Here is a 55651-nt window from a genome sequence, read left to right on the forward strand (position 1 = left end):
CCCCTTCCCATCCCGAACAGGACCGTGAAACAACTTTGCGCCGATGATAGTGCTGCAACCAGTGTGAAAGTAGGTTATCGTCAGGCTTGTTATTCGCAGTAAGAGAAAAACCCCGCCAGCAATGGTGGGGTTTTTTTTTCGTCTGGTGGTTTGTTTGCGTTATAGGCTGCGGGTGCTTGTCGGCTTACGCGCTGCGCGCCAAGCCGGCCTACGTTTATTGGATGGCGGGTAGGTCGGATTAGCGGAGCGTAATCCAACAACATTGTTGACATTCGTGCTAATGCCGGCTTACGCGCTTGTGCGTCAAGCTGACCTGGGGTATAATTCGCCTCCTCAGATCAGATGACTTGCTGCCCCGCTGGGAGCAGGTTGTTGAAAAAGTTATGCCTGATGACCATAGCAAGTTGGTACCACCCCTTCCCATCCCGAACAGGACCGTGAAACAACTTTGCGCCGATGATAGTGCTGCAACCAGTGTGAAAGTAGGTTATCGTCAGGCTTGTTATATAAAAAAACCCCGCTAGGTGCGGGGTTTTTTTCGTCTGCAGCATTCATCGGATCAGATGCCCCAGGTGATGCTTTCATTTTCCGCCTTGGCCGAGCGCAGCATTTCCATCAAAGGATAGGCGCGCTGCGAGAAATGCACTTTTTGCGCGCGCGCATGGGCACCCGTTTCGCCATCTTCCAGCGTTTCCGGCGTATGCGCATCGTGTTCGATGTCATTTTCCGGATGCAATTTGCTTTCCGCGACTTCTTTTTCCAGCAGGGCCAGGGCATCGCCCGCTTCGGCTGGCGTGATGACGCCGCGCGTGGGGTTCTTGTGCAGGATGTCGAGGATACGCTGGGCATGTTCCTGGTACATCAGCACTTCAGGGGAAGATTTGGATTTGAATGAGATCAACATAAGCGCTTTCTGAAACTTGTTGTTAGTGTCGAAACAATATCACGACTTGAAATGTCGCACAGGCCGTCCGTTTGTCCCGGATTGCATATTTGCAAGCCGGATAGGGCCATCTGTTGGACAACGCACGTATTTACAAGAGCTCGCTTACCGTGAAAATACCCGTTTAAGCGATCGTTAAGTCTTAATCCAGTTTCACCGAGTCCATGAAGGTGTCGATGGTGTCACGCGACAGCTTGCTTTCTTCACCGAGAATGATGATCTGGAAGATGCGTTTGTCCTGCGCCACAAAACGCCCGACCAGCAAGACAGGCTTGCCTTGTTGCGTGCCTTTGGCCTCGATGCTGAGCGAACTGCGCTGGTGCGTTCCCGCAGCCGTGCTGCTGGCCGCCGATGCCGATTTTTCGCTGCGCACGGTGCCGTTGATATTTTTCAACAGGGCAGTCTGCATGGCGGGCAGGGCCGCTTGCGCCTGTTCTGCGCTGTCGAGCACGGCGCTGCCGATGGCGAAGGTATTACCATCGACTTCGCTGGCCGTCATGGTCAGGCTGACTTTCTTGCCATCGAGATCGATCTCGCGTGTCAGCACGGCAGGCTTGCCTGGAAACAGGGCCGTGAACTGGGCGTCGGGGCTGCGATAGTCGCGCCAGTCGAACTTCGGACTGCAGGCGGACAGGACGCTGGCGGCCGCGAGCGTAGCCAGAAAGAGGGCAAGTGATGGTTTTTTCATCAGCAGATGGTAGCAGCGCCGCCGATCATGCGCAATCGCGCACGTGTGGGGCCAGCGGCCGGCTTATATTTCACGCAGCACGCGCCGGTACTGGATCGCTTCGGCGACATGTGCCTGCGTGATGCCGGGGCTGCCCGCCAGGTCCGCGATGCTGCGCGCCACGCGCAGTACCCGGTGATACGTGCGCGCCGACCAGTGCAATCGCGCCATGGCGCCATGCAGCAGCTGTTCGCCATGCGTTTCCAGACGACAATGCTGTTCGATTTCCGCGCTGCTCAGGCGCTGGTTCGCTTTGCCCTGGCGCGCCAGCTGCAGGGCAAAGGCCGCCGCTACCCGCGTGGCGATGGCTTGCGTGCTTTCGCCGGCGCCTGCGTGCCGGCCCAGCGCCGTGGGCGGCATGGCGGCCACTTCAATCTGCAAGTCGATACGGTCGAGTAGCGGGCCGGACAGGCGGCTGTGATAGCGCAGCACGGCGTCCGGCGTGCAGCGGCAACGGCCCGAAGCGTGCCCCAGATAGCCGCATGGGCAGGGATTCATGGCGGCGATCAGCTGAAAGCGGGCCGGAAACTCGGCCTGGCGGGCCGCGCGCGAAATGCTGATCACGCCCGATTCCATGGGCTGGCGCAAGACATCGAGTACCCGGCGCTGGAATTCGGCGATTTCGTCGAGAAACAGCACACCGCAGTGTGCCAGCGAGATTTCTCCCGGGCGTGGCACGTTGCCGCCGCCCACCAGGGCCACGCCGGACGCCGTCTGGTGCGGGGCGCGATAGGGACGCCGTTTCCAGTGTTCCACCTTGAAGTGCCCGCCCAGCGAATGCACGGCCGCCGATTCCAGCGCTTCTTCATCGCTCATGGGCGGCAGCACGCCGGGGAAGCGGCTGGCCAGCATGGTCTTGCCCGCACCCGGCGGCCCTACCATCAAGACGTTATGGCCGCCCGCGGCCGCCACTTCCAGTGCGCGTCGCGCCTGGTGCTGTCCTTGCACGTCGGCAAAGTCGGGATACGCAAAAGCGGAGACAGCCAACATGGGTTGATGGCGTTGCAGGGCCGTGTGGCTGGCATGCGCGGCAAAATGCGCGCAGACCTCGAGCAGGCTGTGGGCGGGGTAGATGCAGGCATCGCGGACGAGCGCCGCCTCGTCCGCGTTCGCCTGCGGCAAGATGAAGGCGCGTGGCGCGCCCGGCTGGCTGCGCTGCATGGCAAAGGTCATGGCCAGGGCGCCGCGGATGGGGCGCAACTGGCCCGACAGCGACAGTTCGCCAGCGAATTCGTAGTGGTGTAATTGGTCGCCCGGCAACTGGCCGGAGGCGGCCAGAATGCCCAGCGCGATGGGCAGGTCGAAGCGGCCCGATTCCTTGGGCAAATCCGCCGGCGCCAGGTTGGCCGTGATGCGCCGCGCCGGCATGTCAAAGCCGCAGTTTTGCAGCGCGGCACGGACGCGGTCGCGCGATTCCTTCACTTCCGTATCCGGCAGGCCGACAATCGTAAACGAAGGCAAACCATTGGCAAGGTGGACTTCGACACTTACCTCGGGCGCTTCCATGCCGGCCAAGGCGCGGCTTTTCAGGACGGCCAGACTCATCAGACTCCCTTGTGGCGCGGGCGCGGGCAGGATCAGTCTAGCGCGTGAAGCGCCGTCAGGCTTGAGCTATGCCAGCAAGGCCGTCAATAACGCGGCCTGGCTGGCATCACCTTACGCCTTGGATTCGTTCAGGCGCGTTTCCAGTTCGATCAGGCGCAATTCCAATGCGTCCAGTTTGGCGCGGGTCTTGGCCAGCACTTGCGCCTGGATATCGAATTCCTCGCGCGTGACGAGATCGAGGCGGGCGAAGCCCTGGGTCATCATCGACTTGACGTTTTTCTCGATATCCTTGGCAGGTGAGTTTTCGATGGCTTGATGGATCTTGCCTTGCAAGTCGTTAAAGAAGGTATTCATGTCCATGGTCAGTCCTTTTATGGTGCGGCCTGTGCATCGCACCATTGCGGTGCACAGCGGCGTTAATCTGGTGCGAAACTGGGCAAATTCACAATGCTTTAGCAGCCCGTACCCGCATTCCCACAGGCTTGCAGGGTATGTATGGCCGGAAACGCACCTGTCAAGGTGGCAATGGAGCTGGCACGTATTCTGCTAAAGAAGGTATGAACGCTTTGTGATCTCCAGCCAAGATTTTAAACCTCAACCGCTTTAAAAGTTCAATAAAAGGGAATCGCCATGAAGAATCTGTCCAAGAACATGACTTTAGCTGCAGCGTTGACGCTGGCCATGACCGCCTTGTGCGGTAGCGCCATGGCCCAGGATGCAGTGGCGGCGCCTGCTGCAGCCGAGGCCGTACCTGATAACGTGGTGAGCTATAACGTGGCGCTGACCAGCGACTACCGCTACCGTGGCATTTCGCAAAGCCGCTTGAAACCGGCCGTCAGCGGCGGCGCCGACTATACCCATAACCCGACGGGCCTGTACGTGGGAACTTGGTTGTCGAGCATCAAATGGATCAAGGACGGCGGCGGCGATACCAATCTGGAATGGGATGTGTACGGCGGCAAGCGTGGCGAGATCAGCAAGAATGTTACCTATGACGTGGGCGGCCTGTACTACTTCTATCCCTCGAATGGGCTGAGCACCAATGCCAACACCTTCGAACTGTACGGCCAGCTCGGTTATGGCCCGCTGTACATCAAGTACTCGCACTCGACGACCAACCTGTTTGGCGTCGCCGACAGCAAGAACAGCGGCTATCTTGACGTGGGCGGCAACTTCGACATGATCGACGGCTACATCATGAACGTGCATGTGGGCCGCCAGAAAGTCGAGCACAACGATTCCCTCAGCTATAACGATGTCAAGATCGGCGTGACCAAGGACTTCGGCATGGCGACCGTTTCTCTCGCCGCCGTGAAGGCCAACATTTCGTCGCTGGCACCAAATGGCAAGAATCTGGCGAAATCCGGTCTCGTGCTGACCGTATCCAAAACCTTTTAAGCGAGACTGCCATGAAAATGATTACTGCAATCATTAAGCCGTTCAAACTGGACGAAGTACGCGAAGCTTTGTCGGCTATCAATGTGCAAGGCATTACCGTCACGGAAGTCAAGGGTTTCGGCCGCCAGAAAGGTCACACGGAACTCTACCGTGGCGCCGAGTATGTCGTAGATTTCTTGCCAAAAACCAAGATCGAAGCGGCTGTCGATGACGCCATTGTCGACCAGGCCATCGAAGCGATCGAAGGCGCCGCGCGTACCGGTAAAATCGGCGATGGCAAGATTTTCGTCTATAACCTGGAACAAGTCATCCGCATCCGTACCGGCGAAACCGGCAACGAAGCGCTCTAAGGGGAATATTGATGCGTAAAAATATAACAAAATTGCTAGCTGGGTTTGCCTGTCTGTGTGCGTTCGGTGTCGCCGCGCCGAGCTTTGCCGATGCTCCCGCCAAGACGGAGACTGCCACGACGTCGGCCGTCGCCGCTCCTGCCGTCACCCCGGTGCCTGACGCAGCAGCTCCGGCTGCCGCCGCGCCGGCCCCGGCCGCTGCCGCGCCAGCCGCTGCGCCCGTCGCCAACAAGGGAGATACCAGCTTCATGATGATCAGCACCTTGCTGGTGATCTTGATGACCATCCCCGGCCTGGCCCTGTTCTACGGCGGCCTGGTGCGTTCGAAAAACATGCTGTCGGTGCTGATGCAAGTGTTCATGGTGTTCGCGCTGGTCATCGTGTTGTGGTGCATCTATGGCTACTCGATCGCTTTCACGGAAAAAACCGCCTTCTTCGGTGGCTTCGACCGCCTGTTCCTGAACGGTATCTGGGATCCGGCCAAGGGCACGTTTGCCGCCGCCGCGACCTTCAGCAAGGGCGTCGTCATTCCTGAGTTCGTCTTTGTCGCTTTCCAGGGCACGTTTGCCGCCATCACCTGCGCACTGATCGTCGGCGCCTTTGCCGAGCGCGCCAAGTTTTCCGCCGTGCTGGCCTTCGTCGTGCTGTGGTTCACGTTCGCCTACCTGCCAGCGGCCCACATGGTGTGGTTCTGGACCGGTCCTGACCTGATCACCAACGCCGCCACCTCGGCCAGCGAAGCCCTGAAGGCTGGCTGGATCTGGCAAAAAGGCGCGCTGGACTTCGCCGGCGGCACCGTGGTGCACATCAATGCCGCCGTCGCCGGCCTGGTGGGTGCGATCATGATCGGCAAGCGCGTCGGTTACGGCCGCGAATCGATGGCGCCGCACTCGCTGACGATGACCATGATCGGCGCGTCGTTGCTGTGGGTGGGCTGGTTCGGTTTCAATGCCGGTTCCTCGCTGGAAGCGGGCGACGTGGCTGCCCTGGCTTTCGTCAACACCTTGTTGGCCACTGCCGCCGCCACCCTGTCGTGGGTCTTTGGCGAGTGGATCAGCAAAGGCAAGCCATCGATGCTCGGTGGCGCGTCCGGCGCAGTGGCCGGCCTGGTGGCAATCACCCCGGCGGCCGGCTTTGTCGGCCCGATGGGCGGCCTGGTCATCGGCTTGCTGGCCGGTGTCGTCTGCCTGTGGGGCGTGAATGGCCTGAAACGCCTGATTGGCGCCGACGATTCGCTCGACGTGTTCGGCGTGCATGGCGTGGGCGGTATCCTGGGTGCCTTGCTGACGGGCGTGTTTGCCGCACCACAACTGGGCGGCCAAGGCATCTTCGACTATGTCACCAACAAGATGTCGGCGGATCCCTACTCGATCGGCCATCAGGTGTGGGTGCAGGCGCAAGCGGTCGGCACCACCATCCTCTGGTCGGCCATCGTTTCCGTCATCGCCTATAAGCTGGTCGACATCGTCATCGGCCTGCGCGTACCGGAAGAAGAAGAGCGCGAAGGCCTCGATATCACGAGCCATGGCGAGCAAGCGTATCATGGTTAAATAATCACTATCTGGCATGCCAGCGCCCCGGCGCGGCATGTCCGGTTGGAAAAGGCGCCTCATTGAGGTGCCTTTTTTTCGTTGTGGGAATGTAAAAGGTCTTTAAAACAAGGCTTTTGCCCCGATTTGGGGTACTTACACGGTAATATAGTCGGCAGTTCTGTGTGCTTTTTTGAATACTGCACATAATTTAAGGATGTAACTATGGTTCCCCATCTCGTCACGGCCCTGACCGGACCGCTGCTCGACCTCGAAAAAAAGATTCTGGCCGCGACGCCGGCCATTGAGCGCTGGTTTCGCATGGAGTGGCAAGAGCACACGCCGCCTTTCTATTGCTCGGTAGACTTGCGTAACGCCGGCTACAAGCTGGCGCCCGTCGATACCAATCTGTTCCCTGGCGGTTTCCATAACCTGGCCACGGAAATGCTGCCCCTGTCCGTGCAAGCGGCCATGGCCGCCATCGACAAGTATTGCCCGGACGCCCGTAACCTGCTGATCGTGCCGGAATTGCACAACACCACGCCGCAGTACTTGCAGAACGTGGCGCGCCTGATGCAAATCTTCCGCCAGACGGGCTTGCACGTGCGCTTCGGTTCCTGGTCGCCCGAGATTACCCAGCCGACACCGCTGGCCCTGCCGGACGGCAATATGCTCGTCATCGAGCCGCTCGTGCGCCTGAACAACGGCCGTCGCCTGGGTTTGAAGGATTTCGATCCGTGCACGATTCTGCTGAATAACGACTTGTCGGACGGCATCCCCGATATCTTGCAAAATATTCATGAGCAAAGCCTGTTGCCGCCCTTGCATGCGGGCTGGGCCTTGCGCCGCAAGAGCAACCACTATACGGCCTACGATGAAGTGGTGAAAAAATTCGGCAAGATGATCGATGTCGACCCGTGGATGCTCAACCCCTTCCACGCCAAGTGCAGCGACGTGAATTTCCAGGAAGGCGAGGGCGAGGATGCGCTGGCCGCCAGCGTCGACGTGCTGCTGGCCAAGATCCGCAAGAAATACAAGGAATACGGCATCAAGGAAAAGCCGTTTGTCATCGTCAAGCCCGATGCGGGCACGTATGGTACGGGCATCATGACGGTGCGCGACGCGAGCGAAGTGCGCGACCTGTCGCGCAAGCAGCGCGAAAAAATGTCGATCGTCAAGGATGGCCAGCTGGTGACCGACGTCATCATCCAGGAAGGCGTGCCGACCTTTGAAAGCATCAAAGATGCCGTGGCCGAGCCCGTTGTCTACATGATCGACCGCTACGTGGTGGGCGGCTTCTACCGCGTGCATGCTGAAAAAGGCGTGGACCAGAACCTGAACGCGCCCGGCTCGCAGTACGTGCCGCTGGCGTTTGCCCAGCAGCATGCCGTGCCGGACTTGAAGGCCAAGCCGGGCACGGCCGCGCCGAACCGCTTTTATGTGTACGGTGTGGTGGCGCGCCTGGCCTTGCTGGCCGCGTCGCTGGAAATGGAGCGCACGGACCCGAATCCCGAGGTGTATTGATCGATCCAGGAGACTCGCCAGGCGCGGCGACTACCGCGCCTGGCGATCTCGGCTAGAATCAAGCATTCCTTATCCAGGCTCCCCGATTGGACGCACCATGAAAATTGCATTCCTTGCCGACCCGCTGGCAGGCTTCAAGACTTACAAAGATTCCACCTTCGCCATGATGCGCGAGGCGGTCAAACGCGGCCATGCCGTCTACGCCTTCGAACAGAAGGACATGGCGCTGGAAGAAGGCATCGTTACGGCACGGATCAAACACATCGAGCTGACGGGCGACGAACACGACTGGTACAAGGTCGTCTCCACCGAAGAAGTGCGCCTGTCGGCCCTGGACGCCGTCGTCGAGCGCAAGGATCCGCCGTTCGACATGGAATACGTGTATGGCACGTATCTGCTGGAACTGGCGGAAAAGCAGGGCGCCTGCGTCTTCAACAAGCCGTCCGCCATCCGCGACAACAATGAAAAGCTGGCCATCGCGCAGTTTTCCGAATTCACGTCGCCGACCCTGGTGACGTCGGACGAAGCGCGCCTGCGCGCCTTCCACGCCAAGCACCAGGACGTCATCTTCAAGCCGCTCGACGGCATGGGCGGCGCGGGCATCTTCCGCGTCAAGGCCGACGGCCTGAACCTGGGTGCCATCATCGAGACGCTGACGGAGAACGGCGCGCAGACCATCATGGCGCAGCGTTTCATCGCCGACATCGTCAAGGGCGACAAGCGCATCCTCGTCATCGGCGGCAAACCGGTGCCGTTTTCGCTGGCGCGCATCCCGCAGGCGGGCGAAGTACGGGGCAATCTGGCCGCCGGCGGCACGGGCGTGGCGCAGCCATTGACGGCGCGCGACCTGGAAATCGCTGAAAAGCTGGGTCCTATTCTGGCCGCGCGCGGCCTGATGCTGGTAGGATTGGACGTGATCGGCGACTACCTGACGGAAGTCAATGTCACCAGCCCGACCTGCTTCCAGGAAATCATGCAGCAGACGGGTTTTGACGTGGCGGCCATGTTTGTCGACGCCGTCGAGCATGGCGTTGCGCAAGCGCAGCAGCGCTAGAAGGTGAGTGACTATGGTAGGGATTTTGCTCATGACACATGCACCGCTGGGACAGGCGTTCATCGCGGCCTGCGCGCATGTGTTCCGGGGGGCAACGGAACGGTTTGAAGCCATCGACGTCGTCGCCGACCAGGACCTGGCGGAAGTGCAGAAGCTGGCGTCGGACGCCATCTGCCGCCTCGACGACGGTTCCGGCGTACTGGTGATTACGGACGTGAAGGGCGGCACGCCGTCGAACTGCTGCAACAAGCTGGCCGACGCGGGCAGGGTGGAAGTCATCGCCGGCATCAGCCTGCCGATGCTGCTGCGCGCCATCACGTATCGCCGCGACACGCTCGACGTGGTGGTGGAGATGGCGCTGGCCGGTGCGCAAAGCGGCGCCGTGCGCGTCGATAACCGCATTCGCGTGGGCGAGTAAAGAGTGACATGGCCGCCGCCCTGAAGGCGGCGGGTTTTATAGCCAGGGCTGGCAACAATGCAGTGCATTCAGGGATAGAGACCATACAAAAATGATTCAAAGAGAACTCGAAATCATCAACAAGCTGGGACTGCACGCACGCGCCTCCGCCAAATTTACCCAGCTCGCCGCCAAGTTCAAGAGCGACGTCTGGCTGACCCGCAACGCGCGTCGCATCAACGCCAAGTCCATCATGGGCGTGATGATGCTGGCCGCCGGCAAGGGCGCGAAAGTGACCCTGGAAGCCGAGGGCGATGATGAGCAGGCATGTGTCGATGCGTTGACCGCCCTGATTAATGACAGGTTTGGCGAAGGCGAGTAATGCCCGCCGAACGCAGCCGCAGCCGCATTCCGACAGGTCAACCCATGGCATCTTTCACGCTCCACGGCATCCCGGTTTCCCGCGGCATCGCCATTGGCCGCGCGCATCTGCTGGCGCCGGCCGCCCTTGACGTCAAACATTACCTGGTCGCGCAGGAGCAGATCGAAGCCGAAGTGCAGCGCCTGCAAAGCGCCATCGCCACCGTCCACAAGGAACTGCAAACCTTGTGGAACGAGCTGCCCAAGGATGCGCCCACGGAACTGGGCGCCTTCATCGACGTGCATGCGCTGATCCTGTCCGACCCGATGATTTCCGAAGCGCCGCTCGACATCATCCGCAAGCGCCACTACAACGCCGAATGGGCGCTGCTGACGCAGATCGATGAACTGTCGGCGCAGTTCGACGAAATCGAAGACCCGTATCTGCGCGAGCGCAAGGCCGACATCCAGCAGGTGGCCGAACGCGTCTTGAAAGTCTTGCTGGGCACGGAGCAGCTGCTGCCCAAGGCGGCGGCCGAAGATGAATTGATGGCGCAGATGATCGTCGTCGCGCACGATATCTCGCCGGCCGACATGCTGCAGTTCCGCGACCGTTCCTTCATCGGCTTCATTACCGACGTGGGCGGGCAGAACTCGCACACGGCCATCGTCGCGCGCAGCCTCGACATTCCCGCCGCCGTCGGCATGTCGCAGGCATCGATGCTGATCGACCAGGATGACTGGCTGATCATCGACGGCGACGCCGGCGTCGTCATCGCCAACCCCAGCGCCCTGGTGCTGGAGCAGTACCGCGAGCGCCAGACGGCCATGCAGCGCGCCCGTAAAAAGCTGGGCAAGCTGAAAAAGACGCCGGCCGTCACCAAATGCGGCACCCCCATCACCCTGCTGGCGAATATCGAATTGCCCGAGGATTGTCCATTTGCGCTGGAGTCGGGCGCCAGCGGCGTGGGCCTGTTCCGCTCCGAATTCCTGTTCATGGGCCGCGCCCACAAGATTCCCACCGAGGACGAGCAGTTCGAGGCTTACCGCAACACGGTGCAGTCGATGAAGGGCCGCGTGGTAACCATCCGCACGCTCGACATCGGCGCCGACAAGCCGCTCGACCAGGCCGACCATACGGCCTTGAATCCCGCATTGGGCCTGCGCGCCATCCGTTACTGCCTGGCCGAGCCGCAATTGTTCCTGACGCAGCTGCGGGCCATTTTGCGCGCCTCCGCCTTTGGCAAGGTGCGCATCCTGATCCCGATGCTCGCGCATGCGTTCGAGATTGACCAGTCGCTGGCCATGATCGCGCAAGCGAAGGCCAGCCTGCGCGAGGAAGGCGTCAAGTTCGACGACGAGGTCGAAGTGGGCGCCATGATCGAGATTCCCGCCGCCGCGCTGGCCCTGCCCATGTTCGTCAAGCGCATGGACTTCCTGTCGATCGGCACGAATGATTTGATCCAGTACACCCTGGCCATCGACCGGGTCGACTACGAAGTGGCGCATTTGTACAATCCGCTGCACCCGGCCGTGCTGCAACTGATCTCCATGACGATCGCGGCCGGCCACAAGGCGGGCATCGACGTGGCCGTTTGTGGCGAGATGGCGGGCGATGTGAAGCTCACGCGCCTGTTGCTGGGCATGGGACTGCGCGAGTTTTCCATGCATCCGGCCCAGCTGTTGGCGGTCAAGCAAGAGATCCTCAACAGCGACCTGGGCCTGATTGCGCCACAAATGCGCAAAATTATGCGTTCCATGGAGCCAAATGTGATCGCGGAAGCCGTACAACAGTTGCAGCTCATGTAAACTGTCACCTATCAGCATCGGGACACGTCGCGCGCGGCAAGAGGTGTCCTGATGCTAAAGTTGCAGCACCTATCATCGCGGTGCTGCATCGACCATGGCCCGTGGGGCCGCCCCCCTTTTATAAACCGACACACATGTCATCCATTGGAATCGTTTCGCCGCAAACCATGTATTTTGCGCAACCCCTGCAGCTGCAAAGCGGAGCATCGCTGCGGGACTATATGTTGATGTATGAAACCTACGGCACCCTGAACGCCGACAAATCGAACGCGGTGCTGGTTTGCCACGCCCTGAACGCCTCGCACCACGTGGCCGGCGTCTACGCGGACCAGCCGAAGAGCACGGGCTGGTGGGACAATATGGTCGGTCCCGGCAAGCCGCTCGACACGGACAAATTCTTCGTCATCGGCGTCAACAACCTCGGCTCCTGCTTCGGCTCGACGGGCCCCATGCACACCAATCCCGCCACCGGCAAGCCGTATGGTGCCGCTTTCCCGGTCGTCACGGTGGAAGACTGGGTCAGCGCGCAGGCGCGCCTGGCCGATGAACTGGGTATCACCCAATTCGCCGCCGTGATGGGGGGATCCCTGGGCGGCATGCAGGCGCTGGCGTGGAGCATCATGTTCCCCGAGCGGCTGCGCCACTGCGTGGTGATCGCCTCGACGGCCAAGCTGTCGGCGCAAAACATCGCCTTCAACGACGTGGCGCGCCAGGCCATCCTGTCCGACCCTGAATACCATGGCGGCGACTTCTATGCGCACGGCGTGGTGCCGAAGAACGGCTTGCGCGTGGCGCGCATGGTGGGCCACATCACGTATCTGTCGAATGACGACATGGCGGAAAAATTCGGCCGCAAGCTGCGCGATGCGGCGCAGACGGGCGACTACAAATTCGGCTTCGGCATCGACTTCGAGATCGAATCGTATTTGCGCTACCAGGGCGACAAGTTCTCCGAATACTTCGACGCCAACACGTATTTACTGATCACCAAGGCGCTCGACTATTTCGACCCGGCGCGCGCGCATGGTGGCGACCTGGCCAAGGCCCTGTCGGGCACGAAGGCCAAGTTCTTCCTCGCCTCGTTTTCCACCGACTGGCGTTTTTCGCCCGAGCGCAGCCGCGAGATTGTCGAAGCGCTCGTCTGCAACCGCCGCCAGGTCACGTATGCGGAAATCGACGCGCCGCACGGCCACGACGCCTTTTTGCTGGAAGATGCGCGCTACATGAACATGGTGCGCGCCTATTATGGCCAGGTTTGGAACGACATCGGGGCGGGCTTGCCGGCTCCCGCACTGCATACCGCCGTCCGCCAGGGCGCCAAGGAGACAGCATGACTTTTGAAGAATTGAGCGCGCTGCGCCCCGACCTGGCCTTCATCGCCCACTGGGTGCCGAATAACGCGCACGTGCTGGACGTGGGCTGCGGCGAAGGCGTGATGCTGCAGTACCTGCAAAGCGACAAGGAGTGCAGTGGTTACGGCATCGAGATCGCCGACGACAAGGTGCTGGCCAGCACCCGCCGTGGCGTGAACGTGATCCAGCAAGACATGGAAAAGGGCTTGTCGATTTTTGGCGACAACAGCTTCGACACGGTGCTGTGCCTGTCCTCCCTGCAGATGATGAAGCAGGTCGAGCCGCTGCTGCGCGACATCGTGCGCGTGGGCGCCGAAGCCATCGTCTCGTTCCCCAACTTCGCCTACTGGCCGCACCGCGTGGCGTTGCTGAAAGGCCGCATGCCCGTGTCGAAATCGCTGCCTTACCAGTGGTACGACACGCCGAACGTGCGCTGCGCCACCATCCAGGACTTCCGCGAGCTGGCCGAGGAATGCGGCCTGGAAGTGATCGAATGCGTGGCCCTGGCCGAAGGCAAGATGGTCTCCGTGCTGCCGAATTTGCGTGGCGACCTGGCCGTCTTCCGCCTGCGTAAAAAAGCGGTGCATTGATGAGCAAAAGCCCGGCGCCTGGCTGGCGTTCCTATGCCAATGGCCGCATGCTGGCCGTGCTGGTGCTGGGCTTCAGTTCCGGCCTGCCCCTGTTCATCCTGCTGTACCTGCTGCAGGCGTGGCTGGCCAAGTCGGGCTTGAACGTCAAGGCGCTGGGGCTGTTCGCCCTGGTGCAGTTCCCGTACATCTGGAAATTCCTGTGGGCGCCCCTGATGGATCGCTACCGCATCCTGGGACTGGGACGCCGGCGCGGCTGGATGGCCCTGACGCAAGTGGCGCTGTTCTTTTCCATCGGCGCCATGGGCATGCTCGATCCGCTCACCCAGATTGGCCTGATCGCGGCCGCTGCCGGCGGCGTGGCCTTCCTGTCGGCCAGCCAGGACATCGTCATCGACGCCTACCGGCGTGAAATCCTCAGTGACAACGAGCAGGGCCTGGGCGCCGCCGTCATCGTCAACGCGTATAAAGTGGCGGGCATGGTGCCGGGCGCGCTGTCGCTGATCCTGGCCGACCGCATGCCGTGGCAGCCCGTGTTCTGGATCACGGCCGCCTTCATGCTGCCGGGTTTTGTCTGCACCCTGCTGATCAAGGAGCCGACCGTGTACGGCTCGCCGCCAAAGACCATGCGCGAAGCGATCATTCTGCCGTTCCAGGAATTCATCGCGCGCGATGGTTGGCGTAACGCAATGTGGATCCTTGCCTTCGTATTACTCTACAAAATCGGCGACAGCATGGCCACGGCGCTGGCGACGAAGTTTTATCTGGACCTGGGTTTTTCCATGACGCAGATCGGCCTGGCCGCCAACACCACGGGTTTCTGGGCCAGCCTGGCCGGTGGCGTGGTGGGCGGCGTGTGGATGCTCAAGCTGGGCATCAACCGGGGTCTGTGGGTGTTTGGCGCGCTGCAGGCGATCGCGATTCTCGGCTTCGCCTGGCTGGCGCAGGTGGGGCCGAATACCGTGCTGCTCAGCGCCGTGATCGGTTTTGAAGCGTTCGCCAGCCTGGGGCTGGGTGCGGCCGCCTTTGTCGCGTTCCTGTCGCGCAGCACGGACCCGCGCTACACTGCCACGCAATATGCCTTGTTTTCCAGCCTCAGCGCCGTGCCGCGCACCCTGATCAATGCCTCGGTGGGCTTCCTGGTCGCCGAGCTGGGCTGGTTCTCGTTTTTCATCGTGTGCTTCTTCCTGGCCTTCCCGGCCATGATGATGCTGCCTAAAATTGCTCCATGGAGGTCTGCCAATGGCACCAATATCCCTTAAACGTTACGCCATCCTGGCCAGCCTGTGCGCGGCCACCGCGCTGTCGTCCCTGTCCGCCCACGCCCAGCAGGCGACGGTCCAGGATGGCATCAAGGTACGTCCCTTGTCGACTTCGCGCATCTTTGCCGGCGGCGCCGATTTCAATGAACAATCGAAGCAGCAATATACGCAGCTGGTCAACGAGGCGAAGGAAAAAAATGCGCTGGTGCCCGACAGCGACCCGCAGGTAAAACGCCTGCGCGCCATCGCCCAGCGCATCATCCCGTTCGCCACGCGCTGGAACGAGGCGTCGGCCAACTGGAACTGGCAGGTCAACCTGCTCAATTCCGACCAGGTCAATGCCTTTTGCATGCCGGGCGGGCAGATCGCTTTTTACAGCGGCATCATCACCAAGCTGAATCTGACCGACGACGAAGTGGCCATCGTCATGGGCCATGAGATTTCGCACGCCTTGCGCGAACACTCGCAGGCGCAGGCCGGCAAGGGCAACCTGGCCGCCGTCGGCGCCAAGCTGGCCGGCGCCGGCCTGTCGGCCTGGCTCGGCGTCGATCCGAGCATCACCAGTACCGCCACGAATATGGCGGCGCAGGGCGTGATGCTGAAGTTTTCGCGCGACGACGAACGCGAAGCGGACCTGATCGGCATGGACCTGGCCGCGCGCGCCGGCTTCGACCCGCGCGCCGGCGTCATCCTGTGGCAGAAAATGGCGGCCGTAAGCAAGGGCGCGCCGCCGGAATTCCTCTCGACGCACCCGTCGGGCAAGGACCGCATCTCGCAGATGAACAGCCACATGACGCAAGTGCTGCCGCTGTACGCGCGCAGCAAGGGCGTCAGCGTCGACGCCTTGCCGCCGTACCGCAGCACCGCCATCGCGCAGCGCTAGAATGTCGAAGCGTCACGCCGCCGCTCCTTTGCCCATGCGCGACGGCGTGGCGCCCAGCTACCTGTGGCTGCCGGAAGGGCAGTGGCCGGACATGCTGTCCTTCCTGCTCGAGCGTTATCCGCAGATCAGCGCGGCGCAATGGCAGGACCGCATGGCGCGCGGAGAAGTGGTCGATGGCGACGGCGCCGTGCTGGCGCCCGACAGCGCATACCGGCGCGGCATGCGCATTTTTTACTACCGCGAGTTGGAGCGGGAAACGCCGATTCCCTTCCACGAAGAGATCCTGTTCCAGGACGAACACCTGGTGGTGGTCGACAAGCCGCACTTTCTGCCGATGACGCCGGCCGGGCGCTTCGTGCAGGAGACCTTGCTGACGCGCCTGAAGAAAAAGCTGGACTGTGCCGACCTCACGCCGATCCACCGCCTCGACCGCGAGACGGCCGGCGTAGTGATTTTTTCGCGCAAGATAGCCAGCCGTGGCGCCTATCAATCGCTGTTCCAGCGCCGCGAAGTGCGCAAGACGTACGAGGCGCTGGCGCCCGTGCTGGCGGAGCGCGATTTTCCATTCACCTACCGCAGCCGCATGGTCGAGGGCGCGCAGTTTTTTCTCATGCGCGAAGAGGCGGGCGAGCCGAATTCGGAAACCATCATCGAGATCATCGAAGAGCGCGGCGACGTGGCCCTGTACCGGCTGCAGCCGCACACGGGGCGCAAGCACCAGCTGCGCGTGCACCTGGCCGCGCTGGGCATCCCCATCGTCAACGATGCGTTTTACCCGGTGGCCCTGCCGTGCAAGGAAGACGATATGTCGCAGCCCTTGCGGCTGCTGGCGCGGGCCATCGATTTTACGGACCCTTTGAGCGGCGAGCCGCGCCACTTTGAAAGCCGGCGCGTGCTCGGGTAATCCGACACCACCAGGGACGTATCCGATCAGCCCTTGATCGTGTAATCGATGATCAACGGCGCATGGTCGGAAAAACGCTCATCCTTGTAGACGCTGACCGTATGCGCCTGGGCCGCGATGCCGGGGGTGGCGACGTGGTAGTCGATGCGCCAGCCCACGTTCTTCGCGTAGGCTTGTCCGCGGTTGCTCCACCACGTGTACTGGTCTTCGCGCTTGTCCAGGCCGCGGTGCACGTCGACAAAGCCCACTTCGTCGAAGACGCGCGTCAGCCATGCGCGTTCCTCGGGCAGGAAGCCGGAGTTCTTCTTGTTGCCCTTCCAGTTCTTCAGGTCGATTTCATGGTGGGCGATGTTCCAGTCGCCGCAGATGACCACTTCGCGGCCCAGCGCCTTCAATGCCAGCAGATGCGGCAGGAACAGTTCCATGAAGCGGAACTTGGCTTCCTGGCGCTCGGGGCCGGACGAGCCGGATGGGCAGTACACGGAAATGACGGACAGGTTGCCAAAATCACAGCGCACGTAGCGGCCTTCGGCGTCGAATTCAGGGCTGCCGAAACCGATATGCACGGCGTCCGGCTCGACCTTGCTGTACACGCCCGTGCCGGAATAGCCCTTTTTCTCGGCGTAGTGGAAATGGCCATGGTAGCCGTGCGGGTTGAGGAATTCCGGCGTCATGTCGGGCAGCTGCGCCTTCAATTCCTGCACGCAGATGAAATCGGCCGTCTGCGTGCCCATCCAGTTGAAAAAGCCTTTTTTGGCGGCGGAACGGATACCGTTCAGATTGGCGGAAATAATTTTTGGCATAGGTCGAGAGTGAAAAGGGCGTTGTACGGGGCCGGCGGGCGCGGCATGGCGATTGTCTCGCCGGTGCGCGCGGATTAAAATACAGGCACTTTTAAAAAATGAGGCTAATGTGAATAATTTACGCCAGCAGTTTATCGCGTTTTCAGTATCCAAGGGAGTCTTGCGGTTTGGCGAGTTCACCACCAAGGCCGGGCGATCATCGCCGTACTTCTTCAATGCGGGCCTGTTCCACGACGGCGCCACCCTGGCCGAGCTGGCGCAGTTCTACGCGCAGACCCTGCTCGACTCGGGCGTGGAATTCGACATGCTGTTCGGCCCCGCCTACAAGGGCATCACGCTGGCGTCGGCCACCGCCGTGGCACTGGCCGGCAAGGGCCGCAACACCTCGTTCGCCTTCAACCGCAAGGAAGCCAAGGACCACGGCGAAGGCGGCACCATCGTCGGCGCCAAGCTGCATGGCAAGGTTGTCATCATTGACGATGTGATCTCGGCCGGCACCTCGGTGCGCGAATCGGTGGACATGATACGCGCCGCCGGCGCCGAACCGTGCGCCGTGCTGATCGCCCTGGACCGCATGGAGCGTTCCGGCCCGGACGGCCAGCTGTCGCCAAGTTCTGCCGTGCAGGAAGTGTCGAAACAGTACGGCATCCCCGTCATCTCGATCGGCAACCTGGACGATTTGTTCGGCTACCTGAATGGCGCGGGCGCCGATCCGGAACTGCTGAAGCATAAAGAGGCTGTTTCCGCGTACCGCACGCGCTACGGCATCTAAGGTTCAGGCGCGCTTGAACGTCCTGTTCGTTTGCAGCCGCAACCAGTGGCGTAGTCCCACGGCGGAGCGAGTATGGCGCCGCCATCCCGACCTGTCCGTGCGTTCGGGCGGTACCAGCCCGAACGCGCGCCATCCCGTCAATGCGAATGACCTGGCCTGGTGCGAGGTTATTTTTGTGATGGAAGAGAAGCACAAGTCGCGCCTGCGCGCGCAGTTTGGCCGCCTGCTCGAGCACAAGATTATCCATGTGCTCGACATCCCCGACGAGTATCAATTCATGCAGCCGGAGCTGGTCGAACAGCTCGAACTGTCGGTCGCGTCCATTCTCGGCCTCGATTGACCCAGCGCACTTGCGCATAGCGCCGCAGGATTTCGCGCATCAATGCCCTGGCCACGCCGCGATGGCGAAACGGCGGTTTCACGAACAGCATATTGAGCGTGGCTTGCGCGCCGCAGGGACTGAAATCGAGCATGGCTACCTGCTGCCCATCGATGCAGGCCGACAGCGCATGCTCGCCCGCAGCCGTTACTTTGATCACGCCAGCCATGGTTTGACCGCCGCATGCAGGCCCAGGGCGAACAGCCCGACAAAAAAGCACCGCTTGAACACCTGTTGCGCAATGCGCCCGCGCAGCCATTGACCGGCCAGCATGCCGGCCAGCGCCGGCAGCAGCGCATACGCGGAGGTCCAGGCCGCACCGAGACTGAAGTCGCCGTGCAGGGCCAGGCTGGCCGCCAGCGCCACGGTCGAAGCCGTAAACGCCAGGCCGAGCGCCTGCACCAGCGCATCGCGCGCCAGCTCCAGTCCCTGCAGATACGGCACGGCGGGGATGACGAACACGCCCGTGGCGGCCGTCACCAGCCCCGTCGCGGCGCCCGCCATGGGCCCCAGCCAGGCTTCGTGGCGCGCCGGCACGCGCAGCTGCAGCGAGAATACTCCCGCCAGCGCATACAGCATCAGCGCCACGCCCAGCGCGACGACGGCCCAGGCGCCGCTGTCTTTCGGCAGCAGGGAGCCGCCCGCCACGGTACCGGCCATGACGGCGGCCAGCATGGGCCACAAACGGCGCAGCAGGACGCGCAGGCCGGGGCCGGCCGCCAGCTGCCACACGTTCGTCACCATCGATGGCACGATCAGCAGGGCGGCTGCCTGCACGGGCGGCATGACAAGGCTGAGCGTGCCCATGGCCACCGTCGGCAAGCCCAGTCCGACTACGCCCTTGACGAAGCCAGCGACGAGGAAGCTGGCGCCGACGGCCAGCAGGAATGAGGTCTCCATTTTTTCTATTCCACAGTGAGCTGCGTGGATTCTGCGCGCGCTTGCGGATTTCGCCAAGGCGGATTATTTTGAGTCAGCCTTAGTTAAATGCGAAGGCTGGTAAGATGGCGAAAAGGAGAGCTGGCATGCGCTTTGATCTGGTCGATTTGCAGCTGTTTGTCAACGTGGTGGAGGCGGGCAGCCTGACGGCGGGCGCCGCGCGCAGCCATCTCGCATTGGCGTCGAGCAGCGCGCGCGTGCGCGGCATGGAAGAGATGTTGGGCATGCCTTTGCTGCTGCGCGGGCGGCGCGGCGTGGAACCGACGCCAGTGGGGCAGACCTTGCTGCATCACGCGCGCCTGGTGCTGCTGCAAATGGAAAAAATGCGCGGCGAACTTGGCGAATTTGCGCGCGGCTTGAAAGGGCAGTTGCGCCTGCTGTGCAATACGGCCGCGCTCAGCGAATTTTTGCCCGAGGCGCTCGGGGCTTTTCTCGACCGCCATCCGAACCTGACCATCGACCTGGAAGAGCGTCTCAGTTACGATATCGTCAAGGCCGTTTCGGAGGGGCTGGCCGACATGGGCATCGTGTCCGACTCGGTCGACATGCGCGGCTTGCAGACGTTTCTGTTCCGCCCCGACCGGCTGGTGGTCATCGCCGCCGCCGACGGCGTGCACCACCGCGCGCTCGGCCAGGATGGCGTCGTCGATTTTGTCAGCGTGCTGGATCACGATTTCATCGGCCTGGCCGACGACAGCGCGATGCAGCAATACCTGGGCATGCATGCGGCGCGCCTGGGGCGTCCGCTGAAGGTACGCGTGCGCCTGCGCAGCTTCGATGCCGTCTGCCGTATGGTGGCCAGCGGCGTGGGCATCAGCGTGGTGCCGCTGGCGGCGGCCAGCCGCTGCCAGCAGACGATGGCGCTGCGTTGCCTGGAATTATCCGATCCCTGGTCGGTACGCAATCTCACGATCTGCGTACGCCAGTTCAGTGAATTACCCCTGTATGCGCGCCAGTTGATCGATCATCTGAAGGCGTGACAGGGCATGACAGGAGCAGCGATGCGTTTTTCAGAAGACAAGATGGCCAGCCTGCTGTGCAGCGACCGGGTCGAGCGGCCCATCCACATCTGGCAGCCCGAGCATCCTCGTGCAGTGATCCTCGCGATCCACGGCGGCATGGCGCACGCGGGCGACTACGTCACGCCGGCGCTCTACTTCCGCCAGCACGGCATCGCCACCGTCAGCTTTGACATGGTGGGCCATGATGGAAAGCGCAAGGTGGACATTCCCTCGTTCGACGCCTTCCTCGACGACGAGGAGCTGTTCCTCGCCTGGATCAAGAAAACGTATCCGGGCTTGCCCGTGTTCGTCATGGGCCATTCGATGGGCGGCCTGATCGCCACGCACCTGGGGCTGCGGCGCTTTGCGGGCGATCCAGCGATCAAAGGCTTCATCATTTCATCGCCGTATTACGTGAATGCGATTCCCGTGCCGAAGGTGCTGCAGATGCTGTCGGGCTGGCTGGCGCAGCGCTTCCCCACGATGAAGGTGCCGCTGGGGAACCTGACCATGCTGCTGACGCACGATCAAACCATCACCGCGCGCCATTTCCAGGACGAGCGCGACGGCATCCGCGCCAGTGCGGCGTCGGTGCGCTTCGCCCATGCCTTGACGCCGGCGCAAAAGGAACTGGCGGGCGGCTTGCCGGACTGGCGCTTCCCCCTGTTCGCCGTGGTGGCGGGCGACGACAAGCTGGCCGACAGCCGCGCCACGGAAAGCCTGCTGCGCAGCGTGCCCGATGGACTGCTCGACTATCACTACTATCCGGCCAATTATCACGAGAATTTCAATGAAGTGAACCGCGACGCCATCTTTGCCGCCATCCTGGCCTGGATGGAAAAACTGCTGGCACCCGTGCCGGCGTGAGGCGCCAGTATCGTTATAATCGGTTTGACTGAATTTACCGCCGGCGCATGCCGGCCCGGTCCCCGCGGCACAGGGGAATACTCAAGGAACGAACGATGCGCTTGCTGATTGCCCTGTTACTCCCGTGGCTGACCTTTTTCACGATCGGCCGTCCGATCGCCGGCATCATTTGCCTGATCCTGCAAATCACCCTGATCGGCTGGCTGCCAGCGACGATCTGGGCCGTGTACGCGCTGAGCCAGTACAAGACGGACCAGAAGATCGCCGAGGCCATGCGCCGGCGCTAAGCTAAGACTGGCCTAAGCTGCGCTTCCTATCTTGATTCAACCGACATGAGGAAAGTGAGATGGCACCAGACAGACGCGGTACCTTGACCCTGGCGGCGGCAATGCTGGCCGCCGGGCTATTGCTGGGAAGTGCGGCGCAGGCCCAAGCCGACAGCGCGCTGCCGCCCGTGCAGAAGAGCGGGGCGGTGGAATACCTGAGCGGCGGTATTGGCCTCGACGAGTCGACGGCCATCAAGAGCGCCAGCCGGCATTGGCCCTTGAGTCTCGTGTTTTCCGTGCAGGCGGCGGGCAAGGCGGAATTTGCCTCCGACGTGAAGCTGGAAATACGCGACGTCAAGGGCGCGCTGGCGCTGGAAACGACGGCCAGCGGACCGTTCCTGCTGGCGAAACTGGCACCGGGCAGCTACACCCTGCGCGCCACCCTGGCCGGCAAGACACTGGAACGCAAGGTGCAGGTCAAGGCGGGCAGTTCCGCGCGGGTGGAGTTGGTCTGGCCGGCGGGAACGAATCAAGGTAAATCCTGATGGCTGGCGACGGCAAGACGCCTGAACAGGGCTTGTCGGCGCGTGGCTTGTCGGCACATATCCTGCCCACGTCGGCGACGATGGTTGGCGTATGCATGACGGTGCTGTCGATCGGGCACCTGGCGCCGCGCGGCGAGGTGCGCGTGGCCATCGACAAGCTGCTCGCTGTCGACGCCATCGTTTTTCTCGTCAGCGCCGTGCTCTCGTTCATGTCGCTGCGCCCCGGCCAGTCGCGCTTGCGCTACGAATGGTGGGGCGAGCTGCTGTTCATCTGCGGCCTGGCCCTGCTGGCGCTGGGCGCCGTGGTACTGGCCTTCGTCATCAACTGAAGCCGATCAGCTGACCGCGAGCACGCGTCCTTCGACGGCGCTTTGCAGCGCCAGTTCGATCAGGCGTATCGTCGCCGCCGCATCTTCGGCCGCCACGGGCGCCGCTGCGCCGTGGCGGATGGCGTCGGCCATGCCCTGGTAAAAGTCCTGGTAGCGGCCCGCCTGCATCTCCAGGTGTTCACAATGCCCGTCCGGCTGCGTGCCCAGATGCAGCGCGCCGCGCACGGGGTCCATGCCCCAGCCTGGCTGGCCCGGCCTGCCGCCCGCCTTCAGGGCGTCTTCCTGCGGATCGAGGCCGAACTTCACGAAACTGCCTTTATCGCCATGCACGGCGAAGCGCGCCGTTGGCGCTTTCACCAGGCAGCCCGCTTGCAGCACCACGCGCAGCCGGTCGTAGTACAACACGATGTGCATGTAGTCGACGGCTTGCGCGCCATCGCGCTGCAGGACGATATCGGCGTACAGCTTTTCCGGCTGGCCGAACAGCTGCATGGCCTGGTCCAGCATGTGCGGACCCAGGTCGTACAGCAAGCCGCCACCGGGTGCGCCGGACTCGCGCCAGCGCTGGCGGATCTCGGGGCGGAAACGGTCGAAATGCGATTCGACGCTGGCGATGCGGCCCAAGGTGCCTTGCGCCAGCAGCGTTTTGAGGGTCAGGAAGTCGCCATCCCAACGGCGGTTGTGGTACACGCTGAGCACCAGCTTGCGTTCTTTCGCCAGCGCGATCAGGCTCTGCGCCTCGGCACTGGAAATGGTGAATGGCTTGTCGACCACCACGTGCTTGCCAGCCTGCAGGGCCGCTTGCGCCAGGCTGAAATGCGCTTCGTTGGGTGCGGCGATGACGACCAGTTCGATGGACGGATCGGCAAACAGCTGCGCGGATTCCGCATATACGGTCGCGTGTGGCCAATCCTTGTGCACAAGCTCCGGCTTGCTCGAGGCGACGGCCGTCAGTTCCAGGGCATCGATGGTGGACAGGACGGGAGCGTGGAAGGTGGAGCCGGCAAAGCCGTAGCCGACCAGGCCGGTTTTGATCTTGTTCATGGCGTGTTCACAGGTGCGTGGAAGAATCCATGATCATACCCGCAAGCGGGCGGCGGCAGCGCTGCTGCGATGCCGCCGCCCAGACATTACTTCAGACTCCAGACGTATTGCGCCTTGACGCTGGCGCTGACAGGCTTGCCGCCAGCGAGGGCCGGCTTGAACGTGCACTTGGCAATGCCGCTGCGCGCCGCCTCATCGAGGGCCGGATGGCCGCTGCTTTTGACGACGCTCGAACCTGTTACCTTGCCGGCGGCATCGACGTCGAAGGACATGGTGACCTTGCCCTCTTCCTTCGCCTGCAAGGATGCGGCTGGGTAGACGGGTTTGCCGCAGACGCCAAAGTCGATGATGGGGCGGCGCTCGAGCACGGGCGCGCTGTCGGCGGCGACGGCCTGGCCGTAGATGCCGAGGCAGGCGCCGGCCAGAGCCAGCAGCGGCACGGCTGTCTTCCAATTCAGGGTTTGTGGTGCGGGGCGCAGCAATCGTTTGATACGTGACATAAGATCTCCTCCGTTGGCCGCCTGGGCCAGGTGGTGGGTTGAGAACTGGAGGCGTTCCAGTTCCGAAAGTGCAAGAGCCAGACGCCGCGGTTCGCCCAGTTGTCTTGCTGCGAAATCATCTGCAATATGTTCGCGTTCGAGGCGCACGCCGCGTGAAATCCACCAGACGGCAGGGTGGAAAAACAGCAGCGCCTCGATGGCGTTTTGCAGCAGGTTGATCAGATAATCGTGGCGCCGGATGTGCGCCAGTTCATGCGCCAGCAGCGCGTCGAGCAGGTGCGGCGGCATGCCGGTCAACAGCGAAGCGGGCACCAGCACCATGGGTCGCCAGATGCCGGCCGTGAGCGGGCTGGCGATGCCGTCGAGCACGCGCAGCCGTACGGGCCGCGTCACGCCCGCATCGTGCGCCATGCGCGACAGCCTTGTCTGCAGTTGTCCATGCGTGGCGCCCGTGTTCCTGGCGCTGCGCTCTATCCACAGCATGCCCAGCGCCATGCGCACGGCCAGCGCGGCGGCGCAAAGGGCCCACACGCCGACGACGGCGCGCAGCAGCAGGTCCAGGTCGGGCAAGCTGTCGGGTGCCAGCAGGGCGGCCGGCAGCAAGGCGCTGGAGTACAGGGAGCCCGCGATATCGCCGCCAGTCAGGCGCAGATACAAGCCCGCCGCCGGCCATGCCAGGCAGGCCAGCAGGGCGCCACAACCGACGGCGTAGCGCGCCTCCGGACGCGCATTGCGCAGGGCAGCCCACGCCAGCGCCGTGGCGCAGCCGATCAGCAAGCCTTGCCACAGGAAGTGCAGCAGGGTCCAGCCCAGCGCTGGCACGAAGCCGCTCATGACTGATCGTCCTTGAGCATTTTTTCGATTTCCTCGCGTTCGGCGCGCGACACGCCCGTGCGCAGCGCCGCCAGCACCAGCGCCTTGGCCGAACCGGCAAAGGCCTTCTGCATCAATTCCTTGAGCAGGTTCGTCTGCAGGCTGTCCTGCGCCTGCGCCGGCGCATACACGTGCGAGCGCTGGCTTTCGTCGCGGATCAGCAAGCCCTTGCCGTGCATGATCTGCATCAGGCGCAGCACGGTGCCATACGTGATGGCCGGCTTGGCCAGCGCCATCGCCTCATGCACCTGCTTGGCCGTGGCGGCGCCCAGCGGCCACAGCGCCTGCAGCAGATCGAGTTCGGCCGCCGTCGGTTTCGGGATGTCGTGCGTCTTGGCCATGCGGTTTTCCTCTTGCCTGAAATTCAATAGGGCTAGATTAAACCTTGTAGACAAAAATGTATACTTTATTTTTCAGCGGCGTATAAACGCCTGTCAGTCTTGGTGTAAAACGTAGACAAGCTTGTTTATGAGTAAATCCGGCAGGCGAAAAAAAAAGACGCCGCAGCGTCTTTTTTTTGGGCGAGTGAAAATTATCCCGCCAGCTTTGCCTTCAGCAGTTCCGTCAGCTGGGCCGGGTTGGCCTTGCCCTTGGAGGCTTTCATGGCCTGGCCGATCAGCGCGTTGATGGCAGCTTCCTTGCCGGCGCGGTACTGCTCCACCGACTTGGCGTTCGCCGCCAGCACTTCATCGACGATGGCTTCCAGGGCGCCAGTATCCGAAATCTGTTTCAGGCCCTTGGCGTCGATGATGGTGTCGACGAGATTGTCGTCGTTCGATTTCGCTTCCCACATGCCGGCGAAGACTTCTTTCGCCGCCTTGTTCGAGATCGTGCCGTCGGCGATGCGCTTGAGCATGGCGGCCAGCTGCGCGGCGGAGACGGGCGCGTCGTCCAGGTCCACGCCTTCGCGGTTCAGGGTCGACGAGACGTCGCCCATCAGCCAGTTGGCGGCGGCCTTGGCGTTTTCCTTGCCGGCCTTGTCCACCACGGCGACGAAGTAAGTCGCCATGGTTTTCGACTGCGTCAGCACCAGCGCATCGTAGTCAGGCAGCGCGTATTCGCTGATGAAACGGGCGCGCATGGCGGCCGGCAGTTCCGGCATCGAGGCCTTGACGGTGTCGATCCACGCTTGCGAGATGACCAGCGGCGGCAAGTCAGGGTCCGGGAAGTAGCGGTAATCCTGCGCGTCTTCCTTGCTGCGCATTTCGCGCGTTTCCTTGCGGTCCGGATCGTACAGGCGCGTCGCTTGCACGACCTTGCCGCCGTCTTCGATCAGCTCGATCTGGCGGCGCACTTCCACGTGCACGGCTTCCTCGATGAAGCGGAAGGAGTTCAGGTTCTTGATTTCGCAGCGGGTGCCGAATTCCTTCTGGCCGACAGGGCGCACGGAGACGTTGACGTCGCAGCGGAACGAGCCTTCCTGCATGTTGCCGTCGCAAACGCCCAGCCACATGACCAGCGAGTGCAGGGCCTTGGCGTAGGCCACGGCTTCGGCGGCGCTGCGGATTTCCGGTTCCGAGACGATTTCCAGCAGCGGCGTGCCGGCGCGGTTTAAGTCGATGCCGCTCATGCCCGCATAGTCTTCGTGCAGCGATTTGCCGGCGTCTTCTTCCAGGTGGGCGCGCGTCAAATTGACCGTCTTGGTGACGAATTTGCCATCCTTTTCGTAGCCGAAGGTCAGGGCGCCGCCGATGACGACGGGGTCTTCGAACTGGCTGATCTGGTAGCCCTTGGGCGAATCCGGATAAAAATAGTTCTTGCGTGCGAAGACCGAGTGCGGCGCGACGGTGGCGCCCACGGCCAGGCCGAAGCGGATCGCGCGGTCGACGGCTTGCTTGTTCATCACCGGCAGCACGCCCGGCAGCGCCAGGTCGACAGGGCTCGCCTGCGTATTGGCGTCGGCGCCGTACTTGATCGGCGAACCGCTGAAAATTTTGGATTCGGTCGTGAGCTGCACGTGGTTCTCAAGACCGATGACGACTTCCCATTGCATAGTGTTCTCGCTTATTTTCTGGTGGCGCCGCCTCGGCGGCGCAAATTTTTTCTTGATTTTCTTAAATGCCGGCAGGGCTGCGCGTATGCCAGTCCGTCACTTGCTGGAACTGGTGGGCCACGTTCAGCAGCTTGGCTTCGCCAAAATAATTGCCGATGATTTGCAGGCCGACAGGGCGCTTGCTATTCTTGTCTCCTGCGCCGAAACCGCAGGGTATCGACATGCCGGGCAGGCCGGCCAGGCTGGTCGACAGGGTGTAGATGTCGGCCAGGTAGTTCGCCACCGGGTCGTCCGTCTTGTCGCCCAGGTCCCAGGCGACGGTCGGCGCGACCGGTCCCATGATGACGTCGCAGACGGCGTTCGGGCCATTCAGGACGGCCTCGAAATCCTGCGCGATCAGGCGGCGGATCTTTTGCGCCTTCAGGTAGTAGGCGTCGTAGTAGCCGTGGCACAGCACATAGGTGCCGACCATGATGCGGCGCTGCACTTCCGGGCCGAAGCCCTGGGCGCGCGACTTCTTGTACATGTCCTGCAAGTCTTTGTACTCGGCAGCGCGGTGGCCGTAGCGCACGCCGTCGTAGCGCGACAGGTTCGACGACGCTTCGGCCGGGGCGATCATGTAATAGGCGGGAATCGACAGGGCCGTGTTCGGCAGCGAGATGTCGACCAGGGTAGCGCCCAGCTTTTCATACTGCGCCAGCGCGCCGCGCACGGCCGCTTCCACGTCCTTGGCCAGGCCCTCGCCGAAGTACTCGCGCGGCACGCCGATGCGCAGGCCCGTCAGGGGCTGTCCCAGCTCGCGCGAAAAGTCTTCCGCCACGCCGCCCTGTTCCGGCGACAGGCTGGTCGAATCGCGTTCGTCGAAGCCGGCCATGGCACTCAAGAGCAGGGCGCAGTCTTCGGCCGAGCGGGCCATCGGGCCGCCCTGGTCCAGCGACGAGGCAAAGGCGATCATGCCGAAGCGCGAGACGCGGCCATACGTGGGCTTGATGCCGGTGATGCCGCAAAAAGCGGCAGGCTGGCGGATCGAGCCGCCCGTGTCGGTGCCGGTGGCTGCCGGCGTCAGGCCGGCCGCCACGGCGGCGGCCGAGCCACCGGACGAGCCGCCTGGCACGGCCGTCTTGTCCCACGGGTTCCGCACGGCGCCGAAGGCCGAGTTCTCGTTGCCGGAACCCATGGCGAATTCGTCGCAATTGACCTTGCCCAAGGTGACCATGCCGGCCGCCTGGAATTTTTCCACCACGGTGGCGTCAAACGGGCTGGCGTAGTTGGCCAGCATTTTCGAGCCGGCCGTCGTGCGCCAGCCTTTCGTGACGAACAAGTCCTTGTGCGCGATCGGCACGCCCGTCAATGGCGTGGCTGTGCCGGCGGCGATGCGCGCGTCGGCGTCAAGCGCTTGTGCCAGGGTCAGGGCACGGTCGACGTGCAAAAAAGCGTTCGAGGTGTCCGCTTCGATGCGGTCGAGGAAATGCGTCGCCAGCGCAACGGCGGAAATTTCCTTGTTCTGCAAAAGCGTGGACAGCTGTTTGATGGATTTTGTATGCATGGCGTTTCTATTTTGATATTCGGCAAAAAGGCGGGAACAACGCAACGGCGTGTTTATTCGATGACCTTGGGCACCAAGTACAGGCCATCTTGTACCTTCGGCGCCACGGCCTGGTAGGCGTCGCGGCGGTTCGTTTCGGTAGCGAGGTCCTCGCGCAGGCGCAGGGCGATATTGTCCATGTGGGCGGCCAGCGGGTGGCTCAGGGGCGCCACGCCATCGGTATTGACGGCTTGCATTTGTTCTGCCAGTGCAAAAATCTTGTTCAATTGGGCCAAAGACGTGACGGCCTGGTCGTCGGCCATTTCGAGTTGGGCCAGGTGGGCGATGCGTTTTACGTCGGAGAGTGTCAGGGACATGGCGAATGGCGCGGAGTGCCGCGCATTAGTATTAAGTTGGCGTTTTGATAAAACGCGGGTATTTACTGCTATTTTGCTCACAAAAATCGAGGAATGCCGCGTAACTCGCGGCTGCAAGAGTCGCACTTTTCCATGGTTTTTGAGCAAATCGCATTCAAATTATAAGGTAGAATGGCGGGTTAATGCGTTGCCGGCGCTGATGGACCGCTGCCGCAGCATAGAAAAGATTGCGCAAGCGCCAAGCGAAACCCGAAAAAATCGCCTCCACGGATTTTCAGGGTGCCTGAAAGCGCCCGCTTTGAAACTCCCCATAAACAGCTTTTGCGCAGCTCGATGCGCTACAGGACACTCATGTTTGGTTTTTTACGCAGGTATATCTCCACCGATCTGGCCATTGACTTGGGCACGGCCAACACCCTTATTTATGTACGCGGCCTCGGTATCGTCCTGGACGAGCCATCCGTCGTCGCCATCCGCCAGGAAGGCGGTCCGAATGGCAAGAAGACCATTCAGGCAGTCGGCAAGGAAGCCAAGCAGATGCTGGGCAAAGTGCCGGGCAATATCGAAGCGATTCGTCCGATGAAAGATGGCGTGATCGCCGACTTCACCGTGACCGAGCAAATGCTCAAGCAATTCATCCGCATGGTGCACGACTCGAAATTCTTCCGTCCATCGCCGCGCATCATCATTTGCGTGCCTTGCGGTTCGACCCAGGTCGAACGCCGCGCGATCCGCGAATCGGCCCTGGGCGCCGGCGCCTCGCAGGTGTACCTGATCGAAGAACCGATGGCCGCGGCCATCGGCGCGGGCTTGCCCGTGTCCGAAGCGACCGGCTCGATGGTGGTCGATATCGGCGGCGGCACGACCGAAGTGGGCATCATCTCGCTGGGCGGCATGGTCTACAAGGGTTCCGTGCGCGTCGGCGGCGACAAATTCGATGAAGCCATCGTCAACTACATCCGCCGCAACTACGGCATGCTGATCGGCGAACAGACGGCTGAAGCCATCAAGAAAGCCATCGGTTCGGCTTTCCCTGGTTCGGAAGTGAAGGAAATGGAAGTCAAGGGCCGCAACCTGTCCGAAGGCATCCCGCGTTCGTTCACCATCTCCAGCAACGAGATCCTCGAAGCGCTGACCGACCCGCTGAACAATATCGTCTCGGCCGTGAAAAACGCCCTGGAACAGACGCCGCCGGAACTGGGCGCCGACATCGCCGAAAAAGGCATGATGCTGACGGGCGGCGGCGCACTGCTGCGCGACCTGGACCGCCTGCTGATGGAGGAAACCGGCCTGCCGGTGCTGGTGGCCGAGGACCCGCTCACCTGCGTGGTGCGCGGTTCCGGGATGGCACTGGAACGTATGGACAAGCTCGGCTCGATCTTCTCCTACGAATAATCGGATCAACGGGCCGGAGAGCGGTTCTCCGGCTTTGGTTTTGGCGCCGGCGTTTGACCGGGGCCTGCACGTTGGCGCACTGCGCCTGGCCTGATTATTGGAAGTCATGGAATACAGTCCTCCGCCACTTTTCAAACAAGGCGCCTCTGCCCGCGTCAAGATGATGGTGTTCGCCGGCATTTCTATCGCCCTGCTGCTGGTCGATTCGCGCATGCACGCGCTGACTGCCGTGCGCCAGGCAGTCGGCACCGTGCTGTATCCGGTGCAGATGGCTGCCCTGGTGCCGCGCGACGTGGCGCTTGGCGTCGGCAATTATTTTTCGTCGCTGTCCGCCCTGGAAAAACAGGTGCGCGACCTGAAGCACGAACAGATCGCCTCGGCGCAGATCCTGCAGCAGGCGCAGCTCAACATCGTTGAAAACAACCACCTGCGCAAGCTGATGGAAGCGCGCGAGCGCGTCCCCGTCAAGACCTTGATGGCCGAAGTGCTGTACGACACGCGCGATTCGGCCACGCGCAAGATCGTGCTTGATCGCGGTATCCAGCATGGCGTGGAGCTGGGCCGCCCCGTGATCGACAACCTGGGTGTGGTGGGACAGGTCACGCGCGTGTTCCCCTTCACCTCCGAAGTGACCTTGCTGACGGATGAAGAGCAGGCCATTCCCGTGCAGCTGCTGCGCAATGGCGTGCGCAGCGTGGCCATCGGCCGCGGCAAGTCCGGCACCATGGAGCTGCGCTTCACGGCCCCCAGCGCCGACATCCAGATCGGCGACATCGTCATTACCTCGGGCCTCGACGGCCTGTACCCGGCCGGCCTGGCCGTGGCGCGCGTGACCCTGGTCGAGCGCAATGCGCATGGCCCGTTCGGCCGCGTCGTGTGCCAGCCGCTGGCCGGCATCGAACGCAATACCCAGCTGCTCATCCTCATGACGTCGCCCGAGATTCCGCCGCGCCCGCCCGCTGAAGATATCAAGACGGGCCGCAAGATCGCCGGCAAGATGGCGCCGATCAAGGACCCTGCCAAGGAGCCCGCCGCTGCGACGCCACCGGCCGCCAATACGGCCACGCCACCGGCCGCGAAACCGCCTGCCAGCCCCGCGCCGAAACCGGCGGCGCCTGTAGCAACGCCAGCACCTGCCGCTGTGCCACCGAAGGAAGCGACACGATGAACCGCCCGCATTACATCCTGCTGCCGGTCAGCCCCCTGTTTATCGGTTTTTCCCTGCTGTGCGCTTTTCTGCTGAACCTGTTGCCGTGGGGGCAGTTCGTCGGCGTGCCCGATTTCGTCGCGCTGGTGCTGGTCTTCTGGGGCATCCACCAGCCGCGCAAGGTCGGCATCGGCGTGGCGTTCTTCATGGGCCTGATGATGGACGTGCACGATTCGACCCTGCTGGGCGAGAATGCGCTGGCCTACACCTTGCTGTCGTATTTCGCCATCATGATGCACCGCCGCGTGCTGTGGTTCCCCATCATGACGCAGGCGTTGCACGTGCTGCCGCTGCTGTTGCTGACGCAGGCGCTGCAATTGCTGACGCGCTTGATCGTCTCGGGCCGCTTCCCTGGCTGGCTCAATTTCATCGAAAGCTTCGTCGCCGTCGCCCTGTGGCCCATCGTCACGTGGATTCTGCTGGCGCCGCAGCGCCGCGCAGTGGACCGCGACCATAACCGGCCGATCTGACGAGCGCCTGCCATGACTGAACTCAAGAACACCGAGCGCGAACTGCATTTTTTCCGCATGCGCCTGACCATCCTGGGCGCGCTCGTCTTCGTCTGCTTTTCGCTGCTGCTGGCGCGCTTCATCTGGCTGCAGGTGATCAAGCACGAGGACTACGCGACCAAGGCCGAGGACAACCGCATTGCCGTGGTGCCCATCGTGCCCACGCGTGGCCTGATCCTCGACCGCAACGGCGTGGTCCTGGCGCGCAATTACTCGGCCTACACCCTCGAAATCACGCCGTCGAAACTGAGCGCCAGCCTCGATTCCGTGATTGACGAGCTGTCGACCCTGGTGCAGATCGATATCAAGGACCGCCGCCGCTTCAAGAAGCTACTGGAAGAATCGAAGAACTTCGTCAGCGTGCCGCTGCGCACGCGTCTGACGGACGAGGAAGTGGCGCGCTTCACGGCGCAGCGTTTCCGCTTCCCCGGCGTCGAAGTACAGGCGCGCCTGTTCCGCCAATATCCGATGGGCGAAGTGGCGTCGCACGTGGTGGGCTTCATCGGCCGCATCAACCGCAATGAAGCCAAGGCGCTGGAAGAGGGCGAGGACGCGGCCAACTACAACGGCACCGACCATATCGGCAAGGAAGGCCTGGAAAAAAGCTACGAAAAGCAGCTGCACGGCACCACCGGCTACGAAGAAGTGGAAGTGTCGGCCGGCGGGCGCGCCATGCGCACCCTGTCGCGTACGGCCGCCACCCCTGGCAATAACCTGATCCTGTCGATCGACATCGAATTGCAAAAAGTGGTCGAGGAAGCGTTCGGCGAATGGCGCGGCGCGGCCGTGGCCATCGACCCGGCAACGGGCGACATCCTTGCTTACGTCTCCAAGCCAGGCTACGACCCGAATCTGTTCGTCGACGGCATCGACCAGCAAAGCTGGAACGAGCTCAATACCTCGCTGGACCGGCCGATGGTCAACCGTCCCCTGTCCGGCACCTACGCGCCCGGCTCGACCTTCAAGCCCTTCATGGCGCTGGCCGCACTGGAACTGGGCAAGCGCACGCCGAGCCAGTCGATTTCCGATCCCGGTTTCTTCATCCTCGGCGGCCACACCTTCCGCGACGACAAGGTGGGCGGCCATGGCACGGTGGACATGCACAAGTCCATCGTCGTCTCGTGTAACACCTATTACTATCAGCTGGGCCGCGACATGGGCATCGACGCCATTCACGACTTCATGAAGCCGTTCGGTTTCGGCCAGTTGACGGGTATCGACCTGAATAACGAAAAGACGGGCGTGCTGCCGTCGACGGAATGGAAGCGCAACCGCTTCAAGACGCCGCAGCAGAAAAAATGGGTGGGCGGCGACACGATTTCGGTGAGTAACGGCTCCGGCTACAATTCCTATACGCCGCTGCAGATCGCCCACGCGACGGCCAACCTGGCCAATAACGGTGTGGTGATGAAACCGCATCTGGTGAAAATCATCGAAGACGCGGCCACGCGCGCGCGTACATTGACCGTGCCGAAGGAAAGCTATCGCATCGCGCTCAAGCAGGAAAACATCGACACCATCAAGCGCGCCATGGTGGGCGTGACCAGCGAGCAGGGCGGCACGGCCGCGCGTATCTTCACCGGCGTGCAGTACACGGTGGGCGGCAAGACGGGTACGGCGCAGGTGGTGGGCATCAAGAAAAACGAGAAGTACAATGCCAAGTTGCTGGCCGAACGCCTGCGCGACAACGCTCTGTTTACCGCGTTCGCGCCGGCCGACAAGCCGCGCATCGCGATCGCCATCGTGGTGGAAAATGCGGGCTTCGGCGCCGGCGTGGCCGCCCCGATCGCGCGCAAGGCGCTCGACTACTACCTGTTGGGCAAGCGCCCGAGCGACAAGGAAAAGGACACCACCAAGGTGCCCAAGGAAGATGTCGACGAAGTGCGCACCCTGGAAGAAATCACTGACGAGCAGGCCGCCCCGGCGACACCTGCCAGGCAATAAGGAAGCACATGCCCATTAACGAGAGGCGCTCGCTGTGGCGGCGCGCCAAACCCTACCTGGCGGTGTTCGATCCGCCGCTGATGATCATCATCCTGATGTTGCTGTGTACCAGTCTGCTGACCCTGTATTCGGCCAGCATCGGCATTCCCGGCAAGATCGAGGACCATTTGCGCAACATCCTGCTGTGCTTTTTCGTCATGTGGGTGGCGGCCAACATCACGCCGCAGATGATGATGCGCATCGCCGTGCCCGCGTACACGGTATCGGTGATCTTGCTGGTGGCCGTGGCGCTGTTCGGCACCATCAAGCTCGGTGCCCGGCGCTGGCTGCATATCGGCGTGATTGACATCCAGCCGTCCGAATTCCTGAAGATCGCCACGCCGCTGATGCTGGCCTGGTTCTTCCAGCACAATGCGGGCGCGCTGCGCTGGAAATCGTTCCTGATGGCGGCCGTGCTGCTGCTGGTGCCCGTCTACCTGATCGCGCGCCAGCCCGACCTGGGCACGGCGCTGCTGGTGGTGGCGGCCGGCTTTACCGTCATCTTCCTGGCCGGCCTGTCGTGGAAAGTGCTGGCAGGCTTGCTGATCACCTTTGTTTCCTGCCTGCCGATCGCGTGGTCGCACCTGCATGATTACCAGCGCGACCGCGTGATGATGCTGATCGACCCGACCAAGGACCCGCTGGGCAAGGGCTTCCATATCATCCAGTCCATCATCGCCATCGGTTCCGGCGGCATGACGGGCAAGGGCTGGACGCACGGCACGCAGGCCCACCTGGAATTCGTTCCGGAGCGCACGACCGATTTTATTTTTGCCGTATATTCCGAGGAATTCGGCCTGGTCGGTAACTTGATCCTGATGCTGATGTATTTGCTGCTGGTGGGACGGGGGATGATGATCGCCGCCAACGCCCCCAGTTTTTTCACTCGCCTGCTGGCAGGAGCGATAACTATGATTTTCTTTACGTACGCCTTTGTAAACATGGGCATGGTCAGCGGCATCGTGCCGGTGGTCGGCGTCCCCCTCCCATTCCTCAGCTATGGCGGCACCGCGCTGCTGACCCTGGGCGTGGCCACCGGTATCCTGATGAGCATTCAGCGCCACCGCAAGCTGGTGCAGACCTGATGCGGGCGCCTTTCGACACCTTCGCCATGCGCGGGCTGAGCCTGGCGGTCTTGCTGACCCTGGCCGCCTGCGGCACGACGCCGCAAAAGAGCGCATCGAACAACGTGCCGCTGCCGTCCGGCGGCAAGGTCAAAGTGCCCGTGCGCCAGGACCCCACCTTGCCGGCATTGCCGGCGGCCGGCTCCGGGCGCGGCGGCTACTACAAGGATGACGGCCCGGGCGACAATCCGCCGGCCAACCTGCGCGACGTGCCCGACGCGGAAGTGCGCAACGAGCCGTATTCGACGCGGTCGAATCGCCCGTATGTCGTCTTCGGCAAGACGTATACGCCGATCACCGACAACGAACCGTTCAAGCAGAAGGGCACGGGCACCTGGTATGGCAAGAAATTCCATGGCCAGCGCACCTCGTCGGGCGAAATCTACGACATGTACAAGATGACGGCGGCCCATCCGACCTTGCCGATTCCGTCGTATGCGCGCGTGACGAGCATCGACAGCGGCGAGCAGGTGATCGTGCGCATCAATGACCGCGGCCCGTTCCACGCCACGCGCGTCATCGACGTGTCCTATACGGCGGCGCTGAAACTGGGATTCCTCGGCAAGGGCAGCCACCAGGTGGTCGTCGAACGGCTGCTGCCGGCCGATATCGACGCTATCCTGGCGGCCCGTGCGGCGCCGAAGCCGGTGCCGTCGGTGGTGGCCAGGTCGATCGATACGCCGGCCGACAGCGAACCGGAAATGCGCGCCGTGGTGCAGCCTGAAATCACCGCGCTGTCAGCGGTCGATGCCACCGTGGCCGCGCCCGCGCCAGCGGCGCTGGCCACCGGCTTCTACCTGCAGTTGGGCGCCTATTCGCGTGCGGACAATGCGGAAGCGGGCCGCGCGCAACTGGCGCCGTATGCGCAAACGCTGGGCAATCTCGATGTGGTGCCGGCCGGCCCCTTGTTCCGCCTGTACGGAGGACCGTTCACGAGCCGCGCCGATGCGGCGCGCGCGGCGGCCAGCCTGCCGGCGTCGGCGGGTGTCAAACCGATCGTCATCGAAAGATAAGCGTAGGTCGGATTAGGCGCAAAGCGCCGTAATCCGACACGATTGTCAGGTGTCATTTACAGGAGCGCAGTTCCTGCTCTTCGAACTGCTTCGTGATCTCGGCCAGCCGTGCGCGCGTGGCGGCGTCGAGGTCGCGGAACTGGTAAGCGAATTGCTTGCTGGCGCTGTAGCGCGGCGCGACGCGGGCGCTGTGCACGCCCTGTTTGTTGAGCGATGCCAGCTGGCTTTGCGCGCTCGTTTCCGACTTGAACACGCCCAGTGAAATGCCCCAGCGCAGCGGGCTGCTTTCGTTCATGATGAAGTAATTCGTCACGCCCAGCTGCTTCAATTCGCCAGCCTTGCGGTCGGCGCCTTCCTTGCTGCCCTGCGGCGGGATGTACACCATATAGCTGGAAATATCCTGGCCGGCCACGTTGCGGCGTGACTGGCGGTCGCCCAGATCCAGCGCCGCCACTTGCGCTTCGAAGCGGCGGCCGTCGGCCAGCAGGAAATTGCCCACTTCCGTGCACGCATACAATGGCGGCGCCGCTGGTGCGGCGGCTGCTGGTGTCGCGCCTTCGGCGGCCGGCGGCGCGGCAGGCGCCGTGGCCTGCTCCTGCGTCAGCAAGGTGAGCTTGCCCGCCTGCAGCTGGTTTTTCAGGCGCGCCGGTTCGCGCGTCTCGGCGCGAAAACTGCCCAGATAACCCTGGCCGATGGCCAGCACCAGCAGGTTGACGCCGGCCAGCAGCCAGAAGACGAATTTCAGCATACGTGGTTTCCTTGTGTTCCTGCGGCCCCGGCGCGCGCGGCCGCCTGCAGGCCGATCATGACAATATTATCGACCAGGTGCAGCGGCACCGCCAGCACCAGTGCCGGCGCGATGCGCGGCGCGGCGCCGCCCGACAGCAGGCAGGCGCTGGCGCCGTGCATGCGCACGGCCCGTTCGATGGCGCCCGCCTGGGCCGCCAGGCAGCCCGAAAGGATGGCGTCGTCCGTGTTGTCGGCAAAGCCGGCCGGCAGGGCGGCGTCGCTGGCGATTTGCGGCAGCTGCGCCGTGTTGCGCGCCAGCGAACTGGCCATCAATCCCAGTCCCGGCAAGATCATCCCGCCGAGGAAAACGCCATCTGCCGTGATGGCGTCGATGGTGGTGGCGGTGCCGCAATTGGCGACGATGACGGGCAGGCCAGGCGCCAGCGCCTGCGCGCCGATGGCGGCGGCAAAGCGGTCGCAGCCCAGCTGCGACGGCGCGCGGTAGCCATTCGTCAGGCCCGCCAGCTGCGGCAGTGAGACAAAGTCGCGGGCAACGACCGGCAGCATGGCGCGCAGGCGCGTGCCGATGACGGCGCCTGCCACGTTCGACAGCAGCGCCTCGCTGATGGCGAGTTGCGCCCACTGCGCGGCCAGGGTGTCGATCTGCGCATGCGTGACGGCGCCGCTGGCCAGCCAGCCGCCGGCGGTACTATCGGGGGCCACGAGTGCCCATTTGATGCGCGTATTGCCGGCGTCGATCAGCAGCAGCATGCGCTTACTCCCCCAGCAGGCGCAAGGACACGTCGCCGGACATGACTTCCTGCAGGTGGCCGTCGGTACGCAGCAGCAGGCGGCCCAGGTGATCCACGCCGACCGCCACGCCTTGCTGCAGCAGCTGGCCGTTGTCGAGGATTTTCACGTGCTGGCCCTGCCAGGCGTGCAGTGCATTCCAGCGCTCCGTAAACGGCGCAAAGCCCGTGTCGTCGAATTCGGCCAGCACGCCGGCCAGGCGGCTCAAGAGGGCCGCCACCAGGGTATTGCGCTCCATCTGCGCCAGCCAGGGTACGGCGGAAACGCTGCGACCGATCTGTCGTTCCAGCGCATCGGGCATCAGCAGATTGATGCCGCAGCCGATCACGGCCCACACGGCGCCATCGGCCGCCTGCTGCGTCTCGACGAGGATGCCGGCCAGTTTATGGCCATCCTTGAGCATATCGTTCGGCCATTTCAGTTGCACCGGCACGCCCAGCGAGGACATGGTTTCGGCCAGCGCCACGCCGACGGCCAGCGGCAATCCCACCAGCTGGTGCAGCGGTCCCTTGAAGCGCCAGGCCAGCGAGAACATCAGGCTGGCGTCCGCCTGCGACACCCACGGCCGTCCGGCGCGCCCCCGTCCGGCCGTCTGCTGGCCGGCGATGCGCAGGGTGGGGCCGGCCAGGGTGGCGCAGCGCGCCAGCAGATCGGCGTTGGTCGATCCCGTTTCGTCGACCACCTCTATGCATACGTGGGCGGCGCCCGTGGCGCAATGGGCGGCGATGGCCGCGCTGTTCAAGTCTGAGTGCTTCGTCATGGTAATTGGGTCAGTTGCGCGCCTTGTGCGGCGCATTCGCGAAGGCCCGGTCGTACACGGCATTGGGCAGCGCGCGCAGCAGCTTGGCGACGACGCCCATCTGCCACGGGATCACGCGGTAGCTGTCGCCATCGGCGATGGCGCGCGCGGCCCGCGCGGCAAATTTTGCGGCCGGCATCAGGAATGGCATGCGGTAGGCGTTGTGGCGCGTCATCGGCGTGTCGATGTAGCCGGGCGTGATGGTGACGACCTTGATGCCCGCAGGTTTCAATTCCAGGCGCAGCGATTCGCAGTAGCTGATGACGGCCGCCTTCGAGGCGCTGTAGGCTTCGGCGCCGGGCAGGCCGCGGATGCCGGCCACGCTGCCGATGCCCACCAGGCGTCCGCTGCCCTGGTTTTTCATGGCGGCGATGAAGGGCGCAAAGGTGGCGACGGTGGCCGTGACGTTGATGGCGATCAGGCGCGCGAAAGCGTCGAGGTCTTCCGCGTGCTCGCTCAGGGTGCCGTAGGACACGCCGGCGCTGGCGATGACGACGTCGATGCCGTCGGCATGGGCGATGAAGTCATCGGCCGCGCTTTTCAGGGCGGCGTGGTCGCACACATCGACGGCGTAGGCGCGGTGGCGTTCAGGGTGGGGCAGGGAGGCGATCAGTTGCCGCAGGGTGTCGCCTCGGCGGGCCAGCAAGCCCAATTGGGCGCCCTGGCGCGCGTACTGCAGCGCCAGGGCTTCGCCCAATCCGCTCGACGCGCCCGTGATGAAAACGCGATGCATCAGGCGATGCCCGGGCGCGCCAGGGAAGTGGCCATGCTTATTTCTTTTCCGCTTTGGCTTTCGCGACCAGCACGTCCATCACGGTGAGCGCCTGGGCGTTCAACTGCTCTTCGTTCTTGGCCGACTTGCTGCCCTGATCGGCTTGCGAAGGCGACGTGATGTAGCGGCCGTCGATGGCGATCATGGGCCAGAACGTCACGTTATAGCCCTGCATCATGGCGTCCGCACGGCGCACGCGGGCCGAGATGCCCATCGAGCGGTAGGTGTCGATGAATTTCTGGCGGTCCACACCCTGCTTGGCGACAAAGTCGAAGACGGCGTCGTCGGTGTTCAGGCGGTTGCGTTCCACGTGCATGGCGTGGAAGACGCTGGTGTGCAGCTTGTCGATCAGGCCCATGGCTTGCAGGGTGAAGAATAATCGCTGCTGCGGCGCCACGCTCTCATCGCGCGACACGTGCACGCGCTTGAAGACGATGTTGTCGCCCTGTTTCTTGACCCAGGCCGCCAGCTGCGGTTCGAGCACGTTGCAATGCGGGCAGTAATAGGCGAAGAATTCCGTCACTTCGATTTTCTTGCCCGATTCCGTCGCCTGCGGCGTGGCCAGGGTTTCGTACTCGACGCCGTTTTTCGGGTCGGCCGGCGAGGCCGATGCGCCCACGGCGGCCGTGCACAGTGCGGCGGCGATCAGGATGTTCTTCAGAAAACGCATGCTGGTTCCTTATTTTTGGTTGCGGACGACGGCGACGTCGATGCCGTTTTCAGACAGTTTGGTGCGCGCGCGGTTCATCGCTTCGAGCTGGTTGAACGGCCCGACGCGTACGCGGTGCAGCACGCCTGCATCGGTGCTGCGGTCGCTGATGGCCGCTTCGAAGCCGAGCAGCGCCAGTTTGCCGCGCGTGCTTTCGGCGTCCGACATGTCGTGGAAGGCGCCGGCCTGCAGATAATAAATCCATTTGTCGCTGGCTGCATCGGCCTTGGCCTCTTTCACGTCGGCTTTCGCTTGCGGCGCTGGTGCTGCCGCCGGCGTTTTCGGCGCCGGCTTGTCTTTCAACGTACCGATCAATTCCTGCAGCGCGTCCGGCGGCGGCGCCTTCGGCTGCTGCGCTGGAGCGGGTGCGGGCGCCGGTGCGGCTGGCTGCGTTGGCGTGACGATCTCGCGCGGCTCCTTGGAGAAGTCGCGCGCCGCTTCCTTGGCCGCTTCCTTGTTGCCGTACATCGGCTTGTTCGGGTCGGCGATCTGGCCGGCCGTCGGTTCGGCCGATTTGCCGGCCTTGCCCGACTTGTCGGTGAAAGGCGAGGCGCCCTTGGTGATCACCAGGGCGACCACCACGGCGATGCCCAGGCCGATGACCAGGCCGATGATGATGCCGACCAGGGTGTTGCCCTGCTGGCGCCGGGTCGAAGAAAAGCGGGAAGCATGATTCATTGGACTGTTTGACCTTCGCGATTACATTTTGTTTGGCGCGGACACGCCGATCAGTGCCAGGCCGTTGCGCAATACCTGGCGCGCGGCGATGACGAGGGCCAGGCGGGCCATCTTGACGGCTTCGTCCTCGACCAGCACTTTTTCGGCGAAGTAGAAGCTGTGCAGGTTGGCGGCCAGGTCGCGCAGGTAGAAGGCGACTTGATGCGGTCCCAGTTCGGCTTGCGCGCGCGCCAGCATTTCCGGGTAGGCGGCCAGGGTCGCCAGCAAGGTCGCTTCGGTCGGCGCCGTCAGTGGGGAAAGGTCGGCGTTGGCGACCGCGCTTTCATCGCCGCCCCAGTTTTCCAGGATGCGGCAGATGCGCGCATGCGCGTACTGCACGTAATAGACGGGGTTTTCATCGGTGGTTTTCAGCGCCACGTCGACGTCGAAGACGAATTCCGTGTCGGCCTTGCGCGAGATCAGGAAGAAACGCACGGCGTCGCGGCCCTTGGCGATGTCGCCGCCGCCCGACCATTCGATCAGGTCGCGCACGGTCACGTAGGAGCCGGCGCGCTTCGAGATCTTGACTTCTTCGCCGTCCTTCATGACGGTGACCATCTTGTGCAGCACGTAGTCCGGGTAGCCTTGCGGGATACCCATGTCGACGGCCTGCAGGCCGGCGCGCACGCGCGCGATGGTGCCGTGGTGGTCGCTGCCCTGGATATTGATGGCCTGGACGAAGCCGCGCTGCCATTTCACCAGGTGATAGGCCACGTCGGGCACGAAGTACGTGTAGGTGCCGTCGGTCTTGCGCATGACGCGGTCCTTGTCGTCGCCGAAGTCGGTGGTGCGCAGCCACAGCGCGCCATCCTGCTCGTAGGTGTGGCCGGCCTTGATCAAGGTTTCCACAGCGCTATTGACCTTGCCGTCCGCGTACAGCGACGATTCAAGATAGTAATTGTCGAACTTCACGCCGAATGCCTGCAGGTCGATGTCCTGCTCGTTGCGCAGGTAGGTGACGGCGAACGGGCGGATCGAATCGATGTCGTCCACGTTGCCGTTGGCCGTCGCTGGCATGCCGTCGCTGGCCGAGACCGTCTTGCCGGCCTTGAAGTCGTTGGCGATATCGGCGATATAGTCGCCGTTGTAGGCGGACTCGGGCCATTCGGCGTCGCCGGGCTTGAAGCCGCGCGCGCGCGCCTGCACGGAATTGGCCAGGGTCTGGATCTGTACGCCCGCGTCATTGTAGTAGAACTCGCGCGTCACTTGGTAGCCTTGCGCGTCGAACAGCGACGACAGCGCGTCGCCCAGCGCCGCCTGGCGGCCGTGGCCCACGTGCAGCGGACCGGTCGGGTTGGCCGAGACGAATTCCAGGATCACTTGCTTGCCGGCGCCTGCCGTGCTGCGGCCATAGCCGTCGGCCTCGCCCAGGATGGTTTTCACCACGGCCTGCTTGGCGGCGGCGGAGACGCGCACGTTGATGAAGCCGGGGCCGGCGATTTCCACTGCCTCGACCAGGCCCTTGCCGGCCGGGTTGGCCAGCACGGCCGTCACGATGGTTTGCGCCAGTTCACGGGGATTCTGTTTCAGCTGCTTGGCCAGTTGCATGGCGATATTGCAGGCGACGTCGCCATGCGATGCATCGCGTGGTCGCTCGAGCACCACGGTAGGCTCAAGCGTAGTGCCGGCCAGGACGGGAGCGAGGGCGGCCTGGAACAGGGCGATGATTTCTTGTTTCTGTTGGGCGAGCATGAGCAGGATGGCGGTGGAACCGCGTTAAGAATGAATAGAATGAATCAAAAAGCAAAACGGACGGCAAGTACACAAGCCGCCCAGACTGCGTTAATTATACTGGTTTGCCGCCGGGAACAATACGCCAGCCGGCAGTGTTCCCGTGCCGGCGTGTTTCACGATATTATCAGGACAGCATGCCCATGTTGGTGCGCGAAAACATCAGCATGGCGCATTCTGCTTGTATATATGCAGTTTTTTGCCGCAATTTACATGTATCGCTGCAATCGCTTGGGCCAGAGGGCGCCACAAACGCTACAATCGACCCTTTATTGATGACGCGCGGCCGCGACTTTGCCTCCATGCAGCCCGCCGCGCGCAGCCACACCGGATAACTATGAACAAGCGCCCCACGCTGAAATTGAAAACCAAGCCGGCGCCAGGCCAGGCTCCTGCCGCACCGAAATTGCGTCCCAGCTACCATCCCGACCTGAAACCGGTCTTGCAGCCAGGCTTCCAACCCGATTTGCGCGCCGACTCGCTGGCGTTTTGCCTGCTGGGCGCGGCCAATGCCGTAGCGCAAGTGCGCACGGGCACGGCCCTGCCGCAGGCGCTGGCCAAGGTGTTTACGCAATCGAACGCCAGCCCGCAGGCGCGCGGCGCCATCCAGGATATTTCCTACCGTACCATGCGCCAGCTGGGCCGCAGTGAAACCCTGGTCGGCTTGATGACGTCGAAGGCGCCCGAGCCGCCGATGCTCGCGGCGCTGCTGTGCTGCGCGCTGTCCTTGATGTCGGCCGAGCCGGGCGAGCAGCCGTATGAGGAATTCACGGTGGTCGACCAGGCCGTCACGGTCGCCACCTCGCACCCTGACCTGGCGCACGCCAAGGGCATGGTGAATGCCGTTTTGCGTCGTTTCTTGCGCGAGCGCAAGTCCTTGCTGGAAGCGGCCCTGCAGCAACCGTTGGCGCAATGGAATTATCCGCAGTGGTGGATCGACTCGCTGCGCCTGGCTTATCCGCGCGACTGGCAAGCCATTTTGACGGCCGGCAATGCCGTGCCGCCATTGACCCTGCGCGTGAATCGCCGCAAGAGCACGGTGGAAGCGTATCTGGCCGTGCTGCAGGAAGCGGGTATTGCCGCGCGCCAGGTGGGACCGTTCGCCGTGCGCCTGGACAAACCGATCGGCGTGGCCTTGATCCCCGGCTTCGAGCAGGGCGTCGTTTCCGTGCAGGATGCAGGCGCGCAACTGGCCGCACCGCTGCTGGACTTGCAGGACGGCATGCGCGTATTGGACGCCTGCGCGGCGCCGGGCGGCAAGACGTGCCACATCCTGGAACTGGCCGATGTGCAAGTGACCGCCATCGATGCGGATGCCAAACGCTTGCCGCGCATCGCGGAAAACCTTGAGCGCCTGGGCCTGGACGCTACCTTGAAGGCGCAGGATGCGCAATCGAGCGCGTGGTGGGACGGCCAGCAGTACGACCGCATCCTGGCCGACGTGCCGTGCACGGCTTCGGGCATCGTGCGCCGCCATCCCGATATTCGCTGGCTGCGCCGCAAGGGTGACGCGTTCCAACTTGCAACACTTTCATCCAAAATTCTTGACAACCTGTGGCAGATGCTGCGCCCCGATGGTAAATTGCTGTTCGTGACATGTTCATTGTGGCCGCAGGAGTCCGAGGCACAGGCGGCGGCATTTGCGGTGCGCAATAATGCCACCCGATTGACAGCGCCTGGCCAGCTGTTGCCGACTGGCAGCGCGGAGCAGGACCATGACGGTTTGTTCTATGCGCTCTTCCAAAAAAATGCGGCTTGAGCGATTCGTCGAATCTTATCCTACGGACTACACCGGCACACTTGTGACAACACGACTCTTCCGACTCCTGGCCCTGCTGCTGATGCTGGCATGTACCATGCCACGCGCGCATGCCGCGGATATGGTCGAGATCACCCGCGCCTACATCGAGTCGAGCGAAGAGGGTTACAAGCTGGCCGCCACGTATTCCTTCGAGCTCAATCACGACCTCGATGATGCCGTGCAGCATGGCGTGCCCCTGTTTTTCACGACGGAAATCGAACTGACCCGGCCCCGCTGGTACTGGTTCGATGAAAAGGCCATCGTGGCGCGCCAGACCAGCCGGCTGTCGTACAACGTGCTCACGCGCCAGTATCATGTGTCGGGCGGGGGCTTGCAGCAAAGCTTTGCCACGCTCGACGATGCGCTGTTCCTGATCCGCCGTCCCAGCCGCTGGCTGGTGGCGCGGCGCGGCGAACTGAAAGTGGGGCAGACGTATAACGTCACCTTGCGCATGGGCATGGACCGCGACTACCTGCCCAAGCCGATACAGGTCAATGCCTTCAATAACAGCGACTGGCGCCTGGCTTCGAATAAAAAAACCTTCTTGTATACGGCGGAGTAGTGAGTCAAGCATTGCGCTATCTGCTGGTGGTGGGCGGCGGCATTGTCAGTATCCTGCTGTTCCTGCTGGCGTCGGCTTCCGACAATTCCGGCTTTTTCGACCGTTACTACACCTGGCTGCTGGGCTTGAACGCGGCCGTGGCCGTGTCCCTGCTGGCGCTGGTGGGCATTTCCCTGGGCCGTCTATACGCGCGCTACAAGAGCGGCAAGTTCGGCTCCAAGCTGATGACGCGCCTGGTGATGCTGTTCGCCGCCGTCGGCATCCTGCCCGGCCTCGTGATTTTTCTTGTTTCTGTGCAATTCGTCTCCCACTCGATCGAATCCTGGTTCAACGTCAAGATCGAAGCGGCGCTGGAATCGGGGATTGAGCTGGGCCGTGCCGGCCTCGATGCGGCCCTCGTCGAACTCGATCACCGGGGCCGCAAGGCCGTCGATGAACTGGGCGCCGACCCGGTGGCCGGTCCGGCTGTGCTGACCAGCCTGCTGCGCGAAGAGGGCATGCAAAATGTCATGCTCGTCAGTGGCGACGGCGTGCTGCTGGCCAGCGCCGGGCCGCATAGCGCGGCCGACTTGCCGACGCCGGCCATGCTGGTGCAGGCGGCCTTGCCGGCCGGCTATGCCTCCGCCGAAGGGGGCCTGGAATTGCACGACGATGGCACGGAATCGGGCGGCGGCGGCTTCCGCGCGGGTACGCCCGCATCGCTGGAAACGGCGGCCAGCCTGCGCCTGCGCGTACTGGTTGCCGTGCCGGGACCCTCCGTGTCGCCCCGCTACCTGCAACTGCTGCAGGCCGTGCCGCCCAAGCTGGCGACGAATGGCGAAGTGCTGCGCGCCGCCTACAGTGAATACAAGGAACGTTTCGTCGCGCGCGTGGGTCTGCGCAAGATGTACATGGAAATCCTCACCCTGACCTTGCTGCTGGCCATCTTTGGCGCCATCGGCAGCGCTTTCCTGATCGCGGGCAACCTGGCCCAGCCCCTGCTGCTGCTGGCCGAAGGCACGCGCGCCGTGGCCGAGGGCGATTTGTCGCCGCGCCCCATCGTCGCCACCAAGGATGAACTGGGCACCCTGACGCAGTCGTTCAACATCATGACGCGCCAGCTGCTTGATGCGCGCACGGCCGTGGAAAGCAACCGCGCCGCGCTGCAAAACGCCAAGGCCCACCTGGAATCGGTGCTGGCGAACATGTCGGCCGGCGTGATGGTGCTCGATGGCGATTTTAAGTTAGTCACCTGCAACGAGTCCGTCGAGCGCATCTTGCAACATTCCGGCATGAGCATGGTGGGCCAGCCGCTGGTCCAAATTGCTGGAATGGAAGAGTTTGGCGGCGCCATCATCAGCGCCTTCACGGCGCAAAGCGCGCAGTCGGCGTCGGGCCGCAACCAGCAGCGCCTGCACTGGCAGCGGCAAATCGAGATTCCGCGCCGCCTGGGCAGCAGTGCCGACGAGCATGACATCACCTTGCTGGCGCGCGGTTCGCGCCTGCCGCTGGAGTCCGGCAGCGGCTACATCGTCGTGTTCGATGATATTTCCGACGTCATTTCCGCGCAGCGCTCGATCGCCTGGGGCGAGGTGGCGCGCCGCCTGGCGCATGAAATCAAGAATCCGCTCACGCCGATCCAGCTGTCGGCCGAGCGTCTGCAGATGAAGCTGGAAGGCAAACTGGAGCAGCCCGATGCCGACCTGCTCAGCCGCGCCACCACCACCATCGTCAAGCAGGTCGATGCGATGAAGCGCATGGTCGACGACTTCCGCGACTATGCGCGCACGCCGCCGGCCGTGCTCGTGCCGCTGCGCCTGAACGAGCTGATCGAAGAGATACTGAACCTGTACCTGCGCGGCGACGATGGCGACATCATCCACCCGCTGCTGGCGCCGAATCTGCCGATGGTGATGGGCGATCCGACCCAGTTGCGCCAGGTGATTCATAACCTGCTGCAGAACGCGCAGGACGCCATGGCCGACCTGCCGCCGGACTCGCCGCATCCGCGGATTGACGTAAGGACGGAAGCAATTCATTATCGCAGTGCGGACGGCGGCGTGAATATCGCCGTGCGGCTGGCCATCACGGACAATGGTCCTGGTTTTGCACCAAAAATCCTGGCGCGCGCCTTCGAGCCGTATGTGACCTCGAAGGCCCGCGGCACGGGATTGGGCCTGGCGATGGTAAAGAAAATTATCGATGAACACGGCGGACGCATCGATATCGAGAACCGGGTCGACGGCAGTGGCGCTTCGGTGGTCATTTTGCTGTTAAAGTTAGCTCCCGACGCTCCTGCCCAGGAATTCCTGGCGTGAGGGTCTGGTTTAGTATTTAAAACACTAATAAAATCATAGCTGTCCGCCGTGTACATCTTGTGCGCGTCGGCCGGCGAAATGAGGAAGGCAAGACACGAATGGCAAACATACTCGTAGTGGATGATGAAATGGGTATCCGTGAGTTGCTCTCGGAAATTTTGGGCGACGAAGGACATGCTATCCAGCTGGCCGAAAATGCGCAGCAGGCGCGCGAAGCGCGTGCCGCCGGTGCGCCGGATCTGGTATTGCTGGATATCTGGATGCCCGACACCGATGGCGTCACCCTGCTCAAGGAGTGGCAGCGCGATGGCTTGCTGACCATGCCGGTGATCATGATGTCGGGCCACGCCACCATCGATACGGCGGTCGAGGCGACGCGCATCGGCGCCATGAACTTCCTGGAAAAACCGATTGCCCTGCAAAAACTGCTGAAGGCAGTCCAGCAAGGCTTGACGCGGGCCCAGGAAACCGTGCGCGCGCCGAGCGTGGCGCCGCGTCCCGTGGCTCCCGTGGTGGCCGAAGAAAGCAGCCACCCCGTGCCCAGCTTTGGCGGCAGTGCGCCGCAACAGCTGATGGTGCGCCCAGGCATCGCCGTACCGGCGGTAGCCGAAGGCCATGGCTACAACCTGTCGTTCGACTTGCCGCTGCGCGAGGCGCGTGATGCGTTCGAGCGCATGTATTTCGAACACCACCTGGGCCGCGAAGGCGGCAGCATGACCCGCGTGGCGGAAAAAACAGGCCTGGAACGCACCCATTTGTACCGCAAGCTGAAACAGCTGGGCGTGGAACCGGGCAAGCTGGCCAAGAAAGGCCTGTGACGTCAGCCGTACGGCGTCCGACGCCGCTGACCCTGGTCAGCGGTGGTCGCGCCGCCGAGCGCGAGGCGGCCATCGCGCAAGCCTTGCAGCCTGACGAAACGACGGCCGTGATCCTCGAGGGATTCGCTGACGGCAACGCCATCCTGGCCGACCTGGCCGAACAAATTTCTCCTTCCTCATCGTTTCCATTGCAACTGTTGCGCATCGCGCCCGGTTGCCTGTGCTGCAGCGGCAATCTCGTATTGCGTGTAACATTAAATCGTCTGCTGCGCCATCCACCCGCGCGCCTGTTCATCAGCCTGGCCGACGCCTCGCACATCGAACAGCTGCGCACCTGGCTGACCGCCAGTCCCTACGATGTTCTGCTGGCGCTGGGACCGGACTTGATTGTTTCCTCAACGTAGCTTCCTGATCGTCTTACCGCAGTCGCAGTTTGCATCTCGTTACAACTCTGTAGCCCGCAGGGTGGCATTGCCGCTTGAAATGGCGGCGTGGGAACCCCACCTCTGTCCTGAAACCGCAAGAGTTTCTCTTGCTTGAGCGAAGGATGCAAAATGAACCTGATCTATAACAGCGAACAATATAGCGTCGTGGAATTCGGCGTCGATGGCGACCTGGAAGCCCTGCGCTTTGGCGGCTATGAAATCGTCGACAAGGGGGGCAAGCGAGAAACGTTTATCGCCGGCATCCTTGCGCAAAACTTTCGCCGCGACGTCACGGAATTGATCGCCAGCGAACCGAGCATGGAAGAGATCGATGAATTCTTGGGCAGCTACGATTCCCTCATGAGCCAGCCCGTCCTGTTGCACTGATGTGATGGCCATCGCCACCATACCAATCCGCCAGGCGGCGTGGTATGGTGGCCGTGTTATCCAGCTGCAAACAGACCATGTGCCAACTTCTCGGAATGAATTGCAATGTCCCCACGGACATTGTCTTTAGTTTTACCGGCTTCGCCATGCGCGGCGGCCATACCGATACCCACCATGACGGCTGGGGCATCGCCTTTTTCGAGGGCGCCGGCGTGCGCCATTTCGTCGACCACCAGGCGGCCATCGCCTCGCCCGTGGCCGAACTGATCAAACGCTATCCGATCAAGTCGCGCAATGTCATCGCGCATATCCGCAAGGCCACGCAAGGCCAGGTGGCGCTGGAAAACTGCCACCCCTTCGTGCGCGAACTGTGGGGCCGTTACTGGGTCTTTGCCCACAATGGCGATTTGAAGCAATTCCACCCCGTGCTGACGGGCAGCTACCGCCCCGTCGGCTGCACCGACAGCGAGCTGGCTTTCTGCTATCTGCTGCAGGAATTGCATGCGCGCTTTGGCGACGCCCCGCCGGCCTTGCCGCAACTGCATGCCGCCTTGGCGCAGTTGTTGCCCAGCATTGCCGCCCACGGCACGTTCAACATGATGCTGTCGAGCGGCGAGGCCCTGTTTGCCCATTGCTCGACCAGCTTGCACTATCTGGTGCGACAACATCCGTTCCCAACTGCTAAACTCTCCGATGAGGACCTGAGCGTGGACTTTTCCCAGGTGACGACGCCCCAGGACAGAGTGGCCGTGATCGTTACCCAGCCGCTGACGACGAATGAGCAATGGACGGCGTTTGCGCCCGGCGAATTGAAATTATTTGTCGACGGGATAGTACAAGACACGCCAGTGGCCTAATTTGTTGACGACAATAAACTGGATTGCTGCCAAAATACCCACAGCGCGGGCGGAATTCAGCTAAAGTATTGTCAATAGTGAACCTTGATGCGGGCGCGGCGCGGCCGGTGTCACTCGACGTGATTGATGAAGAGTTAATGATCGATATTTCCAGCAACGACATCACCCCGAAACCCTTGCGCGTGCGCGAGTTCTATCTGGGTCGACAACCTATCCTCGACCGCAACCAAGCCCTGTTCGGCTATGAGTTGCTATTCCGCAACGCTCCGGTCGGCCCCGCCAACATTACCAGCGACCTGTCCGCCACGGCCTCCGTCATTGCCCACGCTTCCCAGCTGGGCATGGAAAAGGTCATCGGCGACGCGCTCGGTTTCGTCAACGTCGATGCCGACGTGATCATGAGCGACATCTTCGTCTTCCTGCCGCGCGAAAAAGTGGTGCTGGAAATCGTCGAATCGATGCCCGTGACGCCGGAAGTGCGCGCGCGCATCAGCGAACTGGTGGGCCATGGCTTTACCTTCGCGCTGGAAAACGTCGTATCCGACACGGCGCAAGTGCAGGAGCTGTTGCCGCTGGTGCAATACGTCAAGATGGACATGAGCACGGTCGATCCGAAAGTGCTGGCGGCCCTGGCGCCCCGTTTCAAGCAGGAAAACAAGAAACTGGTGGCGGAAAAGGTCGAGACGCGCGAAGAATTCAAGTCGGGCCTTGACCTGGGCTTCGATTACTTCCAGGGTTATTACTTTGCCAAGCCCGCCATCATGACGGGCAAGAAGCTGTCGCCGTCGCAACTGGCCGTCATGGAACTGATGACCCTGGTGACGTCGGACGCCGACAACATGGATATCGAGCGCGCCATCAAGCGCGACGTGTCCTTGGCCCTGAACCTGCTGCGCCTGGTCAATACGCCGGCCGTGGGCGCGCGCCAGCGCATCGATTCGCTGAGCCAGGCCGTCACCGTACTGGGCCGCCGACAATTGCAGCGCTGGCTGCAAATCATGCTGTACGCGGAACCAAGCAAGCGCGGCCATAGCATGACGCCGCTGCTGATGCTGGCCACTACGCGCGGCCGTTTGCTCGAGTTGCTTGCGCATAAACTGCGCCCGAACCACGCCCACTCGGCCGATATCGCCTTTACGGTCGGTATCATGTCCCTGATGGATACCCTGTTCGGCGTGCCGATGTCGGAAATCCTCAGCCAGATCGAAGTGATCGACGAAGTGGCCGAAGCGCTGCTGTCGCGCGAAGGTTTCTATGGCGACTTGCTGCGCCTGGCCGAATGCATCGAGCGCATTGAAGACATGGAAGGCGAGATCGTGCCGACCTTGCGCGACCTGGCCATGTCGCCGGACGACCTGGTGGAGCTGGAAATGGCCGCTTACGAATGGAGCGATAACGTCGTTCGCTACGCTTTGTAATGGCGCCTGACCTGAGCTACTGCGCGTCGGTATAGGCGGCCTGCGATGCTCACCGTACTTTAGTACGGTTGCGCTTCTCGGCCACCTCTCCCTTCCGCTCGCTACGCTCATGCCAGGCGCTGTGACGTTGCGTATCTGCTGGTCGCTACTTGCGTGTTGTCCGTCTCCCAAAGCCCTGCACGGCGTCGCCGTAGCAGGGCTTTTTTACGCCGCTACGCTGCCGCGCCCGGCCAGTGCTTGTGCAGTTCGGGGTCGGTGCGCAACTCCCACAGGGCCAGCACGACGACGGCGATACCGACGAGCACCTCGTTCCACATGACGACGGGCTGATCGGCCAGCCGCAGTACCCACGGCGAGGCGGCGACCCAGACGCCGACCAGCAGGTTGACGACGACGGCCCAGAAATAGGTCTTGTACAGGTCGAAGGCGGCCAGCACGGCGATCACCAGGCCCGAGACAATGGCGTTCATCATCTGCGGCGAGCCTTGGGGATAGGAAAAGGCCCAGGGCGAGACGACCAGCCATAAGCCCAGCAACAGGATCACCTGATCCTGCCAGCGTTTCAGTTTGAAATTGGTTGCCATATATCCTCCTTGCCAATTGAGAACGGGCCGGAGCGGGCATGCAGCATGCCGGCCGGCATACTGCGTTAGTGCGCTGCGGCGCGCGAAAGTTCCGCGCGCCTTGTCGGGGCTTATGACAGGTTGGGCGCCAGCCAGCGTTCCACGTCTTCGATATTGGCGCCACGGCGCTTGGCCATGTCTTCCACCTGGTCCATGCCGATCTTGCCGACGACGAAGTATTTCGACTCCGGGTGGGCAAAATAGAAGCCGGATACGGCCGCGCCCGGGAACATGGCGTACGATTCCGTCAGCTGCATGCCGATTTCCTCGGCCTGCATCACCTCGAACATCTCTTTCTTGACGGTATGCTCGGGGCAGGCCGGGTAGCCGGGCGCCGGGCGGATGCCGACATACTTTTCAGCGATCATGTCGTCGTTGCCCAGGTGCTCGTCCGGCACATAGCCCCACAAATCCTTGCGCACGCGCTCGTGCAGGTATTCGGCAAAGGCCTCGGCCAGGCGGTCCGCCAGCGATTTCAACATGATGGACGAGTAATCGTCGTGCGCATCCTCGAAGCGCTTTTCGTATTTTTCGATACCCAGGCCGGACGTCACGGCAAACATGCCGATGTAATCCTTCACTCCCGATGCCTTCGGCGCAATGAAGTCGGCCAGGCACTGGTTCGGCCGTTGCACGCCGTCGACCACGGGTTTCACGCCCTGTTGGCGCATGCCGTAGTAGGTGAACGCCACCGTACTGCGCGTATCGTCCGTGTACACCTCGATATCGTCGTCATTGATGCTGTTGGCCGGCAGCAAGGAGACGACGCCATTGGCCGTCAACCAGCGTCCGTCGATGAGTTTTTTCAGCAAGGCCTGGCCTTCCGCGTACACCTTGGTGGCCGCGTCGCCCACCACTTCATCCGTCAAAATGGCGGGGAAGGGGCCAGCCAGGTCCCAGGTCTGGAAGAACGGACCCCAGTCGATGTAATTGGCCAGTGTAGCCAGATCCACGTTCTTGAACACGCGACGGCCGATGAACTTCGGTTTCACTGGCGTGCAGGCGCCGTCGAACGGCACGACCATCCTGTTGGCGCGCGCTTGCGCCAAAGGCAGGATGGGCAGGGCCTTCTTGTTGGCGTGCTGCTCGCGGATGCGCGCGTAGTCGGTTTCGATGTCCTCCACGTATTTGTCGCGCTGTTCCGGCGTCAAGAGCGATTGCGCCACGGACACGGAACGCGAAGCGTCCGGCACGTAGATCACGGGGCCTTCGTAATTGTGGGCGATCTTCACGGCCGTGTGGGCGCGGCTGGTGGTGGCGCCGCCGATCAGGAGGGGAATCTTGAGCATGCGGAAATGTTCGTCGCGCTGCATTTCTTTGGCGACATAGGCCATTTCTTCCAGCGACGGCGTGATCAGGCCCGACAGACCGATGATGTCGGCGTTTTCCACCTTGGCGCGGGCGAGGATTTCCGAGCACGGCACCATCACGCCCATGTTCACCACTTCGAAGTTATTGCATTGCAGAACAACGGTAACGATGTTCTTGCCGATGTCATGCACGTCGCCTTTGACGGTCGCCATGATGATCTTGCCTTTCGGCTTGGCGACGATGCCCGTGCGTTTTTCTTCCAGCAGCTTTTCTTCCTCGATAAACGGAATCAGGTGGGCCACGGCCTGCTTCATGACGCGCGCCGATTTCACCACTTGCGGCAGGAACATCTTGCCTTGGCCAAACAGGTCGCCGACCACGTCCATGCCGGCCATCAAGGGGCCTTCGATCACGTGGATGGGACGTCCGCCATTGTGCAGCAGTTCCTGGCGCGCTTCTTCCGTGTCTTCCACGATGAATTGCGTGATGCCGTGCACCAGCGCGTGCGACAGGCGCGCCTGCACCGTGCCTTCGCGCCAGGCCAAGGTTTGCGCTTCGGCCTTGCCGCCCGCCTTCAGGGTGCCGGCAAACTCGATCATGCGCTCGGTCGAGTCTTCGCGGCGGTTCAGCACCACGTCTTCCACGCGCTCGCGCAGTTCCGGGTCGAGGTTGTCGTACACGCCCACCATGCCGGCGTTGACGATGCCCATGGTCATGCCCGCCTTGATGGCGTGGTACAGGAAGACGGTATGGATGGCTTCACGGGCTGGATCGTTGCCGCGGAAACTGAAGGACACGTTTGACACACCGCCCGAGATCTTCGCGTAAGGCAAGTTTTCCTTGATCCAGCGCGTGGCGTTGATGAAGTCGACGGCGTAGTTGTTGTGCTCTTCGATGCCGGTGGCGACGGCAAAGATGTTCGGGTCGAAAATGATGTCTTCGGGTGGGAAGTCCAGCGCGTCGATCAGCAGGTGATACGCGCGTGCGCAAATTTCGATCTTGCGCTCGAAGGTGTCGGCTTGTCCCTTTTCATCGAAAGCCATGACGATGACGGCCGCGCCGTAGCGGCGGCACAGTTTCGCCTGGCGCAGGAATTCCTCTTCGCCTTCCTTCATGGAAATCGAATTGACGATGGCCTTGCCTTGCACGCATTTGAGGCCCGCTTCGATGACGGACCATTTCGACGAGTCGACCATGATGGGCACGCGCGAAATATCGGGTTCCGAAGCGATCAGGTTCAAAAAGCGCGTCATGGCGGCCAGCGAGTCGAGCATCGCTTCGTCCATGTTGATGTCGATCACTTGCGCGCCGTTTTCCACCTGCTGGCGGGCCACGGAAAGCGCCTCGTCGTATTGCTCGTTGAGAATCATGCGCGCGAACGCCTTCGAGCCCGTGACGTTGGTGCGCTCGCCCACGTTGACGAACAGCGACTCGTCATTGACGACGAACGGTTCCAGGCCGGCCAGGCGCAAGTCGTGCGATGGGGCCGGCACGCTGCGCGGCGTGTTTTTCGACAGCAATTGGCCGATGGCGGCGATGTGCTCGGGCGTGGTGCCGCAGCAGCCGCCCGCCATGTTCAAAAAGCCCGCGTCGGCAAATTCGCGCAGCAGGGCCGATGTATCGGCTGGCAACTCATCGAAGCCCGTGTCGCTCATGGGGTTGGGCAAGCCCGCGTTCGGGTAGATGCACACGAAAGTGTCGGCGATCTTGGCCAGCTCTTCCGCATACGGGCGCATCAGGGCCGCGCCCAGCGCGCAGTTCAGGCCGATCGTCAGCGGTTTTGCGTGGCGCACGGAATTCCAGAAGGCGGGCACGGTCTGGCCCGACAAGATGCGTCCCGACGCGTCCGTGACGGTGCCGGAAATCATCAACGGCAGGCGCACGACGGTCGGGTTTTGCTCGTAGAACAGGTCGATGGCGAACAGGGCCGCCTTGCAATTCAAGGTATCGAAAATGGTTTCCACCAGCAGTACGTCGGCGCCGCCTTCCACCAGGCCCTGCGTCTGCTGCAGGTAGGCGGCTACCAGCTGGTCGAAACTGACGTTGCGCGCGGCCGGGTCGTTCACGTCGGGCGAGATCGACGCCGTCTTTGGCGTCGGTCCCAAGGCGCCGGCGACGAAGCGCGGCTTGTCCGGCGTGGAATATTTATCGCAGGCGGCGCGCGCCAGTTTGGCCGCCTGGACGTTCATTTCATAGGCCAGGTGGGCCATGTGGTAGTCGTCTTGCGCGATCGTCGTGGCGCCGAAGGTATTCGTTTCGATCAGGTCGGCGCCGGCCGCCAGGTAGCGCTCGTGGATTTCCTGGATGATATGCGGCTGCGTCAGGGTCAGCAGCTCATTGTTGCCCTTGACGAACAGTTCGCGCGCGCCGCTGTCGGCCGGCGCGGTGAAATCGATGAAGCGGCCGGCGGGACCGCCACGGTAGGCTTCTTCGTCGAGCTTGTACTGCTGGATGATCGTGCCCATGGCGCCGTCGAGGATCATGATCCGCTGCGCCAGGATGGCGCGCAAGGTGGCTTCGGTCGGGGACATGGCGGGGATCACGGTATCGTTCATTTCATGCTTTCAATAGGCAAACGGGCGGCGGCGCGGCGACAAGACTGGACGAGGCGGTTGCGGATCAGCAGGATCAGCTGACGGAGTGTGCCGGCCGGATAGGGCAGGCAGAAGGTGGCAATCGCCTGATTTCACCGGGTCTAAAATTATACGGCATCAGGCTGCTTTGGTTCTAAGCAAAAGCGGCCGATCACCCCACGGCTGGCCTTCTTGCAACACATCGCCTCGCGCCACGTTTGGATCTGAAAATTACATTCCTGAA

56 protein-coding genes and 2 rRNA genes are annotated in these 55651 nt (G+C 62.6%); 36 read left to right on the forward strand and 22 right to left on the reverse strand.

Features of this window, described 5'->3' with window-relative positions; genetic code table 11:
- Both rrf (GYK42_RS29735) and rrf (GYK42_RS14820) read left to right on the forward strand, forming a co-directional pair.
- A 5S ribosomal RNA gene (rrf, locus tag GYK42_RS29735) occupies window positions 1-86 on the forward strand; the annotation flags it as partial.
- Window positions 87-386: 300 nt separating this feature from the next.
- Window positions 387-499: ribosomal RNA gene (gene rrf / locus GYK42_RS14820) — 5S ribosomal RNA — on the forward strand.
- 60 nt (window positions 500-559) lie between these two features.
- Here the strand turns inward: rrf (GYK42_RS14820) and GYK42_RS14825 are convergent.
- The 4 genes from GYK42_RS14825 to GYK42_RS14840 all read right to left on the reverse strand — a co-directional run bounded on the left by GYK42_RS14825 (window position 560) and on the right by GYK42_RS14840 (window position 3575).
- A complete protein-coding gene (locus GYK42_RS14825) occupies window positions 560-904 on the reverse strand; it encodes a DUF1840 domain-containing protein (RefSeq protein WP_034749443.1) in 345 nt (114 codons plus the stop codon).
- Between the two features lie 181 nt (window positions 905-1085).
- Window positions 1086-1631, reverse strand: coding sequence for a hypothetical protein (locus GYK42_RS14830; RefSeq protein ID WP_082654635.1), 546 nt, complete (start codon window positions 1629-1631; stop codon window positions 1086-1088).
- A 63-nt stretch (window positions 1632-1694) separates the two neighbouring features.
- Window positions 1695-3215: a YifB family Mg chelatase-like AAA ATPase gene (locus GYK42_RS14835; RefSeq protein WP_166448123.1), complete on the reverse strand. Its 1521-nt coding sequence runs from the start codon at window positions 3213-3215 to the stop codon at window positions 1695-1697.
- A 111-nt stretch (window positions 3216-3326) separates the two neighbouring features.
- Window positions 3327-3575, reverse strand: a complete 249-nt coding sequence (locus GYK42_RS14840; RefSeq protein ID WP_046683506.1) for an accessory factor UbiK family protein — start codon at window positions 3573-3575, stop codon at window positions 3327-3329.
- Between the two features lie 270 nt (window positions 3576-3845).
- On the opposite strand from GYK42_RS14840, the gene GYK42_RS14845 reads away from it, so the two are divergent.
- The 13 genes from GYK42_RS14845 to GYK42_RS14905 all read left to right on the forward strand — a co-directional run bounded on the left by GYK42_RS14845 (window position 3846) and on the right by GYK42_RS14905 (window position 16624).
- A complete protein-coding gene (locus GYK42_RS14845; protein WP_166448124.1) occupies window positions 3846-4613 on the forward strand; it encodes a TorF family putative porin in 768 nt (255 codons plus the stop codon).
- A gap of 11 nt (window positions 4614-4624) precedes the next feature.
- Entirely contained in the window at window positions 4625-4963 is a 339-nt protein-coding gene (locus GYK42_RS14850; protein ID WP_010393464.1) for a P-II family nitrogen regulator, read from the forward strand.
- Between the two features lie 11 nt (window positions 4964-4974).
- Window positions 4975-6513: an ammonium transporter gene (locus GYK42_RS14855; RefSeq protein WP_166448125.1), complete on the forward strand. Its 1539-nt coding sequence runs from the start codon at window positions 4975-4977 to the stop codon at window positions 6511-6513.
- Between the two features lie 204 nt (window positions 6514-6717).
- The gene (gene gshA, locus GYK42_RS14860) at window positions 6718-8016 is read left to right on the forward strand and encodes a glutamate--cysteine ligase (protein ID WP_034749425.1); all 1299 of its coding nucleotides are present in this window, start codon (window positions 6718-6720) and stop codon (window positions 8014-8016) included.
- 97 nt (window positions 8017-8113) lie between these two features.
- Window positions 8114-9070 carry a glutathione synthase gene (gene gshB / locus GYK42_RS14865; RefSeq protein ID WP_166448126.1) on the forward strand — a complete coding sequence of 319 codons (957 nt, stop codon included), beginning with the start codon at window positions 8114-8116 and terminating at the stop codon, window positions 9068-9070.
- Window positions 9071-9083: 13 nt separating this feature from the next.
- On the forward strand, window positions 9084-9488 hold the full coding sequence (locus GYK42_RS14870) for a PTS sugar transporter subunit IIA (RefSeq protein ID WP_166448127.1): 405 nt from the start codon (window positions 9084-9086) through the stop codon (window positions 9486-9488).
- Window positions 9489-9579: 91 nt separating this feature from the next.
- The gene (locus GYK42_RS14875) at window positions 9580-9849 is read left to right on the forward strand and encodes an HPr family phosphocarrier protein (protein WP_034749416.1); all 270 of its coding nucleotides are present in this window, start codon (window positions 9580-9582) and stop codon (window positions 9847-9849) included.
- Window positions 9850-9893: 44 nt separating this feature from the next.
- Window positions 9894-11636: a phosphoenolpyruvate--protein phosphotransferase gene (ptsP, locus tag GYK42_RS14880; protein WP_046683536.1), complete on the forward strand. Its 1743-nt coding sequence runs from the start codon at window positions 9894-9896 to the stop codon at window positions 11634-11636.
- A 134-nt stretch (window positions 11637-11770) separates the two neighbouring features.
- Window positions 11771-12970 carry a homoserine O-succinyltransferase MetX gene (metX, locus tag GYK42_RS14885; RefSeq protein ID WP_166448128.1) on the forward strand — a complete coding sequence of 400 codons (1200 nt, stop codon included), beginning with the start codon at window positions 11771-11773 and terminating at the stop codon, window positions 12968-12970.
- On the forward strand, window positions 12967-13578 hold the full coding sequence (gene metW / locus GYK42_RS14890; RefSeq protein WP_166448129.1) for a methionine biosynthesis protein MetW: 612 nt from the start codon (window positions 12967-12969) through the stop codon (window positions 13576-13578). Before metX ends, metW begins: the two co-directional genes overlap by 4 nt.
- Window positions 13578-14837 (forward strand): AmpG family muropeptide MFS transporter, encoded by a 1260-nt coding sequence (locus tag GYK42_RS14895; protein WP_166448130.1) that lies wholly within the window; start codon window positions 13578-13580, stop codon window positions 14835-14837. The genes metW and GYK42_RS14895 overlap by 1 nt, the downstream gene beginning before the upstream one ends.
- Window positions 14818-15720 (forward strand): M48 family metallopeptidase, encoded by a 903-nt coding sequence (locus GYK42_RS14900; protein WP_166448131.1) that lies wholly within the window; start codon window positions 14818-14820, stop codon window positions 15718-15720. The genes GYK42_RS14895 and GYK42_RS14900 overlap by 20 nt, the downstream gene beginning before the upstream one ends.
- Before the next feature lies 1 nt (window position 15721).
- Complete coding sequence (locus GYK42_RS14905) at window positions 15722-16624, forward strand: pseudouridine synthase (protein WP_166448132.1); 903 nt, start codon at window positions 15722-15724, stop codon at window positions 16622-16624.
- A gap of 26 nt (window positions 16625-16650) precedes the next feature.
- Here the strand turns inward: GYK42_RS14905 and GYK42_RS14910 are convergent, their stop codons facing one another.
- Entirely contained in the window at window positions 16651-17427 is a 777-nt protein-coding gene (locus GYK42_RS14910) for an exodeoxyribonuclease III (RefSeq protein WP_099379999.1), read from the reverse strand.
- Window positions 17428-17536: 109 nt separating this feature from the next.
- Here GYK42_RS14910 and pyrE point away from each other — a divergent pair, with 109 nt between their 5' ends.
- Together pyrE and GYK42_RS14920 are read left to right on the forward strand one after the other, a co-directional pair.
- Window positions 17537-18199, forward strand: a complete 663-nt coding sequence (gene pyrE / locus GYK42_RS14915; protein WP_071325453.1) for an orotate phosphoribosyltransferase — start codon at window positions 17537-17539, stop codon at window positions 18197-18199.
- A gap of 13 nt (window positions 18200-18212) precedes the next feature.
- Complete coding sequence (locus tag GYK42_RS14920; RefSeq protein ID WP_205711412.1) at window positions 18213-18539, forward strand: low molecular weight protein tyrosine phosphatase family protein; 327 nt, start codon at window positions 18213-18215, stop codon at window positions 18537-18539.
- Here GYK42_RS14920 and GYK42_RS29740 read toward each other — a convergent pair.
- Window positions 18475-18837, reverse strand: a complete 363-nt coding sequence (locus GYK42_RS29740; RefSeq protein WP_431190175.1) for a GNAT family N-acetyltransferase — start codon at window positions 18835-18837, stop codon at window positions 18475-18477. The genes GYK42_RS14920 and GYK42_RS29740 overlap by 65 nt on opposite strands.
- Window positions 18735-19478: a sulfite exporter TauE/SafE family protein gene (locus tag GYK42_RS14930; RefSeq protein WP_166448134.1), complete on the reverse strand. Its 744-nt coding sequence runs from the start codon at window positions 19476-19478 to the stop codon at window positions 18735-18737. The genes GYK42_RS29740 and GYK42_RS14930 overlap by 103 nt, the downstream gene beginning before the upstream one ends.
- 125 nt (window positions 19479-19603) lie before the next feature.
- Between GYK42_RS14930 and GYK42_RS14935 the strand changes: the two genes are divergently transcribed.
- The 5 genes from GYK42_RS14935 (at window position 19604) to GYK42_RS14955 (ending at window position 22525) form a co-directional block, all read left to right on the forward strand.
- Window positions 19604-20497 (forward strand): LysR substrate-binding domain-containing protein, encoded by an 894-nt coding sequence (locus tag GYK42_RS14935; protein ID WP_166448135.1) that lies wholly within the window; start codon window positions 19604-19606, stop codon window positions 20495-20497.
- A gap of 21 nt (window positions 20498-20518) precedes the next feature.
- Window positions 20519-21385, forward strand: coding sequence for an alpha/beta fold hydrolase (locus GYK42_RS14940; RefSeq protein WP_166448136.1), 867 nt, complete (start codon window positions 20519-20521; stop codon window positions 21383-21385).
- Between the two features lie 95 nt (window positions 21386-21480).
- A complete protein-coding gene (locus tag GYK42_RS14945) occupies window positions 21481-21672 on the forward strand; it encodes a YqaE/Pmp3 family membrane protein (protein ID WP_034749384.1) in 192 nt (63 codons plus the stop codon).
- Window positions 21673-21731: 59 nt separating this feature from the next.
- Window positions 21732-22196, forward strand: a complete 465-nt coding sequence (locus tag GYK42_RS14950) for a carboxypeptidase-like regulatory domain-containing protein (protein WP_166448137.1) — start codon at window positions 21732-21734, stop codon at window positions 22194-22196.
- On the forward strand, window positions 22196-22525 hold the full coding sequence (locus GYK42_RS14955) for a hypothetical protein (RefSeq protein WP_166448138.1): 330 nt from the start codon (window positions 22196-22198) through the stop codon (window positions 22523-22525). The genes GYK42_RS14950 and GYK42_RS14955 overlap by 1 nt, the downstream gene beginning before the upstream one ends.
- A gap of 6 nt (window positions 22526-22531) precedes the next feature.
- Here the strand turns inward: GYK42_RS14955 and GYK42_RS14960 are convergent, their stop codons facing one another.
- The 6 genes from GYK42_RS14960 to gatC form a co-directional block, all read right to left on the reverse strand.
- Window positions 22532-23569, reverse strand: coding sequence for an oxidoreductase (locus GYK42_RS14960; protein ID WP_166448139.1), 1038 nt, complete (start codon window positions 23567-23569; stop codon window positions 22532-22534).
- An 86-nt stretch (window positions 23570-23655) separates the two neighbouring features.
- Complete coding sequence (locus tag GYK42_RS14965) at window positions 23656-24903, reverse strand: M56 family metallopeptidase (protein ID WP_166448140.1); 1248 nt, start codon at window positions 24901-24903, stop codon at window positions 23656-23658.
- On the reverse strand, window positions 24900-25283 hold the full coding sequence (locus GYK42_RS14970; RefSeq protein ID WP_046683490.1) for a BlaI/MecI/CopY family transcriptional regulator: 384 nt from the start codon (window positions 25281-25283) through the stop codon (window positions 24900-24902). The genes GYK42_RS14965 and GYK42_RS14970 overlap by 4 nt, the downstream gene beginning before the upstream one ends.
- A gap of 191 nt (window positions 25284-25474) precedes the next feature.
- A complete protein-coding gene (gatB, locus tag GYK42_RS14975; RefSeq protein ID WP_346768096.1) occupies window positions 25475-26950 on the reverse strand; it encodes an Asp-tRNA(Asn)/Glu-tRNA(Gln) amidotransferase subunit GatB in 1476 nt (491 codons plus the stop codon).
- A gap of 46 nt (window positions 26951-26996) precedes the next feature.
- Window positions 26997-28481, reverse strand: a complete 1485-nt coding sequence (gene gatA, locus GYK42_RS14980) for an Asp-tRNA(Asn)/Glu-tRNA(Gln) amidotransferase subunit GatA (protein ID WP_166448142.1) — start codon at window positions 28479-28481, stop codon at window positions 26997-26999.
- 53 nt (window positions 28482-28534) lie between these two features.
- Window positions 28535-28837, reverse strand: a complete 303-nt coding sequence (gene gatC, locus GYK42_RS14985; protein WP_046683487.1) for an Asp-tRNA(Asn)/Glu-tRNA(Gln) amidotransferase subunit GatC — start codon at window positions 28835-28837, stop codon at window positions 28535-28537.
- 351 nt (window positions 28838-29188) lie between these two features.
- Between gatC and GYK42_RS14990 the strand changes: the two genes are divergently transcribed.
- From GYK42_RS14990 to GYK42_RS15015, 6 genes are all read left to right on the forward strand, one after another.
- Window positions 29189-30232, forward strand: a complete 1044-nt coding sequence (locus GYK42_RS14990; protein ID WP_010393186.1) for a rod shape-determining protein — start codon at window positions 29189-29191, stop codon at window positions 30230-30232.
- Window positions 30233-30338: 106 nt separating this feature from the next.
- Window positions 30339-31400, forward strand: a complete 1062-nt coding sequence (gene mreC, locus GYK42_RS14995) for a rod shape-determining protein MreC (RefSeq protein WP_166448143.1) — start codon at window positions 30339-30341, stop codon at window positions 31398-31400.
- A complete protein-coding gene (mreD, locus tag GYK42_RS15000) occupies window positions 31397-31909 on the forward strand; it encodes a rod shape-determining protein MreD (protein ID WP_034749354.1) in 513 nt (170 codons plus the stop codon). Before mreC ends, mreD begins: the two co-directional genes overlap by 4 nt.
- A 12-nt stretch (window positions 31910-31921) precedes the next feature.
- Window positions 31922-33892: a penicillin-binding protein 2 gene (gene mrdA / locus GYK42_RS15005; RefSeq protein WP_046683485.1), complete on the forward strand. Its 1971-nt coding sequence runs from the start codon at window positions 31922-31924 to the stop codon at window positions 33890-33892.
- Window positions 33893-33900: 8 nt separating this feature from the next.
- Window positions 33901-35016, forward strand: coding sequence for a rod shape-determining protein RodA (gene rodA / locus GYK42_RS15010; RefSeq protein ID WP_046683484.1), 1116 nt, complete (start codon window positions 33901-33903; stop codon window positions 35014-35016).
- Window positions 35016-36068, forward strand: a complete 1053-nt coding sequence (locus GYK42_RS15015; protein ID WP_166448144.1) for a septal ring lytic transglycosylase RlpA family protein — start codon at window positions 35016-35018, stop codon at window positions 36066-36068. Before rodA ends, GYK42_RS15015 begins: the two co-directional genes overlap by 1 nt.
- Before the next feature lie 52 nt (window positions 36069-36120).
- On the opposite strand, the gene GYK42_RS15020 is transcribed toward GYK42_RS15015, so the two are convergent.
- Genes GYK42_RS15020 through argS form a run of 7 tightly spaced genes read right to left on the reverse strand, consistent with a single transcriptional unit; the run spans window position 36121 to window position 42296 of the window.
- Window positions 36121-36816, reverse strand: a complete 696-nt coding sequence (locus GYK42_RS15020; RefSeq protein WP_166448145.1) for an SPOR domain-containing protein — start codon at window positions 36814-36816, stop codon at window positions 36121-36123.
- On the reverse strand, window positions 36810-37568 hold the full coding sequence (locus tag GYK42_RS15025) for a type III pantothenate kinase (protein ID WP_166448146.1): 759 nt from the start codon (window positions 37566-37568) through the stop codon (window positions 36810-36812). The genes GYK42_RS15020 and GYK42_RS15025 overlap by 7 nt, the downstream gene beginning before the upstream one ends.
- 4 nt (window positions 37569-37572) lie before the next feature.
- Window positions 37573-38367, reverse strand: coding sequence for a biotin--[acetyl-CoA-carboxylase] ligase (locus GYK42_RS15030; protein ID WP_166448147.1), 795 nt, complete (start codon window positions 38365-38367; stop codon window positions 37573-37575).
- Window positions 38368-38377: 10 nt separating this feature from the next.
- Complete coding sequence (locus tag GYK42_RS15035) at window positions 38378-39139, reverse strand: SDR family oxidoreductase (protein ID WP_166448148.1); 762 nt, start codon at window positions 39137-39139, stop codon at window positions 38378-38380.
- 37 nt (window positions 39140-39176) lie between these two features.
- A complete protein-coding gene (locus GYK42_RS15040; RefSeq protein ID WP_166448149.1) occupies window positions 39177-39848 on the reverse strand; it encodes a thiol:disulfide interchange protein DsbA/DsbL in 672 nt (223 codons plus the stop codon).
- A gap of 9 nt (window positions 39849-39857) precedes the next feature.
- Entirely contained in the window at window positions 39858-40565 is a 708-nt protein-coding gene (locus GYK42_RS15045; RefSeq protein ID WP_046683477.1) for an SPOR domain-containing protein, read from the reverse strand.
- Window positions 40566-40586: 21 nt separating this feature from the next.
- Window positions 40587-42296: an arginine--tRNA ligase gene (gene argS / locus GYK42_RS15050; RefSeq protein ID WP_166448150.1), complete on the reverse strand. Its 1710-nt coding sequence runs from the start codon at window positions 42294-42296 to the stop codon at window positions 40587-40589.
- 376 nt (window positions 42297-42672) lie between these two features.
- On the opposite strand from argS, the gene rsmB reads away from it, so the two are divergent.
- From rsmB to GYK42_RS15090, 8 genes are all read left to right on the forward strand, one after another.
- On the forward strand, window positions 42673-44094 hold the full coding sequence (gene rsmB, locus GYK42_RS15055; RefSeq protein WP_058050252.1) for a 16S rRNA (cytosine(967)-C(5))-methyltransferase RsmB: 1422 nt from the start codon (window positions 42673-42675) through the stop codon (window positions 44092-44094).
- 97 nt (window positions 44095-44191) lie between these two features.
- On the forward strand, window positions 44192-44698 hold the full coding sequence (locus tag GYK42_RS15060; RefSeq protein ID WP_235194189.1) for a DUF4390 domain-containing protein: 507 nt from the start codon (window positions 44192-44194) through the stop codon (window positions 44696-44698).
- Window positions 44698-46995, forward strand: coding sequence for an ATP-binding protein (locus GYK42_RS15065; protein WP_166448151.1), 2298 nt, complete (start codon window positions 44698-44700; stop codon window positions 46993-46995). The genes GYK42_RS15060 and GYK42_RS15065 overlap by 1 nt, the downstream gene beginning before the upstream one ends.
- Before the next feature lie 98 nt (window positions 46996-47093).
- The gene (locus GYK42_RS15070) at window positions 47094-47813 is read left to right on the forward strand and encodes a response regulator (RefSeq protein ID WP_034749318.1); all 720 of its coding nucleotides are present in this window, start codon (window positions 47094-47096) and stop codon (window positions 47811-47813) included.
- Window positions 47810-48217, forward strand: a complete 408-nt coding sequence (locus tag GYK42_RS15075; RefSeq protein WP_166448152.1) for a GTP-binding protein — start codon at window positions 47810-47812, stop codon at window positions 48215-48217. Before GYK42_RS15070 ends, GYK42_RS15075 begins: the two co-directional genes overlap by 4 nt.
- Window positions 48218-48367: 150 nt before the next feature.
- Entirely contained in the window at window positions 48368-48625 is a 258-nt protein-coding gene (locus tag GYK42_RS15080) for a BTH_I0359 family protein (protein ID WP_034749313.1), read from the forward strand.
- A gap of 77 nt (window positions 48626-48702) precedes the next feature.
- Window positions 48703-49482, forward strand: a complete 780-nt coding sequence (locus GYK42_RS15085) for a class II glutamine amidotransferase (RefSeq protein ID WP_166448153.1) — start codon at window positions 48703-48705, stop codon at window positions 49480-49482.
- A 137-nt stretch (window positions 49483-49619) separates the two neighbouring features.
- Entirely contained in the window at window positions 49620-50900 is a 1281-nt protein-coding gene (locus tag GYK42_RS15090) for an EAL and HDOD domain-containing protein (RefSeq protein ID WP_035824533.1), read from the forward strand.
- Between the two features lie 212 nt (window positions 50901-51112).
- Here the strand turns inward: GYK42_RS15090 and GYK42_RS15095 are convergent, their stop codons facing one another.
- Window positions 51113-51484 carry an SPW repeat protein gene (locus GYK42_RS15095; RefSeq protein ID WP_166448154.1) on the reverse strand — a complete coding sequence of 124 codons (372 nt, stop codon included), beginning with the start codon at window positions 51482-51484 and terminating at the stop codon, window positions 51113-51115.
- A 110-nt stretch (window positions 51485-51594) separates the two neighbouring features.
- Window positions 51595-55389: a methionine synthase gene (gene metH, locus GYK42_RS15100; RefSeq protein WP_205711413.1), complete on the reverse strand. Its 3795-nt coding sequence runs from the start codon at window positions 55387-55389 to the stop codon at window positions 51595-51597.
- Window positions 55390-55651: the final 262 nt, after the last annotated feature.

Source organism: Janthinobacterium lividum, from assembly GCF_011601275.1.
In the GTDB taxonomy this organism is placed as follows: domain Bacteria; phylum Pseudomonadota; class Gammaproteobacteria; order Burkholderiales; family Burkholderiaceae_D; genus Janthinobacterium; species Janthinobacterium lividum_E.

Excerpts from the sequence above, each read along its gene's own strand:
- GYK42_RS14940 (WP_166448136.1), top strand. The coding sequence starts at position 20,519 with ATGCGTTTTTCAGAAGACAAGATGGCCAGCCTGCTGTGCAGCGACCGG.
- gshA (WP_034749425.1), top strand. The coding sequence starts at position 6,718 with ATGGTTCCCCATCTCGTCACGGCCCTGACCGGACCGCTGCTCGACCTC.
- GYK42_RS14935 (WP_166448135.1), top strand. The coding sequence starts at position 19,604 with ATGCGCTTTGATCTGGTCGATTTGCAGCTGTTTGTCAACGTGGTGGAG.
- metX (WP_166448128.1), top strand. The coding sequence starts at position 11,771 with ATGTCATCCATTGGAATCGTTTCGCCGCAAACCATGTATTTTGCGCAA.
- GYK42_RS14945 (WP_034749384.1), top strand. The coding sequence starts at position 21,481 with ATGCGCTTGCTGATTGCCCTGTTACTCCCGTGGCTGACCTTTTTCACG.
- GYK42_RS15025 (WP_166448146.1), bottom strand. The coding sequence starts at position 37,568 with ATGCTGCTGCTGATCGACGCCGGCAATACGCGCATCAAATGGGCACTC.
- GYK42_RS14845 (WP_166448124.1), top strand. The coding sequence starts at position 3,846 with ATGAAGAATCTGTCCAAGAACATGACTTTAGCTGCAGCGTTGACGCTG.
- rodA (WP_046683484.1), top strand. The coding sequence starts at position 33,901 with ATGCCCATTAACGAGAGGCGCTCGCTGTGGCGGCGCGCCAAACCCTAC.
- GYK42_RS15060 (WP_235194189.1), top strand. The coding sequence starts at position 44,192 with ATGCCACGCGCGCATGCCGCGGATATGGTCGAGATCACCCGCGCCTAC.
- GYK42_RS14875 (WP_034749416.1), top strand. The coding sequence starts at position 9,580 with ATGATTCAAAGAGAACTCGAAATCATCAACAAGCTGGGACTGCACGCA.
- GYK42_RS29740 (WP_431190175.1), bottom strand. The coding sequence starts at position 18,837 with ATGGCTGCGCGGGCGCATTGCGCAACAGGTGTTCAAGCGGTGCTTTTT.
- GYK42_RS14960 (WP_166448139.1), bottom strand. The coding sequence starts at position 23,569 with ATGAACAAGATCAAAACCGGCCTGGTCGGCTACGGCTTTGCCGGCTCC.
- GYK42_RS14840 (WP_046683506.1), bottom strand. The coding sequence starts at position 3,575 with ATGGACATGAATACCTTCTTTAACGACTTGCAAGGCAAGATCCATCAA.
- GYK42_RS14870 (WP_166448127.1), top strand. The coding sequence starts at position 9,084 with ATGGTAGGGATTTTGCTCATGACACATGCACCGCTGGGACAGGCGTTC.
- rsmB (WP_058050252.1), top strand. The coding sequence starts at position 42,673 with ATGAACAAGCGCCCCACGCTGAAATTGAAAACCAAGCCGGCGCCAGGC.
- GYK42_RS14955 (WP_166448138.1), top strand. The coding sequence starts at position 22,196 with ATGGCTGGCGACGGCAAGACGCCTGAACAGGGCTTGTCGGCGCGTGGC.
- GYK42_RS15020 (WP_166448145.1), bottom strand. The coding sequence starts at position 36,816 with ATGCTGAAATTCGTCTTCTGGCTGCTGGCCGGCGTCAACCTGCTGGTG.
- GYK42_RS15085 (WP_166448153.1), top strand. The coding sequence starts at position 48,703 with ATGTGCCAACTTCTCGGAATGAATTGCAATGTCCCCACGGACATTGTC.
- GYK42_RS15040 (WP_166448149.1), bottom strand. The coding sequence starts at position 39,848 with ATGCGTTTTCTGAAGAACATCCTGATCGCCGCCGCACTGTGCACGGCC.
- GYK42_RS15080 (WP_034749313.1), top strand. The coding sequence starts at position 48,368 with ATGAACCTGATCTATAACAGCGAACAATATAGCGTCGTGGAATTCGGC.
- GYK42_RS14905 (WP_166448132.1), top strand. The coding sequence starts at position 15,722 with ATGTCGAAGCGTCACGCCGCCGCTCCTTTGCCCATGCGCGACGGCGTG.
- GYK42_RS14850 (WP_010393464.1), top strand. The coding sequence starts at position 4,625 with ATGAAAATGATTACTGCAATCATTAAGCCGTTCAAACTGGACGAAGTA.
- GYK42_RS15030 (WP_166448147.1), bottom strand. The coding sequence starts at position 38,367 with ATGACGAAGCACTCAGACTTGAACAGCGCGGCCATCGCCGCCCATTGC.
- GYK42_RS14895 (WP_166448130.1), top strand. The coding sequence starts at position 13,578 with ATGAGCAAAAGCCCGGCGCCTGGCTGGCGTTCCTATGCCAATGGCCGC.
- GYK42_RS15045 (WP_046683477.1), bottom strand. The coding sequence starts at position 40,565 with ATGAATCATGCTTCCCGCTTTTCTTCGACCCGGCGCCAGCAGGGCAAC.
- GYK42_RS14930 (WP_166448134.1), bottom strand. The coding sequence starts at position 19,478 with ATGGAGACCTCATTCCTGCTGGCCGTCGGCGCCAGCTTCCTCGTCGCT.
- GYK42_RS15035 (WP_166448148.1), bottom strand. The coding sequence starts at position 39,139 with ATGCATCGCGTTTTCATCACGGGCGCGTCGAGCGGATTGGGCGAAGCC.
- gshB (WP_166448126.1), top strand. The coding sequence starts at position 8,114 with ATGAAAATTGCATTCCTTGCCGACCCGCTGGCAGGCTTCAAGACTTAC.
- GYK42_RS14965 (WP_166448140.1), bottom strand. The coding sequence starts at position 24,903 with ATGAGCGGCTTCGTGCCAGCGCTGGGCTGGACCCTGCTGCACTTCCTG.
- GYK42_RS14970 (WP_046683490.1), bottom strand. The coding sequence starts at position 25,283 with ATGGCCAAGACGCACGACATCCCGAAACCGACGGCGGCCGAACTCGAT.
- mrdA (WP_046683485.1), top strand. The coding sequence starts at position 31,922 with ATGACTGAACTCAAGAACACCGAGCGCGAACTGCATTTTTTCCGCATG.
- GYK42_RS14855 (WP_166448125.1), top strand. The coding sequence starts at position 4,975 with ATGCGTAAAAATATAACAAAATTGCTAGCTGGGTTTGCCTGTCTGTGT.
- GYK42_RS14830 (WP_082654635.1), bottom strand. The coding sequence starts at position 1,631 with ATGAAAAAACCATCACTTGCCCTCTTTCTGGCTACGCTCGCGGCCGCC.
- metW (WP_166448129.1), top strand. The coding sequence starts at position 12,967 with ATGACTTTTGAAGAATTGAGCGCGCTGCGCCCCGACCTGGCCTTCATC.
- GYK42_RS14910 (WP_099379999.1), bottom strand. The coding sequence starts at position 17,427 with ATGCCAAAAATTATTTCCGCCAATCTGAACGGTATCCGTTCCGCCGCC.
- GYK42_RS14990 (WP_010393186.1), top strand. The coding sequence starts at position 29,189 with ATGTTTGGTTTTTTACGCAGGTATATCTCCACCGATCTGGCCATTGAC.
- GYK42_RS15015 (WP_166448144.1), top strand. The coding sequence starts at position 35,016 with ATGCGGGCGCCTTTCGACACCTTCGCCATGCGCGGGCTGAGCCTGGCG.
- GYK42_RS14950 (WP_166448137.1), top strand. The coding sequence starts at position 21,732 with ATGGCACCAGACAGACGCGGTACCTTGACCCTGGCGGCGGCAATGCTG.
- ptsP (WP_046683536.1), top strand. The coding sequence starts at position 9,894 with ATGGCATCTTTCACGCTCCACGGCATCCCGGTTTCCCGCGGCATCGCC.
- metH (WP_205711413.1), bottom strand. The coding sequence starts at position 55,389 with ATGAACGATACCGTGATCCCCGCCATGTCCCCGACCGAAGCCACCTTG.
- GYK42_RS15070 (WP_034749318.1), top strand. The coding sequence starts at position 47,094 with ATGGCAAACATACTCGTAGTGGATGATGAAATGGGTATCCGTGAGTTG.
- GYK42_RS14825 (WP_034749443.1), bottom strand. The coding sequence starts at position 904 with ATGTTGATCTCATTCAAATCCAAATCTTCCCCTGAAGTGCTGATGTAC.
- mreD (WP_034749354.1), top strand. The coding sequence starts at position 31,397 with ATGAACCGCCCGCATTACATCCTGCTGCCGGTCAGCCCCCTGTTTATC.
- gatC (WP_046683487.1), bottom strand. The coding sequence starts at position 28,837 with ATGTCCCTGACACTCTCCGACGTAAAACGCATCGCCCACCTGGCCCAA.
- mreC (WP_166448143.1), top strand. The coding sequence starts at position 30,339 with ATGGAATACAGTCCTCCGCCACTTTTCAAACAAGGCGCCTCTGCCCGC.
- GYK42_RS14835 (WP_166448123.1), bottom strand. The coding sequence starts at position 3,215 with ATGAGTCTGGCCGTCCTGAAAAGCCGCGCCTTGGCCGGCATGGAAGCG.
- GYK42_RS15090 (WP_035824533.1), top strand. The coding sequence starts at position 49,620 with ATGATCGATATTTCCAGCAACGACATCACCCCGAAACCCTTGCGCGTG.
- GYK42_RS15095 (WP_166448154.1), bottom strand. The coding sequence starts at position 51,484 with ATGGCAACCAATTTCAAACTGAAACGCTGGCAGGATCAGGTGATCCTG.
- GYK42_RS14900 (WP_166448131.1), top strand. The coding sequence starts at position 14,818 with ATGGCACCAATATCCCTTAAACGTTACGCCATCCTGGCCAGCCTGTGC.
- gatA (WP_166448142.1), bottom strand. The coding sequence starts at position 28,481 with ATGCATACAAAATCCATCAAACAGCTGTCCACGCTTTTGCAGAACAAG.
- argS (WP_166448150.1), bottom strand. The coding sequence starts at position 42,296 with ATGCTCGCCCAACAGAAACAAGAAATCATCGCCCTGTTCCAGGCCGCC.